At 55.3% G+C, this 57,671-nt stretch carries 38 protein-coding genes, 2 pseudogenes and 1 CRISPR repeat array (1 of these 41 only partly in view); of the genes and pseudogenes, 27 read left to right on the top strand and 13 right to left on the bottom strand.

Annotated elements, in window-relative coordinates:
• Positions 1 to 55: 55 nt before the first annotated feature.
• From H7A51_15375 to fucP, 7 genes and pseudogenes are all read left to right on the top strand, one after another.
• On the top strand, positions 56 to 352 hold the full coding sequence (locus H7A51_15375; protein MCP5537599.1) for a EutN/CcmL family microcompartment protein: 297 nt from the start codon (positions 56 to 58) through the stop codon (positions 350 to 352).
• A gap of 22 nt (positions 353 to 374) precedes the next feature.
• A complete protein-coding gene (locus H7A51_15370) occupies positions 375 to 680 on the top strand; it encodes an ethanolamine utilization protein EutN (GenBank protein ID MCP5537598.1) in 306 nt (101 codons plus the stop codon).
• A 25-nt stretch (positions 681 to 705) separates the two neighbouring features.
• A complete protein-coding gene (locus tag H7A51_15365; protein MCP5537597.1) occupies positions 706 to 1,836 on the top strand; it encodes a class II aldolase/adducin family protein in 1,131 nt (376 codons plus the stop codon).
• A gap of 24 nt (positions 1,837 to 1,860) precedes the next feature.
• The gene (locus H7A51_15360; protein ID MCP5537596.1) at positions 1,861 to 2,820 is read left to right on the top strand and encodes a class II aldolase/adducin family protein; all 960 of its coding nucleotides are present in this window, start codon (positions 1,861 to 1,863) and stop codon (positions 2,818 to 2,820) included.
• A gap of 43 nt (positions 2,821 to 2,863) precedes the next feature.
• On the top strand, positions 2,864 to 3,793 hold the full coding sequence (locus H7A51_15355; protein MCP5537595.1) for a lactate/malate dehydrogenase family protein: 930 nt from the start codon (positions 2,864 to 2,866) through the stop codon (positions 3,791 to 3,793).
• Between the two features lie 114 nt (positions 3,794 to 3,907).
• A pseudogene (locus H7A51_15350) lies at positions 3,908 to 4,414 on the top strand (MFS transporter).
• The gene (gene fucP / locus H7A51_15345; GenBank protein ID MCP5537594.1) at positions 4,391 to 5,704 is read left to right on the top strand and encodes an L-fucose:H+ symporter permease; all 1,314 of its coding nucleotides are present in this window, start codon (positions 4,391 to 4,393) and stop codon (positions 5,702 to 5,704) included. The pseudogene H7A51_15350 and the gene fucP overlap by 24 nt, the downstream one beginning before the upstream one ends.
• A gap of 57 nt (positions 5,705 to 5,761) precedes the next feature.
• Here fucP and fucU read toward each other — a convergent pair whose 3' ends face one another.
• Genes fucU through H7A51_15330 form a run of 3 tightly spaced genes read right to left on the bottom strand, consistent with a single transcriptional unit; the run spans position 5,762 to position 7,624 of the window.
• A complete protein-coding gene (gene fucU, locus H7A51_15340) occupies positions 5,762 to 6,193 on the bottom strand; it encodes an L-fucose mutarotase (protein ID MCP5537593.1) in 432 nt (143 codons plus the stop codon).
• A gap of 17 nt (positions 6,194 to 6,210) precedes the next feature.
• Entirely contained in the window at positions 6,211 to 7,068 is an 858-nt protein-coding gene (locus H7A51_15335) for a nucleotidyl transferase AbiEii/AbiGii toxin family protein (GenBank protein MCP5537592.1), read from the bottom strand.
• Complete coding sequence (locus H7A51_15330) at positions 7,055 to 7,624, bottom strand: hypothetical protein (protein ID MCP5537591.1); 570 nt, start codon at positions 7,622 to 7,624, stop codon at positions 7,055 to 7,057. Before H7A51_15330 ends, H7A51_15335 begins: the two co-directional genes overlap by 14 nt.
• A 99-nt stretch (positions 7,625 to 7,723) precedes the next feature.
• On the opposite strand from H7A51_15330, the gene H7A51_15325 reads away from it, so the two are divergent.
• Positions 7,724 to 8,884 (top strand): hypothetical protein, encoded by a 1,161-nt coding sequence (locus H7A51_15325; GenBank protein ID MCP5537590.1) that lies wholly within the window; start codon positions 7,724 to 7,726, stop codon positions 8,882 to 8,884.
• A gap of 77 nt (positions 8,885 to 8,961) precedes the next feature.
• Here H7A51_15325 and H7A51_15320 read toward each other — a convergent pair whose 3' ends face one another.
• Positions 8,962 to 11,763 carry a pyruvate, phosphate dikinase gene (locus tag H7A51_15320; GenBank protein MCP5537589.1) on the bottom strand — a complete coding sequence of 934 codons (2,802 nt, stop codon included), beginning with the start codon at positions 11,761 to 11,763 and terminating at the stop codon, positions 8,962 to 8,964.
• 228 nt (positions 11,764 to 11,991) lie between these two features.
• Positions 11,992 to 13,770 carry a hypothetical protein gene (locus H7A51_15315; protein MCP5537588.1) on the bottom strand — a complete coding sequence of 593 codons (1,779 nt, stop codon included), beginning with the start codon at positions 13,768 to 13,770 and terminating at the stop codon, positions 11,992 to 11,994.
• 135 nt (positions 13,771 to 13,905) lie between these two features.
• On the opposite strand from H7A51_15315, the gene H7A51_15310 reads away from it, so the two are divergent.
• Positions 13,906 to 14,409, top strand: a complete 504-nt coding sequence (locus tag H7A51_15310; protein ID MCP5537587.1) for a PEP-CTERM sorting domain-containing protein — start codon at positions 13,906 to 13,908, stop codon at positions 14,407 to 14,409.
• Positions 14,410 to 14,577: 168 nt separating this feature from the next.
• Here the strand turns inward: H7A51_15310 and H7A51_15305 are convergent, their stop codons facing one another.
• Both H7A51_15305 and H7A51_15300 read right to left on the bottom strand, forming a co-directional pair.
• Positions 14,578 to 15,021 (bottom strand): hypothetical protein, encoded by a 444-nt coding sequence (locus H7A51_15305; protein MCP5537586.1) that lies wholly within the window; start codon positions 15,019 to 15,021, stop codon positions 14,578 to 14,580.
• Positions 15,022 to 15,147: 126 nt separating this feature from the next.
• Positions 15,148 to 17,508 carry an SLC13 family permease gene (locus H7A51_15300; GenBank protein MCP5537585.1) on the bottom strand — a complete coding sequence of 787 codons (2,361 nt, stop codon included), beginning with the start codon at positions 17,506 to 17,508 and terminating at the stop codon, positions 15,148 to 15,150.
• A 126-nt stretch (positions 17,509 to 17,634) separates the two neighbouring features.
• Between H7A51_15300 and H7A51_15295 the strand changes: the two genes are divergently transcribed.
• From H7A51_15295 to cas2, 6 genes are all read left to right on the top strand, one after another.
• Positions 17,635 to 19,044, top strand: a complete 1,410-nt coding sequence (locus H7A51_15295) for a sulfatase-like hydrolase/transferase (GenBank protein ID MCP5537584.1) — start codon at positions 17,635 to 17,637, stop codon at positions 19,042 to 19,044.
• 68 nt (positions 19,045 to 19,112) lie between these two features.
• Entirely contained in the window at positions 19,113 to 19,580 is a 468-nt protein-coding gene (locus tag H7A51_15290; GenBank protein MCP5537583.1) for a hypothetical protein, read from the top strand.
• 47 nt (positions 19,581 to 19,627) lie between these two features.
• On the top strand, positions 19,628 to 20,053 hold the full coding sequence (locus tag H7A51_15285; protein MCP5537582.1) for a hypothetical protein: 426 nt from the start codon (positions 19,628 to 19,630) through the stop codon (positions 20,051 to 20,053).
• Positions 20,054 to 20,423: 370 nt separating this feature from the next.
• Entirely contained in the window at positions 20,424 to 23,906 is a 3,483-nt protein-coding gene (locus H7A51_15280) for a hypothetical protein (GenBank protein ID MCP5537581.1), read from the top strand.
• Between the two features lie 52 nt (positions 23,907 to 23,958).
• Positions 23,959 to 24,879 carry a type II CRISPR-associated endonuclease Cas1 gene (gene cas1 / locus H7A51_15275; GenBank protein ID MCP5537580.1) on the top strand — a complete coding sequence of 307 codons (921 nt, stop codon included), beginning with the start codon at positions 23,959 to 23,961 and terminating at the stop codon, positions 24,877 to 24,879.
• Entirely contained in the window at positions 24,867 to 25,181 is a 315-nt protein-coding gene (gene cas2 / locus H7A51_15270) for a CRISPR-associated endonuclease Cas2 (protein MCP5537579.1), read from the top strand. Before cas1 ends, cas2 begins: the two co-directional genes overlap by 13 nt.
• Before the next feature lie 32 nt (positions 25,182 to 25,213).
• Positions 25,214 to 28,414: direct repeats of the CRISPR family, unit length 36 nt; unit sequence ATGTTGCCCTATTGGATTTTGGAATCAAGGCAAAGC.
• Positions 28,415 to 28,574: 160 nt separating this feature from the next.
• On the opposite strand, the gene H7A51_15265 is transcribed toward cas2, so the two are convergent.
• Both H7A51_15265 and H7A51_15260 read right to left on the bottom strand, forming a co-directional pair.
• A complete protein-coding gene (locus H7A51_15265) occupies positions 28,575 to 30,281 on the bottom strand; it encodes a transglycosylase domain-containing protein (protein MCP5537578.1) in 1,707 nt (568 codons plus the stop codon).
• Positions 30,282 to 30,385: 104 nt separating this feature from the next.
• The gene (locus tag H7A51_15260; protein ID MCP5537577.1) at positions 30,386 to 32,701 is read right to left on the bottom strand and encodes a transglycosylase domain-containing protein; all 2,316 of its coding nucleotides are present in this window, start codon (positions 32,699 to 32,701) and stop codon (positions 30,386 to 30,388) included.
• A gap of 215 nt (positions 32,702 to 32,916) precedes the next feature.
• Between H7A51_15260 and H7A51_15255 the strand changes: the two genes are divergently transcribed.
• The 3 genes from H7A51_15255 (at position 32,917) to H7A51_15245 (ending at position 35,737) form a co-directional block, all read left to right on the top strand.
• Entirely contained in the window at positions 32,917 to 33,927 is a 1,011-nt protein-coding gene (locus tag H7A51_15255; GenBank protein ID MCP5537576.1) for a serine protease, read from the top strand.
• 54 nt (positions 33,928 to 33,981) lie between these two features.
• On the top strand, positions 33,982 to 35,322 hold the full coding sequence (locus H7A51_15250) for a PDZ domain-containing protein (GenBank protein MCP5537575.1): 1,341 nt from the start codon (positions 33,982 to 33,984) through the stop codon (positions 35,320 to 35,322).
• A gap of 91 nt (positions 35,323 to 35,413) precedes the next feature.
• Positions 35,414 to 35,737 (top strand): polymer-forming cytoskeletal protein, encoded by a 324-nt coding sequence (locus H7A51_15245; protein MCP5537574.1) that lies wholly within the window; start codon positions 35,414 to 35,416, stop codon positions 35,735 to 35,737.
• Between the two features lie 146 nt (positions 35,738 to 35,883).
• Here H7A51_15245 and H7A51_15240 read toward each other — a convergent pair whose 3' ends face one another.
• Together H7A51_15240 and H7A51_15235 are read right to left on the bottom strand one after the other, a co-directional pair.
• A complete protein-coding gene (locus H7A51_15240; protein ID MCP5537573.1) occupies positions 35,884 to 36,180 on the bottom strand; it encodes a hypothetical protein in 297 nt (98 codons plus the stop codon).
• A gap of 46 nt (positions 36,181 to 36,226) precedes the next feature.
• Positions 36,227 to 39,304 carry an SNF2 helicase associated domain-containing protein gene (locus H7A51_15235; GenBank protein ID MCP5537572.1) on the bottom strand — a complete coding sequence of 1,026 codons (3,078 nt, stop codon included), beginning with the start codon at positions 39,302 to 39,304 and terminating at the stop codon, positions 36,227 to 36,229.
• Positions 39,305 to 39,450: 146 nt separating this feature from the next.
• On the opposite strand from H7A51_15235, the gene H7A51_15230 reads away from it, so the two are divergent.
• Positions 39,451 to 40,248 (top strand): ParA family protein, encoded by a 798-nt coding sequence (locus tag H7A51_15230; protein ID MCP5537571.1) that lies wholly within the window; start codon positions 39,451 to 39,453, stop codon positions 40,246 to 40,248.
• A 41-nt stretch (positions 40,249 to 40,289) separates the two neighbouring features.
• Here the strand turns inward: H7A51_15230 and H7A51_15225 are convergent, their stop codons facing one another.
• Positions 40,290 to 40,733: a CBS domain-containing protein gene (locus H7A51_15225; protein ID MCP5537570.1), complete on the bottom strand. Its 444-nt coding sequence runs from the start codon at positions 40,731 to 40,733 to the stop codon at positions 40,290 to 40,292.
• A 487-nt stretch (positions 40,734 to 41,220) separates the two neighbouring features.
• Here H7A51_15225 and H7A51_15220 point away from each other — a divergent pair, with 487 nt between their 5' ends.
• The 8 genes from H7A51_15220 to H7A51_15185 all read left to right on the top strand — a co-directional run bounded on the left by H7A51_15220 (position 41,221) and on the right by H7A51_15185 (position 55,146).
• Entirely contained in the window at positions 41,221 to 44,148 is a 2,928-nt protein-coding gene (locus tag H7A51_15220; GenBank protein MCP5537569.1) for a hypothetical protein, read from the top strand.
• Positions 44,149 to 44,157: 9 nt separating this feature from the next.
• On the top strand, positions 44,158 to 45,504 hold the full coding sequence (locus tag H7A51_15215; GenBank protein MCP5537568.1) for a sulfatase-like hydrolase/transferase: 1,347 nt from the start codon (positions 44,158 to 44,160) through the stop codon (positions 45,502 to 45,504).
• A gap of 90 nt (positions 45,505 to 45,594) precedes the next feature.
• Positions 45,595 to 48,075, top strand: coding sequence for a c-type cytochrome (locus H7A51_15210; protein MCP5537567.1), 2,481 nt, complete (start codon positions 45,595 to 45,597; stop codon positions 48,073 to 48,075).
• Between the two features lie 111 nt (positions 48,076 to 48,186).
• Positions 48,187 to 48,879, top strand: a complete 693-nt coding sequence (locus tag H7A51_15205) for a DUF1080 domain-containing protein (GenBank protein MCP5537566.1) — start codon at positions 48,187 to 48,189, stop codon at positions 48,877 to 48,879.
• Between the two features lie 13 nt (positions 48,880 to 48,892).
• The gene (locus tag H7A51_15200; protein MCP5537565.1) at positions 48,893 to 51,196 is read left to right on the top strand and encodes a c-type cytochrome; all 2,304 of its coding nucleotides are present in this window, start codon (positions 48,893 to 48,895) and stop codon (positions 51,194 to 51,196) included.
• 307 nt (positions 51,197 to 51,503) lie between these two features.
• Positions 51,504 to 52,475, top strand: a complete 972-nt coding sequence (locus H7A51_15195; protein MCP5537564.1) for a PEP-CTERM sorting domain-containing protein — start codon at positions 51,504 to 51,506, stop codon at positions 52,473 to 52,475.
• 242 nt (positions 52,476 to 52,717) lie between these two features.
• Complete coding sequence (locus tag H7A51_15190; GenBank protein ID MCP5537563.1) at positions 52,718 to 53,716, top strand: glycoside hydrolase family 130 protein; 999 nt, start codon at positions 52,718 to 52,720, stop codon at positions 53,714 to 53,716.
• A gap of 38 nt (positions 53,717 to 53,754) precedes the next feature.
• Positions 53,755 to 55,146 carry an MFS transporter gene (locus H7A51_15185; GenBank protein MCP5537562.1) on the top strand — a complete coding sequence of 464 codons (1,392 nt, stop codon included), beginning with the start codon at positions 53,755 to 53,757 and terminating at the stop codon, positions 55,144 to 55,146.
• Positions 55,147 to 55,234: 88 nt separating this feature from the next.
• Here H7A51_15185 and H7A51_15180 read toward each other — a convergent pair.
• Positions 55,235 to 57,671, bottom strand: a pseudogene (locus H7A51_15180) (Eco57I restriction-modification methylase domain-containing protein); it runs 24 nt beyond the window's last position.

Raw genomic sequence — 57,671 nt, 5'->3', positions numbered from 1 at the left:
GCCAGCGCCACCGGCCAATCATTCATTGCTTCATTCCTCTAATTATTCATTCCCAATGCTCCACGCCCAAGTAGTCGGAAATGCAGTTGCCACCGCGAAACACCCATCGCTGGACGGCTTCAAGATGCTGCTTTGCCAACAACTTGACGCGCAAGGCGGCCCCAACGGCACCCCCTTCATCGCCATCGACCTCTTCGGCGCGGGCATGCATCAAAAAGTATTTGTCAGCACAGACGGTATCGGCGCCCGCGACATCGTCCACGACTACCACTCGCCCATCCGCATGTTCATCCAGGGCATTATCGATGATGCCCCCGTCGCTCCAGCGACGCACTCACCTGATAACGAATAACAGATAACGAATAACTCAAACCATGCGCATCGGCCACGTCATCGGAAAAATCACCATGCACACCCAGGAGGAATCCCTCCGTGGTGCCCGCTGGCTGATGGTCAACCCGGTCGACACCGATCAGCTCAACAGCTGCCTTGACACACAACCTTCCCTCACCGCCCAGCCCTCTCTGGTTGTCTACGATAACATCGGTGCAGGCGAAGGTGACATCATCGGTTTTGTCGAAGGGGCCGAAGCCACTGCACCGTTTGACAACCCGACCCCCATCGACGCCATCAGCCTCGCCATTTTTGATACCATTAAATACGTAGCACCCACCCACTAACTGCGATCCAACCATTTTACACACCATGAAGAACGTTTACACCGGAAAAGACATCCAGGAAATGATCAGACAAGGCATTTGTCTCGATACCATCCCCGCTGGAGCCGTGATCACCCCATCGGCCAAGGACGAGATCCGCACCTACCGCAAAGACAAGGAGCAAAAAAAACCTGCAACCGGCAAGGCGTCAGGAGCAGACCGATTCCCCCCGCTTCCTCCAGGTGTGCCGACTGTGCCACCTGAACCGATTGTCCCGAGTCTCGAATACCACTGGGAGCCCGGCGCCGATGCCGTCACTCCCGAGGAGATCCAACGCTTTTTCTACTCCCCGGAAATCATGGAGCTCAAGGATGCCATGATCCGCACCGCGCGTAAGATGTGGACACGCAACATGGTCGATGGCAACGGAGGTAACATCACCGTCCGCGTTGGTGACAACCTGGTGCTCTGCACACCGACCCTCAGGTCCAAAGGCGAGGTCCTTGCCGACGAAATCGCGCTGATCGATCTCGATGGCAACCAAAAAGCCGGCTGGCGGAAACGCACCAGCGAGGCTAACACCCACCTCGCCATCATGAAGGTGCAGCCCAAGGCCAAGAGTGTCATCCACGGCCATCCCCCCTATTCCACCGCCTTCGCCGTTGCCAACATTGAGCCTCCCAGCTGCCTTTGCTCTGAGGTTGAAGTCTTTACCGGTGCGATCAAACTCGTCGAATACCACACCCCCGGCAGCAAGGAAATCTGTGATGCCGTCGCCAAGGTCGGCAAAGACAACCCGGCGATCCTGTTAGCCAACCACGGCGTCATGGCCTGGGGAAGCGATCCGGAAGACGCCTACTGGAAAATGGAAAACATGGAAACCGCCTGCCAGACCATCTGGGTGGCAAGCCAGCTCAACGGCGGCAAACTCCCGACCATTTCAGCCGAGAAAATGCAGGACATCTTCAAGATCCGCCGCTCCATCGGCATGGAGGATCCACGCGAGGGCATGAAGGAATGCGAACTCTGTGACAACAACGATTTCCGTCCCGGCACCGTCTGCGAGGTCGCCCCCTCCACCCAGGACATCGGCTCACGTCTACACCCGGAGGCCGAGGCACTGGTCAAACAACTCACCGATGAAATCGTCGCTCAGATGAACCAGTCATCCAACTAACAGGCACCCTTTTTTTAGAACCCCATGAAAAAAGTAATCACCGCCAAACAGGCTGAAGACATGATCCTGTCGGGCAAATCCCCCGGCAGCTTCACGGATGATGTCATTCTGACCCCGTCGGCCAAGGATTACCTGAAGTCATTGGAAAAACCGCTTCACAGCAGACCTAACACTCCTGAAGTGCCGGTCTTGCCCGACTACGAGTATGTCTGGACGCCAGGAGGCGACCCAAGGACACCGGGTGAAATCCTCGACTTCTTTTACTCACCTGAAATCCACGTGCTCAAAGAACGCATCTGCGACCTCGGGAGGCGTATGTGGGAACGTGATTACACCGATGGCAACGGCGGCAACTTCACCATCCGCGTGGGTGACAACCTCGTGCTCTGCACCCCGACCCTGATCTCCAAGGGGTTTATGAAACCCGAGGACATGTGCCTGGTCAATCTGGATGCCAAACAGCTCGCCGGCAAGCGTCCCCGCACCAGCGAGTGTATGACGCACCTTGCCATCATGAAACGCCAGCCCAAGTGCAAGGCTGTCTGCCATGCCCACCCGACCCACGCCACCGCCTTCGCCGTCGCCGGAGTCCGCCCCCCCCTCTGCATGGTTCCGGAAGCCGATGTCTTTCTGGGCGAAATCGGCATGGCTCCCTACGATACTCCGGGAACACCCGAAGTTGCCCGCATCGTGGGTGAAACGGGTGTCAACCACATGTGTGTGCTGATGCTCAACCACGGTGTCATCACCTGGGGTGCCCATGTCGAGGAAGCCTACTGGCGCATGGAAAACTGCGAGGCTCTCTGCCACACTGTCACGGTAGCGGCGCAAATCAACCGCGGTAAGCTGCTTACCATGACGGGGAAACAGGGCCAGGACCTGATCGACATCCGCAAGAGCCTGGGCATGGACGATCACCGCGACGGCCTCGGTGAATGCATGGTTTGTGACAACTCAAACTTCAAGCCCGGCGTCTCCTTGTAATCTCAGCCCCAATCATCCAGTTCAATCTAACAAACGCAACACTATGAAAGTAACCATTATCGGCGGCGGTGGCCGCGTAGGCTCCAATGCAGCGATCTGCCTCCAGTGTGCAGGCATCGTTTCCGAAATCCAGATCCTCGACGCTAACAAGGACCTTGCCGACGGCGAGGCACTCGACCTGCTCCACGGCGCCTCCTGTCTTCACGACCAGCGCATCTACGCAGGCGACTACAGCCGCGCCGCCGACTCGGACATCTTTGTCATCACCGCCGGCCTTCGCCGCAAGCCGGATGAAAGCCGTCTCGACCTGATCAACCGCAACGTCGGTCTCTTTTCCCAGATTCTCAACAGCATCAAGACCGCCGGCATGAAACCCTGCGCCAAGGTGCTCGTTGTCTCCAACCCCGTCGACATCCTGACCCACCTCGCGGTGAGTTTCCTCGGGCTGCCCTCCGCCCAGGTCATCGGGCTCGGCACCATGCTCGACACCGCCCGTTTCCGCTCGCTGATCGCCAACGACCTCGACCTCGCGCCAACGCAGGTGAAAGCCCTCATCCTCGGCGAGCACGGCGACTCGATGATCCCTGTCTGGTCGTCCGCCACCGTCGGCGGCCTGCCACTCTCAGGTGTCAAAGGCTGTGACGCCAACTACCAGCGCCAGGTCTTCGAACGCACCAAGAAATCCGGTGCCGAGGTCATCTCCCGCAAAGGCGGAGCAGGCTGGGCCGTCGGTGCCACCATCGCCGAGACCGTACACGCCATCGCTCTCGACAAGAAGCAACTGCTGCCCGTCTCCAGCCTGCAGACCGGCTGCTACGGCATCAAGGACGTCTGCCTCAGCGTGCCGACCATCGTCGGTAAGGGCGGCGCCGAGAAGCACATCCAGATCGAACTCTGGCCGAAGGAAAAACAAGGTCTGCAAGCCTCTGCCCGCGCCCTCAAGGAGATGCTCAAGAATGTTGCCAACGCCTGATGAACCCATTCGCCACATTGCCCTGAACCATCACCGGCTCCGTCATCTGTTTCGCAGATTGACGGAGTCTTGTTTTCCACCTAGAAAACTACACCCTATAACACACCTATCAACATGTCAGACCCGCACCCATCCAAACCGCAAGTCGTCTCAAAAAAGCATCTTATTCCATTTGTTCTGGTAACCATTCTTTTTCCACTCTGGGGATTTGCCAATGACATCACCAACCCGATGGTGGCGGCGTTTAAAAAAATCCTGCTGATCACCAACTTCGAAAGCTCGCTTGTGCAGGCGGCTTTTTACGGTGGTTACTGCTTCATGGCCATCCCGGCCGCGCTGTTCATCAAGAAGTATTCCTATAAAAAAGGCATCCTGGTAGGTTTGGCGCTGTACGCCGTCTCGGCCCTCTTTTTCCCGATCGCGGGCCAGATGATGGCATTCTGGGCATTCCTGTTAGCCTACTTCACCATGACCTGTGGTCTGTCTTTCCTTGAGACCACCGCCAACCCCTACATCCTGTCCATGGGGTCCCAGGAAACAGCGACGCGTCGGCTCAACCTCGCCCAGTCGTTCAACCCCATGGGCTCGATCTGCGGGATGTTTGTCGCGATGGTCTTCATCCTCTCCAACCTGACATCCGTCATCCACGACCCCGAGCTGGCGCCGGTTGTCTCCGCCGAGGCGCACAAGCTTATTTCCGAGGTCAGCCAAACATCCGATAAAAGCAAGATCTCCATCTCCAACAAAAAACTCAACCCTGACAGCATGTCTCTCGATGCGGTCAAATGGACAAAAATCCAGGAACTCGGACTGGGTAGCTGGGTTGGCGGCAAAGCCAAGGCGGGCATCGAAAAATCCCTGGAGGAAAAGACCGCCGTCAACTGGACCGAAACGCTGGCGCTCATCCAAGCCGACCACCAGCGTCTGGGCAAAGTCCTCGCCATTACCTCCGACACCCAAACCACGGATGCTGAAAAGTGGACCCTCATCCAGAAGCAGTCGCTTGATACCAGCCTCACGGACAAACAAAGGAAGAACATCTCCACCAAGATCAGTAAAAACAAGGAGGTCAACTGGGAGCAAAGCCCCGTGCTTGACGGCTCGCCCGATGAGGAGCAAGCGCGCACGCTGATTTCCAAAACCGATCCCTCCCAATGGACAAGCATTCAGAAAGCCGATCTGGACGTGCTGCAAGGGCCGTATTTCGCCATTGGTATTGTGGTCGCCATCTTCTTTTTCATTTTCCTCTTTAAGAAGCTGCCCGAAGCCCAGGGCGAAGATGACAAGTCCCTGCACCTCGGCGCCACGCTGGGCCGTCTGTTCAAGAACTCCAACTACGTCGGAGGTGTCATCGCCCAGGCATTCTACGTCGGCGCGCAGATCATGATCTGGACCTTTATCATCCAATACGCCGGCAACGAACTCGGTATGCGGGCATCAACCGCCCAGGGCTATAACATCGTTGCCATGATCATCTTTGTAAGCAGCCGCTTCATCTGTACATTCCTGCTCAAGTATGTCAGCCCGGGCGGACTTCTCTCCGCACTTGCGGTCGGCGGCGGCGCCTTGGTTCTCGGCCTGATCTTTATCAAGGGCATGCCCGGCCTCTACTGCCTGATCGGGGTCTCAGCCTGTATGTCACTGATGTTCCCCACCATTTACGGTATCGCCCTCGATGGCCTGGGTGACGACGCCAAGCTCGGTGCCGCCGGACTGATCATGGCTATCGGTGGCGGCTGTCTGATGCCTCCCCTCCAAGCCTCCATCATGGACAAGGACGCCTTCGAATTCGGCTCCATGACGCTCTCAAGCACACGGGTATCCTTCGTGCTGCCCTTGATCTGCTTTGTCGCCATCGCCATCTACGGCTTTCTCGCCCACAGAAAACACATCGGCGAGGCCAAGGCATAAAACCGAACTCTCCAAGAGTTCCGTTGCAATAAAGGATTGATGAAACCGGTGTGGCGCCTAAACAGGCGTCACACCTTTTTTGAGGATGATGTTGGCGTATTTGTTGACGTCACCTGTGGCAACCACGGCGTGGGCGGTTTTGACACGGTCATAAAAGGCAAACCTCTCAAGACGGGAAATGGATGGATTCAGTTCGCTGTGCCTTTCAATCGCCTCGGCATAGGCACCCTCCACTTTTGGATCAAGCGAGTCACCCTCGACGGCCTCCATGGTAATCACGGGTGCCGGGTCATAGGGGTCGAGCTCGAATAACGGCAGGATGCCGTCGAGTAGATCCGGGATGCTTAATCCGTCAGCCCTGATCACCGTGTCATTGAACTGGTGTGCCGGGAAGTGACCATCAGCCAGCAAGATTTCCTCGCCGTGCCCCATACGGCACAGGACAGCTAACAGTTCGGGCGACAGCAGTGGTGAAATTCCCTTTAACATGGTAACATCATATGCTCTTACGCCATGGCTCGTCCACCCAAATCACTGATTACATTCGTCAAATATTCCCAGTAATCGCTTCGCTCTACTGTCTCAATCACAGTGGACACAGGTAGAAAACGGCGCATTTCTACTACGAAGTCTTTTTGCATTTCAGCATCACGTTTCAACGCCTTCGTCCGATCTTCCAACCGACTTTTAAACTCGTCTAGCCCCCTGCCGTGATCCGCCACTTTAACGGGGATCAACTCTTGCGGCAGCTCCACTCCTTGCTGGGAAAGCCATGCCATGTCCCACAAGTCACGGTTCTTGACTCGATTCTCTCTGAAAGCCAATGCCACGACCTTATCAGCCAAAATTTCCTCTCTGCTCTGAGCCTGTAAAATCAGCCCAGAGGTGCCTAAATCGACGCCATACAAATTCCTGAGCATCATCGGTCGGCGGTCGTGGCTGGGAATCGCACAAATATCCAGATGAATCCGTTGAGCCGGCATGTGCCTCAGTCCAGGCCTCGTTTCCACCGTCATTTTCCAGGTTGAGACATTTCCATCCTCCTTCACTGGCTCGCCCACGCTGACGGGTAACCCGTAACGAGTCTTCAACCTTTCTACTAACACATCTCCAAGCGTAGCCAGGTCTTCCCGGTTAAAATCCACCCCACCCGTAAAATCTAGATCCTCGCTAAGTCGCATCGACCCATAACAGGCCCGCAAACAGGTGCCGCCGATAAATGTCAGACCACCTAACAAACCAGCGCCACTCATTTCGCGCAAGATATCGTGATGCAGCAATTCCTTCTCCACCACCGGACGCAACACATGCAAATCCTCACGAGATCTCAAAGCCTCGTCCACTAATGTATCAAACAAACTCATTGGCCATCTCCTCGTTAATCAGATCCTTACTCCGACGGGTCACTCGTAAATCGCGCAATGCCTGCCGCACCGATGCCCGCCACAAACGCCGCTCGCCATCGTATGCCAGCTCGCCCTGCAAATCCTCCGCACGCTGCGCCGTGTGCACAAATTCGATGCGACCATACTCGCCACAGTCCACCACATGACTCCGCCCCGAGCTCATCAACGTGATCCAGTTCATCGGCACCTGGGAAATCACCCCCTCGTCACTCAGCACCGTTTCCAGACTGAGGTAGTTCAGCTCCCCAGCCCGCAACCGAGCCGCAGTATGGAACAGCAAATTTTCCTGCCGATACCCACTTACCGGATAATAATAAATCCCCCGGCAAACCCTTTTCAATTCCCCCGCCGTCACCGCCCGCGATAACAAAACCGCCATCTGGTCACTCCCCACACCACTCAAAGGAACCGCCCCCGCCAAATCAGAAGCCGCAAACACACACCGCTCCCGATCCGCCAAGGCACGAAGCGTGGATAAGAGGGTTTTCATTGGGGTCATGGATAAACTATACATAAAGTTGCATTATTTGCAAGTTATTGTATAGTTCATGACAAATATTGGTCAAAGCGTAGCAGCTTGAAATATCCCTCACGACCGTGTAATAAAAGTATCATGTTACCGAGCCAACAAGATTTCATCAATTTCCGCAGCCCCAGACGTGGAAAGGCAAACCCTGAGGTGATGACCAATCCGTTCTGGGTCTGGTGTGTAAACTCGTCTGATTCTGCATTTGTAATTAATGAGGCGTTCGATGGTGACTCATCATTTGATGTCGGCCCCTGCTGGAGCTTTGACCGTTTCGGCCAAACCGAAACCCTTCTACCTGACGGCAGAGTCGTTTACATCGCTGGTGAGCATGAGGATAGTTATGATCCGGACTTCTATATCTATCATGATGTCATCGTCGTAACCCCTGACGACGAGGTCGAGATTTACGGTTACCCGGAAGATGTATTTCCAGCCACCGATTTTCATAGCGCCACCGTAGTAGGCGATGAGATTATTTTGATTGGCTCACTCGGCTATCCTGACAAGCGGGATCCACTGCAAACCCAGGTCATGCGACTCAACACCAACGATTGGTCGATCACTCGGCAAGAGACAACTAACAGCCCAGGATGGATCTCCAGACACACTGCTTTTTATTGCGAGGAAAGCAACGTTATCCGTATGACCGACCCCCAGCAATGGACTGAAGAAAACGATTTGGTCGATGTTTTTGCCACTTGGGAGCTTGACCTAACAAATTGGCAGTGGCGATGTGTCGAAAAGAAGGATTGGAGCCAATACCGATTGTTCCGCAAAGACGGGGAGATGAACAACCTCTTCGATCTACGCACTCACGTGGAAATGACATCCATGGGATTGGATCTTTACGGCGATCCCGAAATGCTGAGAGGCGATCTCGATGACGAAACATTCAAGCTTCTGCAAGAAGGTCATAACGACATGGCCAAAGAGAATGAAGAGCTAATCAACAAGACAGACCTTGATCTCTTACCCACCCTTTATAGCCCTAGTATCCCCCACTCCGTCGCTCCGGAAATCGACCCCATTTTTTCCAACTTTGATGACGAGTTCGACGACGATTACAACCAGCACACCATCGAAGTAGATGGAATTGATGTCCGGTTCATCGAGGACAGCTATGATGTCACCATGCGTGTCGAAGGCAGCCTAACGGATGACTCCGTCAACACGATACTCGACGATGTATGTCGCCAACTCAGTAAACTGGAGTCGGCAGAATACACTTATAAGAAAATCAGCTAAAAAAAAGCCCCGACCAGTTGCCTGATCGGGGCTTGTGATTTTTTGTAGCGAAGGTTTTTTCCCCTTCGTTAGATCAATTAGCTGATCTCTCCGCGGGCCAATCCTTTTTCCTCGAGGGCGGCTTGCGCGGCGGCAAGGCGGGCGACGGGGATGCGGAATGGTGAGCAGGAAACGTAGTTGAGTCCGGTGCGGTGGAAGAATTTCACGGAGGATGGATCTCCGCCGTGTTCACCACAGATACCGATCTTGAGTTTCTTCTTGGTGGCACGTCCGCCCTTGACACCCATCTCAACAAGTTTGCCGACACCCTCCTGGTCGAGAGCGGCGAACGGGTTGTTGCTGAGGACTTCGGCATCCTGGTAGGCAGGAAGGAAGCTGGAGGAGTCGTCACGCGACAGACCGAGGCCGGTCTGGGTGAGGTCGTTGGTTCCGAAGGAGAAGAACTCGGCGTGTTTCGCCACTTCAGAAGCGGTGAGGCATGCGCGTGGAATCTCCATCATGGTGCCGACGGTGTACTTCAACTGGCTCTTCTTGAGGCCGAGCTTCTTACGCACCGCATCGGCGGTTTCATCGATGACCTGTTTCTGGAGCTCGAGCTCACGGGCGTAGGAAACGAGGGGGACCATGATCTCGGGGAAGACCTTGGTGCCTTTGGCTTGCACCTCAGCGGCGGCTTCGAGGATGGCCTCGACCTGGGTGGCGGTGACAGCCGGGTAGCTGATACCGAGACGGCAGCCGCGGTGACCGAGCATCGGGTTCTCTTCGTGAAGGGCGTGGATACGCTTGGTGATGGCGGCGGCGCTCATACCGATCTTCTTGGAGAGGTCCTTCTTCTGGGTGGCATCCATGGTGCCGATGAACTCGTGCAGCGGTGGGTCCAGCAGGCGGATGGTCGCAGGGCGGCCGTCGAGTGCCTTGAAGATACCGGTGAAGTCTTTCTTCATAAACACCTTGATCTTCTTGAGTGCCTTGGCGCGGCCTTCATCGTCGTCAGCGAGGATCATCTCACGGACGGAGTCGATGCGGTTGCCCTCGAAGAACATGTGCTCCGCGCGAGTCAGGCCGATGCCTTCAGCGCCGAACTTGATGGCCTGGCTAACTTGCTCAGGGGTATCGGAGTTGGTGCGGACACCGAGCTTGCGATGGCTGTCGGTCCACTTCATCAGTTCCATGAACTTCTTGTAAGTGGCGGACCTCTTGGCGGCCGCCTTGTTCTCGATGAGCCCCTGGATCACCTGTGATGGGGACGACTTGATGCCACCGGCGTAGACGCTACCGACAAATCCGTTCAGGGAAAGCTCGTCGCCCTGCTTCAGGGTGACACCGTTTCCGGTGATGGTTTTCTTGGCGTAGTCGATGGTCATGTTGTGGGCACCACAGACGCACACCTTACCCATCTGGCGGGCAACGAGGGCGGCGTGTGAGGAGGCTCCACCCTCGGTGGTGAGAATACCCTCGGCAGCGATCATGCCGCGAAGGTCTTCCGGGGAAGTGGCCTGGCGCACAAGGATGACGGACTCGCCCTTGGCGGCGGCGGCGACGGACTCCTCAGCGGAGAAGTAGATCTTACCGGATGCGGCACCCGGTCCAGCCGGCAGGCCGCTACCCACTTTCCTGGCCGCTTTCTCATCCTTGGAGTCAAAGATCGGGGCGAGCAAGTGACTGAGGTCATCAGCCGGGATACGGAGGATGGCCTCCTCTTTCGAGATGAGGCGCTCCTTGACCATGTCGAGGGCGATGTTCACAGCGGCGAAACCGGTGCGTTTGCCGTTGCGGGTCTGGAGCATCCAGAGTTTGCCTTCCTCGATGGTGAACTCAACGTCCTGGACGTCACGGAAGTGCTTCTCGAGAACCGCACGGATTTTCAGAAGTTCCTTGTAGGACTTGGGAAGGTCCTTGGCCATCTTGGCGATGGGTTTGGGGGTGCGGACACCTGCCACCACGTCCTCGCCCTGGGCATCGATGAGGTACTCACCGTAGAAGACGTTTTCGCCGGTGGCGGGGTCGCGGGTGAAGGCGACGCCGGTGCCGGAGGTCTTACCGGTGTTACCGAAGACCATGGCCTGCACGTTCACGGCGGTGCCCCATGCGGCTGGGATACCGTACTTCTGGCGGTAGACGATGGCGCGGTCGTTGTTCCATGAGTTGAACACGGCGTTGACGGCACCCTTGAGCTGGTCGCGCGGATCCTCCGGGAAGTTCTTGCCGGAACGCTTCTTGATGAGTGCCTTGAACTCGCCGACAACCCACTGGAGTTGTTTGGCGGAGAGACCGGAGTCATCCTTCACCTTGGCCTTGGCCTTGGCTTCGTCGAGGATGACCTCATAGGGGTCATGGTGTTCGCCGGCTTCGGCTTCGACTTCCATCACAACACTGCCATACATCTGGAGGAAACGACGGTAGGAGTCCCAGGCGAACTTGGCGTTGCCGGTTTTCTTGGCGAGAGCCTCGACAACCTCATCGTTGATACCGAGGTTAAGGATGGTGTCCATCATGCCGGGCATGGATTCGCGGGCACCGGAGCGGACGGAAAGAAGCAGCGGGTTCTCGAGGTCGCCGAATTTTTTACCCATGGCGGCTTCCACCTTGGCGATGTTGGCCTCGATCTCTGCGTTGAGAGTCGCAGGGTATTTCTTACCGTGATCGTAGTAGTAGGTGCAGACCTCGGTGGTGATCGTGAAACCAGCCGGAACGGGAATTCCAATGAGGCCCATCTCGGCGAGGTTGGCGCCCTTACCTCCGAGGAGGTTTTTTTGAGAGCCGTTACCGTCGGCTTCTCCGCCTCCGAAGAAGTAGACGTGTTGTTTGGACTTAGGGGCGGGTGCCTTGCGAGCAATTTTCTTGGTGGCCTTTTTAGCGGCCTTCTTTTTGGTTGCCATCGTGATGGTTGTGTAGTTTTTGTTAGATGAAAACGCGGCGAGTATTCGCCCATTTCCAGAAAGAGGAGGCGCAACATAGCAAGCAAATGCACTTGGTCAAGCCCCTTGCAGGTTTTTGTGCTTGGTTTTCAACGGGATAGCTGTCGATGGCATGCAATACCACACCACCGCCGCGCCGAAAAAATTCTATAGCTTCAGTTTTATGAATCCTGAGCTGGAAAGGCAAACCTATCGCTCATCATCACCCAAAGGGGGCACATCCTGCTCAAGTGCCAGCCTGTAGTAATCGACCCCGCCCTGCTTTGAAAGGACAACAACCCCTTGATCACACACGATGATGAGTTTTCCTGTCTTCGTGACCGACATGCTTTGAGGGCAGGCCGGCAGAGTAAACCACGGCTGAATCGTGGCTGTATGTTCATTGGCGGTCACTTTATAGATCATGCCATCATTCATACCCATGTGCATGATTCCCTCTGCGGCGAGAATATGGCCGTTCCACTTTGCCAGTCCATATACATTTCCACTCAACAAACTCACTTGTTTTCCCTGGGTGGGCACATATTGAAACCCGCCATACCACTCACCGGCGTGGGCACCTAACAAGGTTCCTCCCGCAAGTTGCAAACTCTCCATTTGGCCCATTTTTAAAAATTGCACGCCATTGGTATCCCTGAGCCTGATGAATTCAGCTGCTATTTTCGGATGTTTGACTTCAAACGCATGAAAATCCTCGTTTCTTGAACTTACCGGAGCCAAATCACCCAAGTCGGGCGGCACAACGTCGTTTTTTTTGTAGTTCGTCAAATCATAAAGCACATCACCAAACACCCCTATGCCGTCACAACCAAAGACTTCCTCAAAGTTCTCACCGTTCTCGATGACCTGGATCGCTTTTTGGGCAAGATCACGCACCGGAGGGAACCAATGTGCTTTCGAGGCACTTTTGAGTGCTGGCAGTGATGGCCTGTGCCGCAACTTTGCCAAGGTGTAGGCCGCTGCGTAGGCTTGTCGCCAATCGGTTTTTACTTCTAAAAATGGAGTCACCCGGCTTGCACCCGCTTGATACCCGATGTCACCGATGGTTGTGATCGTGGCGACCCTGCTCTGGCCATCCCCTGACGCTAACCAAGGCATCACCTGAGGCCCAACGTGGTGGGCCGCATCCCCAAGCATACCGATATCGAGAATCGAATATTCCCCCGTGCCGGCATTCAATTGACGGACCAGAGCGATCGCCGCGTGCCTGCCCCCGCAGTCAATGATCGCGGAGTCCAGCACCTCAGCCCACTCTTGCTTATCCTCTGACCATAGCCTCCTTAATTGAAGTAAAGCCGGCTCAGCGGAGGGGCCGACACTACCCAGCAGCAGAACGGCGCATTTTCTTCGCTTCATTGACCTCTTTTTATCCTTGGCAATCTTGAGCAAACCCGCAACCGCGCTTTCAGCATCCACTCCCATTTCCTTGATTACCCACTTGAGCCCTTGATAGTAGTCGAAACGTTTTTCGAGATCCACTACGTCGAAATGGTGTAATAAATAAGGCATCGCTTTCGGTCCCAGTTGGGCCAGGGTATGACTCACTTGCGCATGTGTCTGCGGGTTACGCAGGAAGTCATCGGCGAGAAAGCGGATCGCCTTGGCGTTGCCGATCCGACCGATAACCGATGGCAGCCAGCCAGAGCCATTCAAGTATCCCTCGATCAGTGCATCCAGCTGCTCAGGAACCACACCTGCCGAGCATTCCAGAATGACGTAGCCTGCCAACCTGGGCACCCCTTTTTTTTCATGTTTCAACAAAGGAATGAGAGCCCTGACGGCGGCTTTTTTATCTCCCAGGGCGAACTCCTTGGCCAGGGACTGTTCATCCTCCCCCATTCCGGCGGCAGGCCGTGCGATACGGATCAACTCCGCTGTCAGCTTGTCCAGATCGTTTTTCTGCTGGGCAAGGGCCAAGGAAGACAGTGCCGTCATCATGGCGACAAACCACAGCATTCGGGTTTTCATAGCTGTATTCTGTCGGGCTGGAGCCCGGAGATCAAACAAGAACATCACCCCGCAACCGGGTCTTTTTTCAAAAAGACTCTTGATTTATTTAATAAAAATTGATATTTATAAATCCAGCAACCTCAAGACACCCTTATGAAAACCAAATTTCTAACCCTCATTGCGATTGGGATGGCCACGGCAGCGAGCCAGGCGTTCACCATCGATTTCAACGCACTGGTCGTCCCACTGGGAACGACGGTGACATCCACAACGCCCTTGACCGTGAACGTAGCAGGTTATGGGGACGTTAAATTCGAGGTTGCCAACCCGGATGTTTTGGTCGTGGGCATGAATCACCAGAATGACTCGGGCACCTACATGAACTCGCTTGAGCTCGATGCGGGCGAAACCGTGCTCGTGACATTTCTCGGGCCGAAAGCACTGAACGTCGATTTTGATATCATCGGTATCAATGCCGGTGAGAGTGCCAACCCGGTGCCAGTTGGATTCAGCGGCTCGGAATACCAGCTCGATGCCATTGGTGGCAACGGTGTAGGTATTGCAGCCATCAGCTGGAATACGGTTCCCGAGCCAAGCAGCAGCCTTCTGGTCCTTGTTGGAGCGGGATCGCTGATCCTGCGCCGTCGGAGGGATTAGGGTAAAAACAGCACATCCATTTTTCCAAATACCGATGCCCTTGCAACACGGGGGTGCCGGTATTTTTTTAGCCAAAAAAGATCCGGGTTCTGGGCAAATCGGGATCCCAAAAAAGCACACGGAGGATGCGCCCCCGTGTGCTATGGAATTGGTTGGGATTAAAAAGTATCAGTCTTTGCCGTATTTTTTGAAGGTGTCTTCGACGCCGTCCATTTTTTTGCCAAATGCTTCCATGGCTGTGCCAAGGATGGCTCCGACCTCCTGGTTGCCCATGATATTTTTCATGGCAGCCATCATTCTTTCCTTATTGTCTTGTTCGGCCTTGTCCATTTTCTCCTTGACGAGTTTTTTATCCTCTTCGGACGGCTCGCCAAGGGCATCGAGACGACCAGCAATAGCAACGAGCTCGTCGCCGATCTCATCGATTCTTGTCGCTGATTTTTCGGCACTTTCCTTGTCTTTGGCGGACTCAATGGCAGTGATCAGTTCCTCCATTTGGGTAAGCATCTCGTCGCTCAGGGAAGCGGCGGTGTCTTTTTTTCCGCAGGACATCACAAACAGGGAAAGCACCATGGATGTTGTTACCGCAATTAGGGATAATGTTGATTTCATAATAGGTTGTTGGGTTGTTGGTCTGGCTCACGCGCCATCAGGGTGATGACGGGTGGCCAGTCAGCCTATGCAAAAAAAGCTCCTGTAAAAAACAAGAATCGTCCAGTTTACGAGATTTCCATTCATTTACCAATCCAGCACGGCGATCATGGGCAGCACCGTCAGCATCACCACCAAAGCCAGCATGATCCCCATTTTGACGTAATCGATAAACCGGTATCCGCCAGGCCCCATGACCAGGACATTGGCCGGATGGGAAATGGGACTGGTAAAGCTCGCCGACGCCGCCATCGCAACCGCCATGATAATCATGTGCGGCGGCACACCAAAGCGACCCGCTGCATCCATGGCAATGGGTGCCATGATCAGTACCAGCGCCGTTGTCGGTACAATGGTGGTGGCAGCGGCAGTCACCAGATAGAGGCCCATGATAATACCCCAGGCGCCAAACGGTTCGGCAACGGTCGCCACCCCCTCTGCAATCCACTGGGCCGCTCCGGTTTCCTGCATCGCGGTGCCCAGCGGGATCATACAGGCAATCAGGAAAACTGACTGCCACTCGATCGAGCGATACGCCTCGTCCATGCTCAGGCACCGGGCACCGACCATGACCACCACTCCGGCGATGGCGGCGACCGCGATCGGTAATACGCCACCCAAGACCAGCACCACCACCGCCAGCATCACCACCGATGCCACGATGGCTTTTGGCCGCGATTTCACCGCCACCACGTCATCGGCTGTCCGTGTCAGAACCAGGAAATCAGGGTCCGTTGTCAGCTCCTCGATCCTCTCCCGGGGGCCGGAAAGAAGCAGGGCGTCGCCGAATGCGAGTTTTGTTTTCCACAGGTAACCAGTCATGGCCTTGCCGCCCCGCCAGATCGCCAGGATCTGCAAGCCATAACGCTTCCTGAAATTAAGCGCCTTCACCGTCTGTCCCACCAAACGGCTCTGTGGTGACAGGGTGATCTCGGTATGCCCCACTTCGTTGCGCTCCAGGGGGTCGAGCACATCCTCCTCACTGACTTCCAGGCTCTGCAAAGCTTGCAGCCATTCCGCCGTCTCCCTGGTTCCGTGGACTAACAGCCTGTCACCGGTTTCAAACCGATCATCCCCGGTGGGGAAATAGCTGGAGCCCGATTTGCGGGCTATCCCGACAACACGTAATTGCAGCACATCACCAAGCCCGCTCTCCGATATCTTCATTCCTGTTAGGTGGGATTGCCCGGGAATGCTGAGCTCAAACAAGGTTTCAGACTCTGGATACACCTCCCCGATCCGATCCGGCCCAAGCACTTCAGCCGATGAAAAGCCCCCCTTTTGCTCATACCGGTTGAGGTTGTCATTCTTCGTTTCCACCAGCAGCCGATCGCCCGCGCTGAGCTCGATGGCGGCAATGCCTTCCCTCGTCACCCGGTCACCACGGATCACAGCCAGGATATGCCCGCAGAAGCGCGTGGAAAACTGGGTTTCCCCTACCCTTTTCCCGATCAGGTCCGAGCTATCGCCCAATGCAACATCGAGAAAGACCACGTGTTGAATCGCTAACAACTCTGTGATTTCCCGGCCACTCGCCATCTCAAGCGCCTGCCACTGTAAAAAATCCCTGAATTCCTCAATACTTCCCTGGAGGAATAGAATGTCCCCGCCGTCGATGATAAAACCACCATCCACATCAGAATGCATCGTTTCGCCACGCTTCACCGCATAGACATTCAAGCCTAACACCGCACCAAGCCGGCTATCCGCCAGTGTCCGACCCACCAAAGGTGAATGCGGGCGCACCCGCAACCGGAACAGCCGGTTCTCAATCTGGTAATCAAACTGCAACCTCGGTCCGGCCTCGACCATTTTCCCACGGAATTTGTGCGGCACCTCCTTCGGTAGCAGGTGACGACCCAAAAACGCCACAAACAGCGAGCCCGCGATCAGTGCGGGCAAACCGACCGGTGTGAATGAAAACAGGCCGAACGGCTCATGCCCGGCTTGCTGCAAAGCCGTTGCCGCCACCAGGTTGGGCGGGGTTCCGATCATCGTTGTCAATCCTCCTAACAGGGATGCATAAGCCATCGGCATCAGCAGACGTGCCGGCGAAATCCCGGTTCGGCGGGCGATATCCATTACCACAGGCAGCATCAACGCCGCCACCCCGATATTGTTCATAAAAGCGGACATCACCCCGGTCGCCAGCATGATCGTCAGGATAATCCTCGGCTCGGTATCACCCGCCATACGGAATACCTGCCTGCCGATCACATCCGCCACCCCGGTGGCACTGAGCCCCGCGCTTAGAATGAACATGGCCCACACCGTCACCACTGCCGGGTTGCTGAAACCCTCGAGCGCCTGTTCCATACTTACCAAACCCGCCACCGCGAGAACAGCCAGCACTAACAACGCAACCAGATCCATCCGCAGCTTGTCGCTGACAAACAGCACCAGCGAGACCAACAACAAGGCCAGGACAAAACCAATTTCATAGTTCATACAACAATTAATGGGTATGCTATCAAACTCCCGACTCGAAGCAAGCCAGGCTTTACGCGAATCCTGTACGTAAAATTGACGATGAATTGCACTTGAGATGCCCCCCCGATCATCTAAACCTCATGTGTGAAACCACTTAGCGCCCTAATCCTGGTCGGGGGCATCATCCTGACTGTCACCAGCTTTGTTGCCGCCGAAAAAAGCGCATCGCCACCACCCAATATCATCCTGATCCTCGCCGATGACCTTGGCCATGGAGATCTTTCCTACAACGGCTGTCAGGATATCAAGACACCCCATCTCGACAAGCTGGCCGGTGCTGGTCTGATCCTGAATGACCACCATACCACGGCCAGTGTCTGCGCTCCGTCTCGGGCCGGTTTGATGTCGGGAAAGTACCAACAGCACTTTGGCTTCGAGTGTAACGGCCCGCATGGAAAATTCGGCTTGCCCGGCAGTGTCGTCACCTACGCCGAAGCCATGAAAGCCGCCGGTTACGAAACCATGGGACTTGGCAAATGGCACTTGGGCTCACAACCTGAGATGCACCCGAACGCCCAGGGCTTTGACCACTTCAGCGGGTTTATCGCCGGTGGCCGCAGCTATTTCCCGGAAAAGAAAATCAATGCCGAGCAGATGATGCAGCGCAACGGCAAACAGGTACCGGAGCCGGAAATCAAATACGTCACCAACTGGCTCACCGATGAGGCGATCCGGCTGATCGATCATCGCCAGAAGGACAAACCCTTTTTGATGTACCTCTCCTACAACGCGCCACACACACCCATGCACGCGCTGGAGGAGGATCTTGCCCTCTACCGGCACATCGACAAAAAAAACCGTCGTACCTACGCCGCCATGGTCCACAACATGGATCAAAACATCGGTAGACTCAGACGCCACCTTGAGGAGAACCAGCTTAGCGACAATACCATGGTCATTTTCTGCAGCGACAACGGAGGCGCCACGACAAATGCATCGGACAACGGCATCTACCGCGGCATGAAAGGCAGCAAATGGGAAGGTGGCCACCGTGTTCCCTGCATCATACATTGGCCCGCCGGGGGACTAACAGGCGGCAAGCGCATCGGGATGCTCACTTCCACACTCGATTTCATGGCCACCAGTCTGGACGTTGCCGGTCGGAAGGAACAAATCAAGGCTCTCGGCCTCGATGGCGTCAGTCTGTTACCCGGACTACAAAACATTTCCCCGTCCAAGGGGCACGACACCCTCTACTTTCGGCGCTCCGTCGCGGCAGCTGTCAGGGATGGCAACTGGAAGCTCATCCGGGTGGAGAATGAAGACCTGGGCCACCGCTTCCTCCTCTTTGATCTTGCCAGGGACATTGGCGAAACAAAGGACCTGGCCAAACAACATCCGGAAAGGGTGCAACAGCTTGCCGCCAAACTCGCCACCTGGGAAAAAGGAATACAAGCCCCGGCATGGAGAGAGGGGAAGAAATGGGAAAGCAACCAACGTAAAAAACACCACATGGATGTGATCGGCCGCGAAGCCGAACGCAAACTCCCCTAGCCGCCATGGCCTGTGCTCCTGTCACAGGCCGACCTCCTGTCGGAACACGGCAACCGCATCATCATAGAATGACCGAAAACAATCCCTACGCCACCCCCCAGTCGGATATCAGCGTCACCGGAGACCGGGCCAGTTTCCATGACCTCGATACCAAAGCCTTGAAAAAACTGCGCAACAACTCGCACACCATCCGTGCTCTTGGCGGAGTGAATATCCTGGTGATCCTCGTCTCGGCATCACTGCTCAGCCTGCTCTCCAGCCACTACCTCGACCAGCTCTCAGTGGGGATTGCCATTGCAGCGATCATACTCGGTCTGCTCAGCGCCTACGCACTGTGGTGGAGACCCGCTGGTGGCAGGGTCATCGGCATTCTCAGTTGCATCCTCATGTTGGCATCGTTCCCGATTGGCACCTTGATCGGCATCCTGGGTATCATTTCCCTCTCCCAGAGTGGAATCTTGTTTGGTCCGGACAAACCTCGACACAAGGACATCGAGGCAGAATGGAAATACCGCAAGAAAAACAAGGTGGGCTAACAGATTCAACCCCCTAAGAAAACCCTCCTCCAACGCGTTGGGGAGGTATGCTACGCATCTTTGCCATCACACTTGTTTCGGTCGTACTCTGCATCCAGCTGGTTTTGTTACCGACCCGTGGGTTTATCCACCAGTACTTTGGCAAAGACCGTCCTTTTCTTAAACTCCCCGTAGCCTCCAATGGCGGCCGCTACGGATGTCACGCCCGCGGCATCACCGAGCTCAGTTACAACCAGGAGGGAAAGTGGGTGAGCCGTGGAAAACATGCCATGGATGACACGCAGGTCACGCCCTACCTCCGCAGCCTCGTCCAGCAGCAAGAAGCGCGTGGATACACCCCCATCATCCGCTTAAGAATCCCCGCCAAAACCCCCGCCAAACACTTCATCAGGATGACCCGCTACGCCGGGGATGCGGGTATCGAGAACGTCCTTCTAGCAGTCTGGAAACCTCATCCCTACCCTCCGAAATGAAAGTGGCGATTTTCGCCCGCTCCCCGGATGGAAGCTTTGCGACGGTATCCTGAATTCCAGTGACTTGTGTCATGTCCCATACATCCCACAGAATGCCGGCATGACCATATTTTCAGCTCTCAAGATTCACTGCGCCCCCCACGTAAGGAGGGTGGACACTCTTGCCTGCCCACCCTCGCCCGCTGTGGAGTGCGCGAAGTTGTAGAAAAAAGCGACCCCACCTCTGATCAAAAAGGCGGGGTCACAATAAGGAAGCACTTTTGTATCTGGACGTCCCCGCCGGACGAGGAGCAAGGCTGTTAATTCAAGCAGCCAGCTTGTACTTCAAACTTTGTCTTGATTCCGTTAGGATAAATATCAGAATATCGACATGTCTGAAAGCAAAAAATGTGTGTTCTCGTTCGATATCGGCCATTCTTCCATCGGCTGGGCTGTCCTTACTCAGAACCAACCCCACCCAGAAGTTTTGGGATGCGGCTCCGTTATCTTCCCTAAAGACGATTGCCTTGCCTCGGCACGACGCGGACACCGCCGCACCCGCCGCAATATCCGTGCTACCCGCCAGCGAATAGACCAGCTAAAAAAACTATTCCTCCACCTTAAGCTACTAACCCAAGACCAGCTAAATGCTATGGGACACCCTGCCCCGCACGCCTTAGCAGCACGCTCCTTGCTCTCCAACTCCCCTACTCTCTCATGGCTTGAGCTATGGCACGTGCTTCGTTGGTATGCACATAATCGAGGCTACGACGGCAACTCACGCTGGGCAAAGCAAGAAGACTCGCCTGAGGATACTGAAAAGGAAAAATCTGCGCTCAAACTTATGGATGAGCACGGCACGGGAACCATGGCTGAAACCATATGTGCAGCACTCGGCATAGTTCCTCATGAAAAGAAAATCTCATCTCACCTCCCCTACAAGACACTGGACGCCGCCTTTCCTAGGAAAGTGGTTCGCGATGAAGTCCTCACTATCCTCGAGAAACATAAAGGCCACCTTCCTCACCTGGATGACAATTTCATTCGTACTTTGATTGCCGCCGATGGAGACAAGGATAAACGTGCTTGGCAAAGCATCTCTGTTCCGGGCATTCAACTCCCCCGCCGCTACTACGGCGGCCTGCTCTTCGGACAACTCATCCCGCGCTTTGATAACCGGATCATTTCTGTCTGCCCCATCTCCGGCGACAAGGTTCCCAACAAAGCAAATCTCGATTTTCTCCGCTTCCGCTGGGCCATGTTGATCGCTAATATCAAAGCTGACGGTAAAAATCTCAGCCCAAAACAGCGGCAGTCCGTCAATCAGCTCATGGAAAGTAAAGGGCGGCTAACCCCTACAGAACTCGATAAGCACGTACGCCAGCTAACAGGAGTAACAAGCACCAACATCAAAGCATCCTTCGAGATCCACCCCGATTCCAAAGACGCCCTCGAACTAGACCCAGCTCTGGGCTACGCAGAATCGGCAAATACCAACAAACGCAACACCCTCTATCCATACTGGATGCTCCTTCCACAAAAGGTTCAAAAACGAGCTATAAACCGCTGGAAAAAACAACGTCCCGTTACTCTTCAATGGATGCTCGATGAGTGCGAAAAGGAAAACCATGATAACTCAGACCTTGAATCCCAGATTCAAACATCTTTTGAGGCAGATCAAAAAAAGAAAAAGCCAACCTTTCTCACCAAAGACCACTTCCTTAAAAAAGCTTTTTGCCCAAAACCACTCACAGGACGCGCTCGCTACTCGCGCAAAATCATGCGGGATGTATATGAATTTGTCCTTAGCACTGACCGTCACCCGACCGAAGCCGGCCAGGGCGATCTCCCTGCCGGGCCTATCTATTGCTCCAAGGAAGTCAAAGCCACAGAGCGGAGTAAGCCCATCACTGATTTAACCAACAATCATCTCATTCGCCAACGGATCGATATCCTACTTCGCCTAACTGATGACATCATCGAAAACTATGCTGAGGGGAACCCAAAAGCAGTCTCAGATATTATCGTCGAAGTAGCCCGGGATCTACAAGAATATTCAGGACTCACCGCCAAAGAAATGGCAGGAGAACTTACCAAACGCCTCTCCCACTTCAAATCCGCTGTCAAATACCTCGAAGAAAATGCGCCGGATCTTCCCATCAACGGCTCAATCATCCGCAAATGCCGCATTGCCATGGATTTAGACTGGCACTGCCCTTTCACAGGTAAATCATACGATGCTGTCGATCTTCACAAACTCGAACGCGAACACGTCATCCCATATTCAGACCGACCAACCAACGCACTCAGCGCCCTTGTCCTTACCTTTGACTGGGTCAACAAACTCAAAGGAAAACGCACGGGACTTCAGTTTATCAAAGATATGGCAGATGATAAACGTTTTCTGACGCCCAAACAATACGAGGCATTCGTTTCTAAACTTAAAGTAGCCCAAAAGGCCACTTACCCAGACGACTTTCATCGACAGTCCTCTCGAAAAAAACTCATGATGGTGGAAAACTACGAGGCAAAGGACCACGGTTTCACCGCCGGAGCATTGTCTCAAACATCTCATCTGAACCGCCTATCGGCCCGCCAGTTGGAAAAGAAATTCATTGATCCCAACACAGGAGAGCCCACCGTCCGCATCCACTCCATACCAGGACAAATCACGGCAGAAGTCCGCAAATCCTGGCGACTACTCGGAACCCTGGCGCAGGCCTGCCCCGATATTCTCGAGCCAAGCATCAAGGAGCTTGAGTCCGAAGCCATCGCAAGTGCAGAGAAAGAACTCAAAAAACAAATCAAGGCCGGAACCCTTGAGGAAAAGGATCGCGAAGGACTCATCCAAACTTTCCTGGAGCGCATACCGGATGATGCCAAACGGAATGCTGGAAAACCGCGGAACAAAACTGAGATACGGAGTATCACACACCTCCACCATGCTCTCGATGCTGCCACCATCGCCCTCACCCACCACTACCTGCCTGGCCGACTTCCTGGACAGTCAGAAAATGAAAAAGGAGCCATCTGGTCAGCCATGCTTAAACGCAACAAATCTGATCAGGAAATAGCCATGCTGCTAAGCACTAATATGTTCGTCAAACACCCTAAAAAAGACAGAGAAGGAAACGAAACGAACAAATGCGACGCATGCCTAATCGACATCCCCAAAGAAATCAAAAGCAACCTGGCTGAACGACTAGCGGAAAAGCGCGTGGTTCAACACATCCCAGCAGATCAATCCGGAGCTAAACTTGAACTCAATCAATGGCGAGTCGTTCTCATCGATAATGAACAAGTCATTCTGACACAACGTCCAAACCGTAGGCTCATGGAGCAGGATAAAGCACACACCGAACGGAAATGGAAAGATGGTACATTAACATCCAAAGAAAAAAATCTCCTCGAGATGAGCGCACATGTCCTCACTGCGCGGGAGAGAAAGCTAATTGAACGCGGCATTGTAAAAATCCGGGCAGAAAAACTTGGGAAGATTGTTGGGCTAGAAAAAGGGAAGCTTTCAAACAATAAAGCCGCACTCCTCATATCAGAAAATTACGGTCTCGCCCTCGACCCTCAACCGGTAATCATACCATTCCACAATGTTTCACAACGACTCAAACAACTCAAAGAAGCAAACAACGGTTCTTCACCTCGGGTTATAAGAAACGGCATGCTAATTAATATTACTAATTGGAATGGCAAAAACGGGCTATGGAGGGTCTTCTCCTGCAAAGCATCGCTCAAACTCGACCTTGGGAGAGTAGATGGGATGAGCAGTCTTTGGAGAGAAGTGTCCATTCCTTCATTGTTACAAAAGAACGCCATCGAAGTAATGCATCCATCTCTTACAGGTCTAACAACGGAATGACAGGCGAGATAATCCGGGCCTATTTCTGCGCCTAATTTTACAGGATAGCATAGTGTCTTACCACATCGTCAGCATCGACTCCCCCGAGTGTTCTATTTCTTGCAAGAAAGGACAACTGACGTGCAACACTGGTAATGAAACACGGTCTATCCCTCTGGAAGACGTCGCAGCCATCGTCATCACCTCTTTTTCAGCTTCTATCCACTCCAAACTACTGCTTGAGGCATCAAAATTAGGTGTCGCACTGGTCGTCTGCGAAACATTCAAACCTGCCGCATTGCTGCTACCCGCCAACCGATCCACGGACACTCTTCTCACCCGTGCCCAGATCAGCCTGCCCAAGAAGGTTCTCGATAACCTCTGGCGCAAAACGATCGATGCCAAAACGTTGAATCAACTGAGTTTGGCTGAACAAATTGCGCCCAATCACTCCACTCTCAAGCTCCTCGCCATGACCGCGCGCGGTCGCAAAATGCACAAGGAATCCATCTGTGCCCGGGCATTCTGGGATATCTATGGCGATGCCATTGCCGAGACAGACGACTTCAAACGCGGCAGAAACGAGGGTGGAGTCAACCAGCTGCTCAACTACGGTTACGCCATTCTCCTCTCCACAGTGCTACAGAACTGTTTTGCTCTCGGAATCGACCCTACCTTCGGCATCAACCATGTTGTGCGCGAGCGTTCCACTCCCCTCGCCTACGACCTCATGGAGCCGTTTCGCCCGTGTGTTGATTGGCGCGTCGCCCAGTGGGTTAGACAGCACCCCGGCTCCGAAGACTGGGAGGTCACCCCTGAATTCAGGAAATGGGTAACAGGCTTCCCCACCGTCAGAATCGACTACTTCGGCCTCCAACTCGATATCCGGAGCTGCATCGAAGGTGTCATTCGCTCCTTCAGGAAAGCTCTCGTCGAACAAAGAGCCGGACTTTACAAACCATGGACACACTCAAATTCAAAATGGGCTGGCTAATGGTAGCATTCGACCTCCCGGTCATCACAAAAAAGGAACGGAAAGCTGCTACAAACTTCCGCAAGTTTCTCTTGGAGGATGGATACCAGATGATGCAGTTCAGCGTTTACATCCGCCCCTGCGTCACCGCCTCACGCCAGCAAACCCACCTCCGCCGGGTCAAAGCCCACATGCCCCCGGAAGGTTCCGTGAGAGCGATTTACATCACCCGCGCCCAATGGGAACGCTCATACATCATCCACGGAAGCCCCGCTGAGGAAGTCCCTCCAGAACAACTGCCTGACCAGACCCTTCTGTGGTAACTCATTGATAATGAAAATCCAATAGAGCAACTATGTTGCCCTATTGGATTTTGGAATCAAGGCAAAGCATATTCCATCCACGGGATGGGTGCATCTCAATGTTGCCCTATTGGATTTTGGAATCAAGGCAAAGCAGGTTGTGCTTCCGCTTCCCGTTGCGTCCAATGTTGCCCTATTGGATTTTGGAATCAAGGCAAAGCCAGATGGACGAGGACCCGTGTAATGTGGTCATGTTGCCCTATTGGATTTTGGAATCAAGGCAAAGCCTGAGGGGATTTTCCACGGCGGCACGCTGGAATGTTGCCCTATTGGATTTTGGAATCAAGGCAAAGCAGGGGAGTCCTCTCAGCGGGCGCACTCGCATGTTGCCCTATTGGATTTTGGAATCAAGGCAAAGCAGTTTCTCCGATCTTGCCTAGGTATGACGTATGTTGCCCTATTGGATTTTGGAATCAAGGCAAAGCTCGTTGCGAAATAGTGGCGGCAGGCGTGCGATGTTGCCCTATTGGATTTTGGAATCAAGGCAAAGCAGTGCCGAGGTGATGCGCGGCAGCTTAAGCATGTTGCCCTATTGGATTTTGGAATCAAGGCAAAGCTCATGAAGAATGCTGTTGCGCCGATTGCTGATGTTGCCCTATTGGATTTTGGAATCAAGGCAAAGCTGTCCACGGGTGCGGTGGATGAGCCGGCGTATGTTGCCCTATTGGATTTTGGAATCAAGGCAAAGCTCATGAAGAATGCTGTTGCGCCGATTGCTGATGTTGCCCTATTGGATTTTGGAATCAAGGCAAAGCGTGTGGAGACGATCCACGGGGAGGTGATTTATGTTGCCCTATTGGATTTTGGAATCAAGGCAAAGCCTTGCCCATGAGCTGTTCGGCGGCTTTGTATGTTGCCCTATTGGATTTTGGAATCAAGGCAAAGCACACCCTGCTGGTGTAGGCGCAGGAGAACCATGTTGCCCTATTGGATTTTGGAATCAAGGCAAAGCGGTTGGTGTTGGTTGGTGTTGGATTTTATCATGTTGCCCTATTGGATTTTGGAATCAAGGCAAAGCTCCCGTTTATCTCGCCAAGCTCGACGGTGCATGTTGCCCTATTGGATTTTGGAATCAAGGCAAAGCATGGGGTGCGGCTTGTTGTCCTGGCGGGCCATGTTGCCCTATTGGATTTTGGAATCAAGGCAAAGCTCAACATTCATTCGTTCCTCATTCATGTGAATGTTGCCCTATTGGATTTTGGAATCAAGGCAAAGCTATGAGGTCGAGCCAGTCGGCGTTGGTGTTATGTTGCCCTATTGGATTTTGGAATCAAGGCAAAGCTGCCTCTCGGCCAGCTTCAGCTCCGCGCCCATGTTGCCCTATTGGATTTTGGAATCAAGGCAAAGCTGCCGTGGTTGCGATGATTGACGCCTAAAAATGTTGCCCTATTGGATTTTGGAATCAAGGCAAAGCTGGGCATGGATACACCACCGGTGGGCGAGTATGTTGCCCTATTGGATTTTGGAATCAAGGCAAAGCGGGGGCACTTGAACACGATGGTTTTCCTGAATGTTGCCCTATTGGATTTTGGAATCAAGGCAAAGCAGCCGCCGATTCCTTGGCCTTCAGCTCCGCATGTTGCCCTATTGGATTTTGGAATCAAGGCAAAGCGATGCCGCTGATGGCTTCAAAGACGACGGGATGTTGCCCTATTGGATTTTGGAATCAAGGCAAAGCGCGTCCAACATTTGCCCGGTCAACGCATATATGTTGCCCTATTGGATTTTGGAATCAAGGCAAAGCGTGCGATGTGTGAAAGAATTTCAATGGCCTATGTTGCCCTATTGGATTTTGGAATCAAGGCAAAGCTGTCCCCGGCTTTGACCGTGGCGTCTTCAGATGTTGCCCTATTGGATTTTGGAATCAAGGCAAAGCGTCTAACTGACGTTGGTTATTGGCATCACTATGTTGCCCTATTGGATTTTGGAATCAAGGCAAAGCAGCTGAGTTGAATTGCCGTCACCTTGGCGTATGTTGCCCTATTGGATTTTGGAATCAAGGCAAAGCCTGGTCATTGTCTTCCGCATCAACCTTGACATGTTGCCCTATTGGATTTTGGAATCAAGGCAAAGCACTCGAGGAGGGCGGCGAGCTTGGTGGTGAATGTTGCCCTATTGGATTTTGGAATCAAGGCAAAGCTGTTGTCACGAGATTGTCACCTATGCACATATGTTGCCCTATTGGATTTTGGAATCAAGGCAAAGCGCTCTGGAACGGCTGGCAGCTCTCAGGCTGATGTTGCCCTATTGGATTTTGGAATCAAGGCAAAGCGGCGCAGGCTAACACAACGTACGAATATCTATGTTGCCCTATTGGATTTTGGAATCAAGGCAAAGCATACGCTTGCGGCTGCTGCTGTAAATCCCGATGTTGCCCTATTGGATTTTGGAATCAAGGCAAAGCAGCCGAGGCCGAGGCAAGAGTTGCGAACGAATGTTGCCCTATTGGATTTTGGAATCAAGGCAAAGCTGGGCTGCCTGCGACACATTGTCGGCCCGGATGTTGCCCTATTGGATTTTGGAATCAAGGCAAAGCTGCGGTAGGATGCACCATGGCTGACTGTAATGTTGCCCTATTGGATTTTGGAATCAAGGCAAAGCCGTGCCAGCGTGCCAGCGTGTCCCGAGTGCATGTTGCCCTATTGGATTTTGGAATCAAGGCAAAGCAATCGGTCAATCGGGCCGGTGCAGAGGCCAATGTTGCCCTATTGGATTTTGGAATCAAGGCAAAGCATCAGCGCAAGAGGCCTCACCTCCGGACGCATGTTGCCCTATTGGATTTTGGAATCAAGGCAAAGCAGCTGGGGCGGACCGAAGAGCAGATTTGTAATGTTGCCCTATTGGATTTTGGAATCAAGGCAAAGCGGAAGAGCCCTCGACGTCTTCGTCAGGGACATGTTGCCCTATTGGATTTTGGAATCAAGGCAAAGCGTAATCAGGGTCGTCCAGAATTACTATTTGATGTTGCCCTATTGGATTTTGGAATCAAGGCAAAGCCCGTCTCGGGGTCACTCGGAAAACGATCAATGTTGCCCTATTGGATTTTGGAATCAAGGCAAAGCCGTGGTGAGGGTAAATTGATATTCTTTCAAATGTTGCCCTATTGGATTTTGGAATCAAGGCAAAGCAGGAAGCCAAGGATATTGCGGAGAAGACTGATGTTGCCCTATTGGAGGCGGAGTGCTCAGTATCGGAGTGGCCTGGGACCAGGCTGCCGCGAAGTCAAATCCGGCCATTGATTCTGTGCTGAAGTGGCTTTTAGGCTAGGCGGCTATCATTCTGGGTTTGGTATTTTGAGTTTGCTGCCTGTTAGACACCCCGCGCCTTGCATCGGGGGAGTTTCTCATGAGGCAATCACGGCGCATCCTTCAAGCTCCGCATCAGCGCACCTGTGGTGCGTTTGACTTGATCGGACGGCCCCACCTTCCTTGGCTGGTCGTATCCGAGCCACAGGACGGTCACATCGGCAGAGCCAATCCGGGTTGCCCAGACATCCCGGCAGGCCGATGAGGCGCTTACCCGCCCTTCCCGGGCCCGAAGACTCGCGTGTGCCGCCACCGTTTCACTGGCGACATCCTTGCCGACAACGGGGGTTGAACCCGGATGGTATTCATACATGACCCGACCTTTCGCATCGGTGATCTTGAGGATGAAAAACGGATCAGGCCGCACGCCGCTGTTAGACAAGGCTGATGCAGCCACGGCAAGCTCCATCGGACTGGCCGAAAGCGATCCCCGGTAGAGGTCTTCGCTTTTCAGAAATGGCCCTGAAAACCCGAACCGCTTACCCAGTCGGATCGTTTCATCCACACCAAGCTGTCGACCCGTTTGCAATGGCCGTCCAGCCAGGGCCACCTTGCCGCGCTCCATCGCCATGGCGTAAAGGAACGGTGAAAAGGCCGCGCCAAGATCACGTTTACCGTGGGTGGCGCGATTAAACTGTGACTGTTTGAAATCCCTGCCACCACAAAGAGCGAGAACGCCACCTGTCTTGGGATTCATGCGCACCACGGCAGCCTGCAAGGCATCGGCATCTGTGCCATCGCGCGAAGCTCCCGGCGCCCCTTTCTCAAGACCGGGGATGTTAGCCATCAGCAGTTTCTCGCATTGCGATTGCAGGACAACATCCAGGGTGGTGTGGATCCGCAGCCCGCCGTGGCGAATATCGTGTTGATCCAGAATGATGTTCAGTTGTTTACGGATACTTTCACGCAGGTAGGAACTTCCCTGCTGCCGGTCCTGCTCGGGAACCAGACGGATGGGCGCACTGCGGGCGGCGCCGACCTGTCCGGGACTCAGGTAATCACACTGCACCATTCTCTCGAGCACCTCATCACGCTGCACGAGCGCCCCTTTCAGATTCCGGAACGGAGAGAACAGATGGGGGCCGCGGATGATCCCCACCAGCAGAGCGCACTCGCCAATGTTCAGCTCCTTGGCGGCCCTGCCGAAATAGGTTTGTGCCGCCTCTTCCACACCATGGCAACCAGCACCGAAGTAGATCCGGTTCAGATAATGCGTCAGGATTTCGTCTTTGGTATAGTGGCGTTCGATCCGCAAGGTCACCGCGATTTCCAACAGCTTGCGATGAAGCGACTTCGCCTTGAGGTCATAGCTGTTGCGTGTCAGCTGCATCGTCAAGGTTGATGCGCCCTGGGTAAATGACCTGTCCTTGATATTGCGAAGGGTGGCTCTAACAAGACCTTTGCTATCGACCCCGCTATGCTCAAAAAACCGGGCATCCTCCCTGGCGAGCAGGGCGTCCACCATGACATCGGGTATTTCGGAGCGTGTGATCTGACGCCTTTTCTGTCCGTGAATGGTAGCGAACTCCATGCCGTGCCGATCGATGATCACCGAGTGCTCGGGCATCTTGGCAACGGCCCGCATGTCATATTGCCAGGACAGGTAGAAGTAGAACAAACAAACCGCCAGGGCCAGGATCGCGCCCACCAAGCTCCACTTGATACACCAACGGATCAGGCCACGCAGCCAGCCCGGCACCCAATCCGGCAGCCAGCGGTCCAGGCGTCGTGGCTCTGCAGCAGGTTTCCAACTCATGTTCGATTTGTTATTTAAGTTTCAAACTCCAAAAACCAACATGGAGCGACCTTCCATGGTCGTGCGGGAATCTTACTTGGTATTTGGAGTTTAAAACTTGGAGTTTATTCAAGAGGTATTGCCTTCGGCGGTGTTTTGTTAGGGTTCACGGGGACGGCGCGCAGTGGGTGGATGGTGCAGTAGTCATTGGCATCCGGCAGCATGTCGACCGGCACGTGGGCGGTGTAGGCGGCGCGATGCATCACGCAGCCATGGGTCGCCCGCTTCGCCGACCACCGGCAGAGCTGGGCCGAGGTCATGCGGAGTGGTTTAAAGGCCGGGGTGGCGTAGCCGAGCCGGCCGGCCGTCATCATGACGTCCGTCCAGATCGGCGCAGCCAGGGCAGAGCCGTATCCGCCGTTGATGATTTTCCTGGGCGTGTCCATACCCACCCAAACAGCGCAGGTAATGGTCCCCGTGTAGCCTGCAAACCAGGCGTCCTTGAAATCGTCGGTGGTGCCGGTTTTGCCTGCACAGGGTGCGTGGAATCCGAGGCTGCGCACGCGCCTGCCCGTGCCGCGCTCAATGACTTGCTGCAGGGTGTTCGATACACACCAGGTAGCACCGGGTTCTGCGGCGCTGACCACCAGTTTCCCCGAGTCCCCTTTGCCAGGATAGACCCGCTCGCCATTGGCGTTACGGATTTCCTGGACAATGTAGGGACGATACCAGTCGCCATTGTTAGGAAAGACCGTATAGGCGCTCGCCACCTGCCAGGGAGTCGCCTCCCATGAGCCGAGGTAGGTGGATGGATTGTTAGGAACCCCCTGGATAAAACCGACGTCGATCGCCGTCTGGTTGACGTTTTTCAGTCCGGCATAATTCCCGACACGCACGGATGACGTGTTGCGCGATCTCACCAAGGCATCCTCGGCCGTGATATAACCTCCGTAGGAGCCATCGGAATTGGCTGGCGACCAGGAACGCGGGGCACCATCGATCTCGCCTGGCCGGATTCTTCCGTCGGGGACCCAGGTCTTGGGCATCATACCGCGGTTAAAGGCCGTGAGATAGACAAAGGGTTTGAAAAGGGAACCAATTTGCCGCTCCGCCTGGATGGCGCGGTTGTATTTCGATTCATCGGCATTCCTGCCCCCCACCACGGCGAGTATGGCACCGCTGCGGTTCTCGATCACCACGCAGGCCCCCTGGAGGTAGTCGGGGTCACCACGCCGGCCGGCGGCGAGACCCAGCCACTGTTTCCGTGTCTGGTGTCCGTAGCCGCCTGTGTTCTCCACCTTGGTGAGATTTCTTTCCACCGATAGCTCGGCAGCCCGCTGGATGGTGTGATCAATGGTGGTGATCACGGTGAGCCCACCCGCCTCGATATTCTCCTCTTCGAGGATGCGGTCAAGCTCCCGGCGCAGGGCATCCATGACGTAGGTGTCCTGGACCACCCGACGGTTTTTGGGCCTGATCCTGAGCGGCTCCTTCATCGCCCTGTCGGCATCCTTCCGGCTGATGTGTTTATACAACACCATACGACCGAGCGTGACATCACGCTCATGGGTGGCAGCCGCGATGTCATTAAACGGGGAGAATGCATTCGGACCGCGGATGATCCCCGCCAGCATGGCCGCCTCGGATAACGTAATCCGACTCGCCGGTTTTTCAAAGTAAGTCCGCGACGCAGACTCGATCCCACGGATGGAATGGCCCCAGAAAATCCGGTTCATGTAGTGCTCCAGGATTTCGTTTTTTTCAAACTTATGCTCGATCCTCAGGGCCAGCGCCATCTCCAGGAACTTCTGGTCCAGCAACCTCCACTTTGGTTTTTTAACCGTGGAATCAGGTTGGAAATAGGTGTTTTCCGCCAACTGGATACTCAAGGTCGACCCCCCCTGGGCCAGCCTGCCCCGTTTGATGTTTTCGACGGTAGCCCGCGCGATACTCCGTAGATCAATGCCGAAGTGTTTGTAAAACCGCGCATCCTCGCGTGCGATCAAGGCGTTTTTGAAATGATCCGAGACCTGGTCGTGATGCACAATATAGCGGTTGTCTCCATGTAACCGACCCAGCTCCGTCCTGCCGTCGCGGGCGTAGACCAAGGTGCGGGCCGGCATTTCGGTGACTTTGCTGAGGTCATACCGGCTTGCCCTCGCGTAATAGACGACCGCGATCAATACGAAACACAACAACAACCAGGAGCAGAACACGCCGGCCACCCGGGCGGGCCATTTGATCACCGGGTGCCAGTTGCGGGTGATGCGGGCAACAACGAGAAACGGCCAGAAACAAAGCTTGAACAGCCACCCACGCTTCTTTGCCGTAGCCCGGGTTTTGGCCTTGCGGGAGGTCGACTTTCTGGCCGTCTTACGGCTTGTCGTACGGGCGGGGGTGCGCCTCCGACTGGGGTTGGGACTGGATTTGCGGGCAGCCATGGTGGATGTTTCAGGATATGCGCAGGCTCTTATCACCTGCGTCGAGTCCGTTGACTCTAACCCATACATGCGGATTCGACCAGCGTTTCGGTGATTGTGACACTAAAATTTGTGGCACAAACGTGAAATTATGCAACGCTTGTCATGTTGGATCATTGATCTCGAAATCAACACCCCGTATATCCACTCATTTTACCCACTCTTTTACTGATACCATGACACATTATTTCAAAGCCACCGCATGGGCCTTAAGCTGCCTGCTGACCATCCAAGCCAGCCAGGCGGCACCTCCAGTCCAGGACCTCAACGATCTGAAATCCTTGCAAACCAAGGTCGCCGCAGTTGTCCAGAAAGTCCTCCCCGCCACCGTATCCCTGTTTTCCGGAAAAAGCGGCGCCTCTGGCAGCGGTGTCATCGTTAGTGCGGACGGACTGGTTCTAACCGCCGGCCACGTGGTCCGCGGTGCCGAGGAAATGACCGTCATCTTCCCCAATGGCAAACAAGCCCGCGGCAAAGTGCTCGGTGCAAACTACACCCGCGACTCCGCCATGATTCAAATCATCGACCAAAAACCTGCCACCGGATGGCCCTACGCTGAGGTCGGCCAGTCCAAGGACCTCGCCACAGGAGATCTGGTGCTCGCCCTTGGCCACGCGGGCGGATACGATCCCGTGCGCACACCGCCGGTTCGCTTCGGACGGATGATCTCACGCGGCCCCAACCAGTTTTTCAGCACCGACTGCGCCCTGATCGGCGGCGACAGCGGGGGGCCGCTCTTCGACCTCAACGGACGTGTCATCGGTATCCACTCGTCGATAGGCACTTCCCTGGCAGCGAACAATCACGCGGGCATTGAAGGATTTCACCAGGACTGGGAAAAGCTGAAAAAGGGCGACACCTGGGGACGGCTCGGGGGCAGCCCCCTGCTTGACAACCCGGACGCCCCGGTGCTTGGCATCCTGACCGGTGAATCCGAGCGCGGCGGCATCGGCATCAGCAAAGTCTTCGAAGGTGGCCCAGCCGCCAAAGCCGGCCTCCGGGCAGGCGACATCATCCGCACCATCAATGGACGATCCATCCCCAACCTCCGCATACTCTATGCGGCCATCTCCCAACACAGTCCAGGCGACAGCATCAGGGTCCGCGTGACCCGTGGTGAGGACAGCGTGATACGCACCGTCAAACTCGGTCGCCGTGGTGACATCCTCCCCGACGAACAACCCTGATCCATATTTTCCGAACCGCTCATTCCACCAACCCTTTACCTTTTCATAATCATCATGAAACGCTCCCTTTTACACATTGCATTTACATCCATCACTGCGCTTGGCCTGATTTCCCAGGCACCTGCCCAGAACAGCATGCGGATGCCCGATCCCCTGGCCAACCTGAAGCCCTCCGAGGTCCAGGGCCTCAAGGACCAGGCCGCCGGCTTTTTTAACGCCTCCCAACCGGCTATCGCCAAAGCTGCAAAAAGCACCGTGGCCATCAGTTATCGCCATAGCCGGATATCCTATGGCACCGTCGTCCTGACTCCCGGCGCCACCCATCCCGTGATCCTGACCAAGTGGAGCGAGGTTAAAAACGCCCGCGCCCAACTCGTGGTCACCACCCCCGAAGGCAAACAGCATCCCGCCAAAGTATCAGGCGTCTATCCGGAGCACGACCTCGCCCTGCTCAGTATCGAGGGCTCGGACACCAAGCTCACCCCGTTGGATCTGACGGCAGCTGCACGGCCGGAGCTGGGGAACTTTGTTGTCCTTGCCCGACCCGACGGCAAGGTCGAGGGCTTTGGGGTGGTCAGCGTCAAGGAACGCAGCCTGCGCGAAAGTGACAAGGCTTATCTGGGGGTGATGATGGACTTCGCCTCCGCAGGAAAAGACGGCGTGCCCTTGAAGCAAGTCATGCCGGACTCCGCTGCCGACCGCGCAGGATTACGCGATGGCGATGTGATCATATCGGTCGACCAGACCGCGATCACCGGAGCGATGGAAATGCGCAACCTGCTCCAGCGTCTCGTGCCCGGATCGAAGATCAACATCAGCTACCGCCGCGGCGTGGTTGAAAAAACCGCCACCGTGCAGCTCGGCTCCAGGGCAGACGACGAGGATATCCGCCGCGTCCCCCGCGAACGGATGGAACGCATGCAAAGGATGGGTACGGTCCCAAGCCATGTGCGCTCCAATTTCCCAAGTGTGATCCAGACGGACATGCCGATCGCCCCCTACGACACCGGAGCCCCCGTGGCCGACCTCGATGGCAACATTGTCGGTATCACCATCGCCCGCGGCAGCCGGATCAAAACCTATGTGATCCCGACGTCCACCATCCAGAAGGTCCTCGCCACCAAACCCCAACCAGTGGACAACGCCCTGGCAAGTGGAAACAATACCGAAGACCCTCGTTACGCGCCCCGGTACGGCCGCAACAGCCGTAACCTCTACCCGGAAAACTCCAGAGTCGCCCCAAGGGCCGTGCCAGCGGATGAGGAGGATACCATCGGCAAAGTCCGCCGCCTTCTCGAGGAAACCAGACGAAACAACGATGAAAACTCCGAGAACCTGCGCAAAATCGAAGACGCCCTGCGCAAAATGAGGGCAGACCAGGAGAACGGACGCTGAACCTGGCCAACCCATCGTCAAGGGATCTTAATGATTATTTTTAAATTGTTTGATTGCCTTCCTGTTAAACCCAGTCACATTGCCAATCGTTATGGCGAATGCAACCAACGTTCTCGCGAATGGAATCGAAATCACCGGTTCCATCAAGTTTAGTAATGACATGGTCATTGATGGAAAAGTTGAAGGCGAAATCACCTCTGAAAAGGGCAAGGTCACCATCGGTGAAAATGCAATTGTCAAAGGCGACATCAAAGCCGGCGAAGTGAAACTCTTTGGCAAGGTCCAAGGCACGATCACCTCCGAGCGCTGCGAACTCAAAACCAACTCCAAGCTCGATGGCGATATCAAAACCAAGATGCTCAGCATGGAGGAAGGCGCCGTCCTCTCCGGCCGCACTGACATCGGAGGTAACTAAACCATCACCCCCATCAATCAACCTTTACCCTAACCGACGCCTCCAGGCGTCGGTTTTTTTATGGGTCGGTCCGAGTATTTTCCACAAAGGAAGGGAAACGCATGCGATGCTGTTAGACTTCTTCGCCTGCGCATTGCTCCAATGATTCACTCCAACAGCTCGTCGGCCATCTCCAACCACTCCTCTCCCAGGCCCTCCTGGCCGGTGGGTTGTGGTTTCCCTGCCCGCTCATACCAGTAACCGGCATTGTCCAGATCACCCTCGACCCGGTGTAGGTGGGCATGCACCCAGGCACCCTGGTATCCGTCAACCTCCTGGCACAGGTCATGCGCTTCACCCCATCTTCCCGCACGGGCCAGCCAGAGTGCCTTTACCGCATCACTGAGCCCCGCAGGCGGATTTCCCCCACTTGATGCAGATCTCGCAAGTTCTTTTGCATTCATACTCCATTCATACATGCAGAATGGAGATGATCAAGTTACATTTCGGTCATTCAAGCAACTCCAGCATTTCGCGCTCGGTTAGCCCTGTCATCATCGGACCCGATTCATCACCGACGTCACCCATGGCGGCGGTGATCACGCTGCGTTTCCGCTCCTGCAGGCGGAGTATTTTTTCCTCGACCGTCCCGCGGGTAATCAACTTATAAATCGTGGCTGGTTTGGTCTGGCCGATACGATGAATCCGGTCGGCCGCCTGCGCCTCCACCGCCGGATTCCACCAGGGGTCAAACAAGACCACCGTGTCTGCCGCCGTCAGCGTCAGTCCATAACCACCGGCTTTCAGGCTGATCAGGAAAACAGGAGGACCACCGGGTTTCTGGAAACGGTCCACCACGCCCGCGCGGTCAAGTGTCGAGCCGTCGAGATAACAATAGTCGATATCCTCCCGATCAAGCTCCTCCCGGATCAATGCCAGCATGGATGTAAACTGGCTGAACACCAACACCCGATGGCCACCACGTTGCGCCTCGTCGAGAAGCTCCATCAGTCGGGCCAGCTTGGCGGAAACATCCGACAAGGATTTTCCCTTCAGCTTATCATCCAACAACCGTAGATCACAACAGCTCTGCCGGAGCCTCAGGAGCACGGTCAACATCTGCATCCGCGCGCCGTCCTTACCTGATTGCGCCCGGAGCTGGTCGACCTTTTCCGCCCCGTGACGGAGGATCGCCTGGTATTGGTCCCGCTGCATCGGTGAGGGGTCACACCAGACGACACTTTCGATCTTTGGTGGCAGATCCTTGGCGACCAGGGATTTGGTCCGCCGCAGCATAAATGGACTGGTGCGCCAGCGGAGTCGCTGCATCGCCACACGGTCGGGCACTTCCGCCGCGCAGGGAACCTCGTATCGACGCCGGAAGTCCTCCCGCCCCCCGAGGTATCCAGGCATGAGAAACTGATAGACCGACCACAGGTCACGGACACTGTTTTCGACCGGGGTGCCCGTGATGGCAACCCGGCATGCGGCCTTCACTTTTCTCGCCGCCTTCGCCGCGATGGTATCCGGATTACGGATCGCACTGGCCTCATCAAGAATCAGCGCGCCTAACTGGATTTTCTGATAGTGCGCACAATCCTTGTCGAGCAAGGCATAACTGGTGACAATGATATCAGCCACCTCCATCACCTCGTAATAATCCTTGCGTCGCGGGCCGTGCATCACCAGCACGTTCAGACGGGGCACCCACTTCGCCGCCTCATCACGCCAGTTTCCTAACAGAGTGGCAGGACAGACCACCAAGGCCGGCCCCCTGGCGGCATCCCCTCCGTGGGTTTTCCAATGCTGGACAAACGCCAAGGTCTGCAAAGTTTTCCCCAAGCCCATATCATCGGCAAGGAGTGCGCCACCCGTGCGCACGGCACTACGATACAGCCACTCGACCCCCTCGGTTTGATAGGCACGCAGTTGGGCAGCCAGCTCATCGGGGAGTGCCGGAACCGGCTCTTCTTCCGTGGGTCCATGCGCGCCATAAAATGCCCTCAGTCGTTGCAGATAGGCCTCCTGCTGCACAGGAAAATAATACCGCCCATCCTCCTGCCGAGGATCGGTATCCAGCAAAAAACCCTCCATCACCTCGGCATCGAAGTGAGAAATCACCGCCTTGCCTCCGCGTGGCAGTGACAAGGTGCGGCTACCCGACTGCAGCAGTCTCCTGACCGTATCACGGTCGAGCGTCTCACCTCCCACCTGCCATGACACCTCACAGGCCAACCAATCGGTTCCCGCTTGGCGACCACCCCCCTCCACCTCAACCCGCGGTACGATGCGGTCCAGCTTCGACTCCACCTGCACGAGCTTCGCCTCCGTCTTCACCACCCACTGCTGCCGGAGCGCCGGCAACATCGTTGTTAGAAAATCAATCACCTCGTCTTCGCCCCGTAGAAACAGGGAGCCAGAGGCTTCAAGCACCTGGAAGCCGGACTCCATCAACCGGGCAATCGCCTGTTGCTCATACTCGGGGTTACGCACAAGCCACTGCCCCGGCTGGTCGGATGCCAGGGGAAACTCCACCGAAACCTGGTGGGTCGAGGCCAATGGAAGCCGGGCATTTTCTGCGTAAACCGCCACCAAACGTGCCTGCAAAGCCCGGGTGGAACCCGCTATCTCCAGCTCAATCACGGGTTCGGCCTCATGGATATCGAGCCCACCGAGATCGCCCGGAAGCTGGAAAGCCCCAGCCATCAGCTCCAATGATTGAACAAAATCACCGGCATCCATCTGCAGCCAGTCTCCGGCTAACAGCTCACTCAGATCAACTGCACTGCCGAGCTGTTGGGTGTCGGAGGAAGCCACCGCCAATTGCCCAAGCCAGCTGTCCCACTCGGCCAGTTTTCCACCCAGCATGACCAGCTCCTGCTGGGCACCATCTCCCCCGCCGAGTTTCAGCCACATGACATCACCCTCGTCACCCGACTCCAGCTCAAGATCCAGCGAGGGACGTAACACGGCTGACTGGATGACGAGATGCGTGTCACCGCTGTAAACGCGGGTGTGTCCGTCCAGCGATTGATAAAACCCCGCCAGTTGATCCTCGGGCAGCGACAACATCGCCGCACCGGCCTGGCCCACATGTGCCGTCAGCCATTGAGTCAGGGTTCGGTCCGCTTGATTGACCTCAGCCCCCTCGGCACGTTTCAAATGAATTGCCCGGACCGCCTCATGAGGAAAACGCGGAGATAGCCGCACTTCCAGCGGCATCACTGGATGTCCCTTGCACGGCTCCGGTGGCAGCCGGTGATCCCGCCCCCCTGTTTGATCCTGTTTCCGGGGAGCGGCCTCCGATGGTATACTCGCCAACAGCAAAGCCGCCGCGTGCTCGCACATGGCGCCTGTGGACCGGGCCATGGTGCAGCCGCAGAGGTTTTTCACCTGGGTCGGCCCCAAGACCTTGACCACCACGCGCATGGGCCTGTTTCCTGTCCCCACCTGTCCTTGAAAGACGGCACCCTCGCTGGAATCCTTGCGTGTCACCTGCGCCACCTTGCCGAGACGAAGCAGGGCACGGGCATCCTTAAAAACCCGTCCTCCCGCCGACTGACCTACCCATTGCTCCGTAATCTGCATCGTTTCCGGCCCCAGATTGACGCAATGTGGCTACAGTGCAATGCCGCGTTTAAAGATCATGGTTTTTTATCTTTGGTCAGACGCTGGAATTGTGCATGTTTCATTTCCAGCTCTGCGACCACCTGGATCTCTCAATTTTTAAAAAAATGAAAATCGTTGCTATCGCCAACCAAAAAGGAGGCGTCGGAAAGACCACCACCGCCATCAATCTCTCAGCTGCCCTGGCGGCACGTGGGCAGCGTATTCTGCTCCTCGACCTCGACCCGCAGGCCAACGCCACCAGTGGTATCGGCCACGAACCCGATGGCCGCGAGAGCATGTACTACCCCTTGCTCGGAGAATGTGCGATGGAGGAAAAAATCATCCCGTCGCGCCTGGCCAACCTCTCCCTGATTCCATCCGGCATGGACCTGGCCGGTGTGGAGATTGAGCTCGCCCGCATGGATGACCACCTGATGCGCCTGCGTGGCCTGCTTTCCGGGATGAAGCAGCATAATGGCTACGATTTCTGTATCCTCGACACCCCACCGTCGCTCGGTGTGCTGATGACCTCGGCTCTCGCCGCCGCCGATGAAATCCTGATCCCGCTCCAGTGCGAGTGGTTTGGCCTTGAGGGCCTGGCCAAGATTGTCCAGGTGATCGAACAGATCCGCGACACCGGAGCCAATCCGGATGTGATCCTCGAAGGAATCCTCATGACCATGTATGACGGGCGCACCAACCTATCCCGACAGGTTGTCGAGGAGGTTGCCAACTATTTCCCGTCCCAGCTCTACAACACGGTGATTCCACGATCGATCCGGATCGGTGAAGCACCCAGTCACGGTATAACCATCTTCGAGCACGATCCCGGAGGAAACGGCGCCCAGGCCTACGGCGGCTGCGCTGATGAATTCCTCACCCGCCACGCCGTCTGCGGGCCACCTATCGCGGCAGCCGGATAAACCCCTTGCAGTACAACCTCCGCGTCAGCGGCATGAACTGATTATCCAGGATAGGTGCCGTAGATGTAATCGTACAAGGTATCGATCACACCTTCCCGTTCCGCGACGATCCTGCTGTTCAGGTCGCCACTGGATACCACCCCGACAAGTTTGCCATTGGATACAACAGGCAAGTGCCGGAAACGTTTTTCCGAGATCACCCTCATCGCATCCCGCACTGTGAGTGACGCCTTCACCACCACCACATCCTTGGACATCACCTCGTGCACCTGGGTGGTTTCAATATCCCGGTCAACGGCGATCACGCGATAGACAATATCGCGCTCGGTCAACACGCCGATCACCCTCTCCCCGTTCATCACAAGCAACGCCCCCACCCGCTCCGCCTTCATCAGCTTGGATGCTTCTTTGATGGTTGCTGTGGGGTCGATCTTACAGATCCGGCCTTTGTTTTCTTGAATAATTTCCGCGATTGACTGTTCCATAGTTACTCAACCTATGAAAAGGAAACCCCTTTGTCAATCGCCAGGCAGCGTGACCTTCATCCGGAAAGGATCAAACCAAGGCCGCGGTTTAAACCGTATTTGATGGCGAATCGTTAGACCACCTTACCAAAGTGGGCAACGCTGGTGCGTTACGCTGTGATCCATTTTTACGGCGACAGCCAGGTCGGGCCTGCATTACTTTTTCCTTTTCCCGTCGACGCTCCCCTTGCCTACCTTCTAATTATCCGTGGATTTTTCCTCAACGGCTTTCCCGTTTATTCTTTCTTCTTTCGCTGCCGCTTTTTCCTGCATAAAGTTGTTTCCTTGGATGAAACACATACAGCCAGTGCTCATCCTCTTCCCCTCTATCGCGATCACCCGCGCCGGGGGCAACCGGTCACAGGTCATATGCCGTATCTGGTGCCGTATCTGAGAAACTCATCAAACAGCAGTGGATTCCACACGCTTTCCAAACACCCATTCACTGATGATAAAACGATCCATTGTCGCCATCGCTACCACCTTGTCGCTGTCTGCACTCCCTACAGCCACCGTCGCCGCCAGCCTTGACGAGGGTTTTAAAAATCCGACCGAGAATACGAAACCTTGGTGCTACTGGTACTGGCTTGACAACGACATCACCAAGGATGGCGTCACCAAGGATCTCGAGACCATGGCCAAGGTCGGCATCAACCGTGCCATGATTGGGAACATCATGGGCGGAGGGCCGGTAAAGATGTTTTCGCCCGAATGGTATTCCATCACCCGACATGCCTTGAAGGAGGCGCATCGACTTTCGATCGATATCACGATGTTCAACGGGCCCGGATGGAGCCAGTCGGGTGGCCCGTGGATCAAACCCGAGCAGTCGATGCGTCGGGTCAGCTGGCATGAATACCCCGCGAAGGGCGGCACGTTTTCCCAGAAAGTGCGACCCGCGAACATCCCGCAGAGCCAGGACATTGCCGTGCTCGCCGTTCCCGAGCTTGATGCCATATCGGTCATCGGCAAAAAACGCGGTAATGCCCTGAGCTTCAGCCACACCGGGCCGTTTGCCGCCCGCGCTCTCGTGGTGCACGGCAAGGCAAAAGGAAAACTCTACGCACTCGAAAACGGCAAACGGAGACTTGTAGCCGCGATCCATGCCGCGGGAGGAAGTAAAAAAACCGACTTCCTGCCGAACGGAATCGAGTCATTTGGTTTTAAAGAGGCAAGGACCCAGGAATTCGAGCTGGTGCCGGCGCCCAAGTGCAAGGTCGTTCTCACCTCCGCACCCATGGTTGCCCAGGTGATCGAAAAACAACTGGGCCGCGTCCACCCGACCCCCACACCGACCTGGAAGTCCTATATTTTTCCCGACTCGGTCGAGCCGGATGACCCGTCAACAATCATCCCACGGGAAAGCATTCTCAACCTAACAAAAAACATGGATGCCTCAGGTGTTTTGAACTGCACACTGCCAACTGGCAACTGGACGGTCATCTACTTCGGCATGGTCACCACGGGTGTCAAGAACTCACCCGCACCGGAGGAAGCCACAGGACTGGAGTGCGACAAACTGAGCCGGGTGCACACCGAACATCATTTCAACGCGATGTTTGGCAAATTGCTCAGGGAAATATCACCGGATGAAAAGTCGGCCTTCAAGGGCATTACAATAGATAGTTATGAAAAGGGAGCCCAGAACTGGACCGATGGATTTGCCCCTGATTTCGAAAAACGCAATGGCTACGATCCTATTTCCATGCTGCCTGTGATGACCGGGCGGGTGATAGACAGTGCCAGGACCTCGGACCAGTTTTTATGGGACCTGCGCCGCACCGTGTCCGATATGATCTCTGAATACTATATTGCGGGACTCCGGGAGATTTCACATAAACACGGGCTCACCCTCTGGTGTGAAAACTACGGCCACTGGGGATTTCCCGGCGATTTCCTGAGTTACGGTGGCCAGTCGGACGAGGTCGGCGGTGAGTTCTGGTCGACCGGAACCCTGGGCGCGATCGAATGCAGGGCCGCCAGCTCGGCCGCGCACATCTACGGAAAACGCAGGGTGTATGCCGAGGCATACACGAGCAAAATCAACCTCGGTCATCACCCCTACACCTTCAAGGCACGTGGGGAAGAGCTGTTTTGCGAGGGTATCAACCATTTTGTCCTCCACGTCTACGCCCACCAGCCACGCGATGGTGCACCGGGCAAAAACCCCTGGTTTGGCACCGCCTTTCACCGCAACACCCCCTGGTTTACACAGTCGCGCGATTGGGTTAGCTACCTGCAACGCTGCCACTATATGCTGCAACAAGGAACACCGCTTGCCGACGTCGCCGTCTACATCGGTGACTTCGCCCCGCAGATGACCGGCCCGGCCAATCCCGTTGCTGCGGGTTACGATTATGACTACATCGGCTCCGACGCCATTTTGAGAAAACTACACGTCGTCGACGGCGAGTGGGTGGTTTACGACGAACACAAGCCCGGGCGCATTGCCGCACGATGGCAGGTCCTAGCCTTACCCAAGGCGAAATACCTCCGCCCGCAGGTGCTCAAAAAACTCGACACCCTGAAAAAACAAGGTGGCAAATTCATCGACGCGGTGCCGGTAGGCGCTGACGCGTTGCAGGACATCGGCATCAGCCCGATCGTCTCGGAAACAAGCTGCCCGGTCCGTTGGAAAGCCCGACAACTCGATAGCGGCGGCATGATCTTCTTCCTTTCCAACTTCAAGAAACCAGGGACATTCGAAGCCACCCTGCGTGTCTACGGAACCGCCCCTGAATTGTTTAACCCGGTAACAGGCCGGATCACGAAGTTGGCCCGTTACAAACCGGTCAACAATGGCACTAAAATCACCATCAACGTGCACGATCAATCGGATTCTTGTTTTATCGTTTTCCGAAACAAACCAAGCCAACCATCCGTAGTCAGCGTGCAACTTGACGGCAAAGACATCCCCCCGGCAGACCTCGCCCTTTGCTATGATCAAACCAACAAACTAACAGCTGAATCCTCCAATCCCGGCTCCTACGCACTGACCCTGAGTGATGAGTCCAGACGTCAGGCCATCATCAAACATGCTCCCCAAAGCCACACCATCAACAGCCCGTGGAGATCGACCCGATTAGATGAAAATGGGTTTACCGTCTCGAAGGAAACTACATTCGACCTGCCCCAATCATTTGGAAACCACCAGCGCATCAAGCTCGACCTCGGCAAGGTCTCTGTCATGGCCAAGGTCAAGCTCAACGGTAAAGTCTACGACACTCTCTGGATGCCGCCGTTTGCTCTCGACGTCACAGACACATTGAAACCCGGAAAAAACTCCTTACAAATCACCGTAACCTCAACCTCCAACAACAAACCAAGCCTCGGCGAGGTCAAGCTCCATACCACTTCGACAGTAATCATCCAATAAGTAGAACCCATGAAATTATCCCTACCCCCCCTAACTCTTCTTGCATCCATCCTCCTCGCTCTAACATCTTCAGCACAGCCTCCCAACATCGTATTCATCCTCAGCGACGACCAGTCATGGACCGATTATGGGTTTATGGGTCATCCGGATATCAAAACCCCGCACCTGGACAAGCTGGCTGCCCGCAGTCTGGTCATGCCTAACGGCTACGTCGCGGCGCCACTGTGCCGACCCTCACTTGCCTCGATGGCATCCGGACTCTATCCGTTTCAACACGGGATTACCGGCAACGATGTCGATGGCAAAAACAACCGCGCCCAGCTGGACATCCCTCTGCGAGCAAAGTTCCACCAACACCCCAGTTTCATCAAACTCCTGACATCCAACGGATACCTGGCGCATCAGTCGGGAAAATGGTGGGAAGGCTCGTGGCAGGACGGTGGCTTCACCCACGGGATGACCCATGGCGATCCAAAACGCGGCGGTCGACACGGCGACGCGGGCCTCAAAATCGGTCGGACCGGCCTCAAACCCGTCACCGACTTCATCGATCATGCCACCAAAGAGAACAAGCCATTCCTGCTCTGGTACGCCCCCCTTTTACCACACACACCCCATAATCCACCGGAACGGATCCTCGGGAAATACACCCAGGCCGGTCGCGCCGATGACCTTGCCAAATACTATGCCATGTGTGAATGGTTCGATGAAACCTGCGGCGAACTGCTCGATTACCTCGATCAAAAAAAACTCACCAACAACACCATGGTCATCTATATCTGCGACAACGGCTGGGCTCCCGCCAGCACAAACAAAGATGACCCGAATCAAAAAACCTGGCCTCGCTTCGCCCTGCGGTCCAAGGCTTCACCCTACGAAAACGGCACCCGCACACCGGTGATGATCTCATGGCCCGGCCACGTCTCCGCCTCGCGGGTTCCCGACCTGGCCCATGCCATCGACCTCTTCCCCACCATTGCTGCGGCGGCAGGTCTGAAGGCTCCAGACGGGCTTCCGGGGATCAATTTACTCGATGCCAGGTCGCGACAAACCCGCAAGCGTGTTTTTGGCGTTTGTCACTCCAGTCATAACATATCCACAGCCAACCCCGACGAGACCTTGCAATACCTTTGGTGTGTCGAGGGCGACTGGAAACTCCTGGTACGCTACCCCGGCAATGACAGCACGCAGTACAAAAAACTCCACATCTGGGACAAGGAGCCGGTCAGGTTATACAACCTCAAAGACGATCCTCACGAACAGTCCGAGCTGTCGTCCTCACATCCGGAAATCGTCGATCGCCTGAAAAAAGCCATCGAAGCATGGCATCCGGTGCCTCAGGCCCCATCCCCCTGAGCCGGACAACCCGCCTCCGAAAGCACAGGACACACCTTGATTTCTGAAAAACAGGAATGGTAATACACGTATCAACGTAACTTATACACTATGCCCTCACCAAGAATCCACCCAGCTCTGATCCTTTGCGCCCTTACTTCCCTCACTTGTGCCGCCAAGCCGGCAGAACCTGTCCAACTCACCACACTCGACGGATTCCGAACCCAGCTTATCTACAATGTCGATCCCGAAACCGAGGGTTCGTGGGTCTCCATGTGTTTCGGCGATGACGGCAAGCTCTTCGTCTGCGACCAGTATGGAAAGCTTTACCGGCTCACGCTCAAGGATGGAAAAATAGCGGACAAGGCAGCTCTCGCCGCGCCCGGTAATGCACAAGGTCTGTGCTGGGCCTTTGGCAGTCTCTACGTCACATCCCACGCCCGTTACCATCAAAGCAAACCCGGCATCTATCGCCTCACCGATACCAACAAGGATGGCAACTTTGATCAAACCGAACTGATTCTCCCACTCAAAGTCGGTGGCGAACACGGACCACACGGACTGGTTAAGACGGCCGATGGCAAAGGGCTTTATCTCGTTATCGGCAACCATTCACCGCCGCCCACCACGGCAAGCTCCATTACTAACAAAAACTGGGCCGAGGACACCCTCCACCCTCACCAACCTGACGCCCGCGGCCACGCAGCCAATATCAGGGCACCAGGGGGCACCCTGCTCCGTCTCTCACCCGACGGCAAACAACAGGAAATCATCGCCACCGGCATGCGTAATACCTACGATATCGCCGTGAGCCCGACCGGAGACATCTTCGGCTACGACTCCGACATGGAATGGGATATTGGAACCCCCTGGTATCGCCCCACCCGTATCCTCCATCTGATCAGGGGGGGCGATTACGGCTGGCGCACCGGCACCGCCAAGTGGCCGGATTATTACGCCGATAGCCTCGGCCCGGTCATCAACATCGGTCCCGGAAGCCCCACCGGCGTGCTCTTTGGCACCGGCGCCAGGTTTCCCCTGAAATACCGGAAGGCCTACTACGCGCTCGATTGGACATTCGGCATCATCTACGCCATCCACCTCATCCCGGATGGCCACAGCTACCGCGCTGAACGCGAGACTTTTGTCTCGGGAAAACCACTGCCACTGACCGACGCCGCCATCGGTCCCGATGGGTCAATGTATTTCCTAACAGGAGGACGGCGTATCCAGTCGGGGCTGTATCGTATCGATTATGTGGGCCAAGAAAACACCCAGGGAACCATCAGCACCACCCCATCCAAGGAGCAGAAACAACTGCGTGATGTCCAGCAGTCGCGGGATCCGGAGTTCCTCTGGCCGGCGCTCTGCCATCCCGACCGTACCCTGCGCTACGCCGCCCGGGTGTCGCTTGAAACCCTTCCCGTCACCGACTGGACACCCCTGTTCAAAACCAGCACCGATCCCCAGACGATCATCACCGCCAGCATCGCCCTTGCCCGCTGCAAGGGTGATCGCCAACTCGCCGTTTCCAAACTGCTGGCACTCGATTTTGCCAAACTAACAAAAACCCAACAACTCGAATACATGCGTGCCGTCGCGCTCGTGTTTATCCGGCTCGGCGAACCGGACGCCGCCACCAAGTCCAGCTTCGCGCAAAAAATGGAAAATGCCTACCCGTCTGCCGACCCCTCGCTGAATCGGGAGCTTTGCCGACTGCTCATCTACCTCGACTCAGCGAGCGCCGTGGCAAAAACCATCTACCTCATCCAAACCTCGGTCGCGGTCAAAGAGGACATCCCGGCTGACGTCATCAAGGGCAACGACAGATACGGCAACCATTTTGTCAACATGCAGAACAACCAACCGGACACCCAGGCGCTTCATTATGCCCTGATGTTGAAAAATGCCCGCGTCGGATGGACCCCGGCACACGTTACCGCCTACTTCACCTGGCTCAACAAAGCCGAATCCAAAACCGGCGGCATGAGCTACAAGGGCTTTGTCAACAACATCCGCATGGAAGCCCTCAGCAAACTTCCTGCCGAGTTCAAGGCCATCGCGGAAAAAGCGCCCAAGTACACACCACCAGCCACCCCCATGCCGACCGCCAAGGGCCCGGGCCGCGTGTGGACCATCGAGCAGGCTCTCGCTGCAGTCGCCGACCTCAGCAAGGCGGACGCGGCAAACGGCAGACGGATGTTCCAGGCCACCCTCTGCGCCCACTGCCACACCCACACGGGGGAAGGTGGAAGCTCTGGCCCCGAACTCAGTAATCTCGGCGGACGCTTTTCCAAAAGGGATATCCTCGCCGCCATCCTCGACCCCTCGGAAGTCGTCTCCGAGCAATATCATTTCACCATCCTCCACCTCAAGGACAAGAGCCAGGTCCTCGGCAGGATCATCAAGGAGGACGCCACCCACGTGTATGTCGCCAGCAGCGCCTTCGATTTCACCCAGCAAATACCTGTCGTAAAATCAAACATCGTCAACCGCAGCATCTCACCCGTCTCACCCATGCCCCCATCGCTGATCAACGCACTCAACCCCGGTGAACTCCGCGATCTGATGCTTTTCCTCACTGGAAAATAGATGAAGCTGACCTGCTGTCGTAAAACATAAAAAACTGTTCCGCATTTCATCCTAGAAACTCGGAAATTTGGTCGTATACATACCTAAGTAATCCAGTAAAATAACAACACCATGAAATCAACTCTCCTACTCCTCGGACTCATCCCCTTGATCTCCTGCGCCCACGCCAAAGACGTGGCCAAGGAAAAACCTGCGGCAGAAGCCGGCAAAACCATCCAGCTCTTCGATGGCAAAACACTTGATGGTTGGAAAGTAGTCGGCGGCAACGGCCAGTACAAAGTCGAAGACGGATGTATCGTCGGGTTTGGTAAAAACGTCAGGGGCAACACCTTCCTGCGCACCGAGAAAACCTACGGCGACTTCGAGCTTAGCTATGAATTTAAATTCGACGACCGGACCGGCAACTCCGGCCTGATGTTCCGCGCCCTCCAAAAGCCCTCCAAGGATGGCAACGGCCGGGTCAACGGTTACCAGTGCGAAGGCGACAACACCGACCGCTCATGGAGCGCCGGACTCTATGACGAAGCCCGTCGCGGTTGGCTCTTCCCCAAACAAACGGACAAGGAGCACAGCGCCAAATTCACCGCCCAAGGGAAGAAACTCTTCAAATGGACGGAATGGAACACCATCGTGATCCGCTGCCAGGGCAACCACATCCAGACCTGGCTCAACGGCGAGAAACGTGTCGATTATGTTGATAAAGACCCCAAGCACGATACCCGCGAAGGCTTTTTCGGGCTTCAGGTTCACGGCGGCAAATCATGTAACGTCCGCTGGCGCAACCTGACCCTGAAGCAGCTCTAGTAGCCCCCCCGGGATGGGGCACCCTGTATTCACCCACGTTGTCGCTATGATCCAACGAAGCGCGTTCTGCGCATTCCTCTGCCTTGCGGCCACCACGGTCGTCTGCCCGGCCCAGCAAGGCGACCGCAAGGGGCACGAGATGATCGACCCCATCCCTGCCGCCAAAATACCGCCGTCGCCTTATCTCAGTCTGCGGGATGCGCTGAACAGCTTCAAAATTGCCAGCGGTTACGTGATCGAACCCGTAGCCTACGGCACCGATGTCGATCTGGCCGTTGCCATCTCATTCGATGCGAACGGGCGCGCATGGACCTGTGAGATGCGCAGCTACATGCCGGATATTTCCGGCAATGGGGAAAAGACGCCCAATGGCCGCATCCGTGTGCTGGAGGACACCGATGGCGATGGCAAAACCGATCAGGTCACCACTTTTCTCGATGGGCTGGTGCTGCCACGCGCCGTCTCTGTCACCAGCGACGGCTGCCTCTACACCAGTGGCAACGCCCTCTATTTCATCAAAAGGAAAGGGCTTGTCCCAGTGGGCGAGCCCATCGTTGTCGACCCCGACTACGCCAAGGCAGGCAACCCGGAACACGGTGCCAACGGCTTGATCTACGGCCACGACAACTGGTATTACAGCGCCAAATACGCCAAGCGTTACCGTCGTTTCAACGGCAAATGGGTCACCGAGGCCACCGACCACCGGGGCCAGTGGGGTATTACCAAGGACAATGCGGGAAGGCTCTACTACAACAACAACAGCACCTTGCTGCAAGGTGACCGGTTTCGCCCGAACTTCTTCCGGGGCAACCCCGGCAATCCTCCCGCGGCCAAAATGACCCACCGCCTCGGCTCTAACCGTGTCCACCCGATTCACATGACCCCCGGCGTTAACCGGGGATACATGAAGGGCACCCTCGACAAAAACGGAAAGCTGGTCAACGCCACCGCCTCATGTGGAGTCGTGATCTACCGGGGCGATAACTTCCCCGCCTCGGCACAGGGTATGGCATTCTCCTGCGAACCATCAGCCGACCTGGTCAAAGCCATCCAGCTCACCCGCGATGCCTGGAACAAACCCAGCGGAAGCCATCCACTCGGCACCAATGAGTTCCTTGCCAGCACCGATGAATGGTTCCTCCCCTGCAACCTCTACACCGGACCCGATGGCACGCTCTGGATGGTCGATATGTATTTCGGTATGCTCCAGCACAAGACCTACATGACCTCCTACCTGCGCAAGCAGTACATCAGCCGTGGTCTGGATAAAACCCCGCCGTCAACCGGCAGGATCTACCGTATCCGCTATGCCGACACCCCCGCATCCCCCGTGCCACGCATGGAAGGATTGGCGGCTGGCCGACTCGTTGAATTCCTCAATCACCCCAACGGGCTGCATCGCGATACCGCGCAACGCCTGATCGTTGAATCCGGCGATACCAGTGTGCTCAAACCACTGGTTGAGCTAGCCTCGGATGACACCAAACCCCTGGGGCAAATCCATGCGCTATGGACGCTGGACGGGCTCAACCTGGAATCCTACCAAGCCCTTGAAGCCGCTTTGAAATCATCCGATCCCGAGGTGGTGGCCACCGCCCTTGATATTGTTTCCATCAGGCGGATTTCCGAACCAAGCACGGTAGATGTCATCGATGGGATCAAACCCGAAGCTCGTATCCTACACTCCCTGGTCCGTGCGCTGGCTGTCGCGGACCAACCGGAAAAAGCGCTGCAACTCGTACTTAAAAACCCCAATGCAGACCTGCTTCGTGAAGCCTTCATCAGCGGCCTCGGTGAAAACGCGGCTCATTTCCACAATCAACACGGCAAAGTCGCCGACGCATCACTGGAAAAAATGATCGTGGCTGCATCCCAGGCCAGGTCCGTCAAAACCAGCTCTCCAGGCAAACACCTCCATGGCAAGGAACTCGCCTCATTTATACGTGGCCAGGAAGTCTTCACCACCAAAGCCGCCTGCATAGGTTGCCACGGTGACGACGGCAATGGCCTCACCAGCCTCGGTCCACCACTGGTCAAATCGGAATGGGTCACAGGCAACGCCACCCGCCTCTCCAAGGTTCTGCTTCACGGTATGACCGGCCCTGTTAGGGTCGACGGCACGGTCTACACCCCGGCCCTCGCCATGCCTGGACTCGGTGCCAATGCCGCGATTTCCGACCAGGATATCGCCGACGTCATGACTTTTGTTAGAAACAGCTGGGGCAACAAGGCAAAGGCCGTGGATGCCAAACTCGTCAAGCAAGTCCGCACCGACACCAAAGACCGGAGCGAGCCTTACAAAGCGACTGAATTATAATATTCGCGCTCATCAATCGTCCAGTTGCGGCCCCGGCTGTCATAGACCCCTATTGAGAGCGCGTGGCTTGCCACCTCCTTGTGGCTGGTAGGGCCTGCCTCGCGTGGCGGGGTTTCACATGCGGTCCACTGCCCGCCGGGGGGGCTTTGTTCTATCATTTAAAATCACGTTTTACGGTAGTAGCATATTTTTATTTACCCATGCCTTTACCCGTGTCTACCCTGTAGTGCTCGGAAAATTGAATGGGTATGCCCCCATTCTACTCCGGGAAAACCATGCACAACCCCATGCACAACCCCATAGAGCCATGCACACTCGCACGTCCCCCCATACCTCACTCGCAGCGATCATCAGCTGCATTTGCCTCGTCTTCACCTGGCCCTCCGCGTTGGCCATATCATTTTCCCTCGATGCCGCCAGCCCCACGGGCGCACCGACCGATGACATTCTAACAGCCGGCCCCTTCCCCGTACTCCCCGGCGGAGGCTCGGGCTTCGATGTTAACGGCATTTCCTACGGCCATTCCCATACATCCTTCGCATCCGTCTCAGGCTTCGCCTTCAGTGTCGACCGGGTATCCGGCGGCATTCCCGGCACCGCCACTTTCGTGGAAAGCAGTGGCGGCCTCGGTGAGCAGTCGGCCGATGTCTACGCCGCCACGATCGCCGCGCCATTATTCAACACCCTGCTGTTTGATGGAAATGGCGCTTCCCCTCCGGGGGCTGGCACTGCCCCGATCGGACTCGGACTCATCGAGATGATCGGCGGACTACCCACAGACAACCTAAACGCGCTGGACCTGCGGCTGCCGCCTCCAATCGGCGGCTCGATTTACTGGACGTCAGATAGTCTGACATTACCTGGATTTTCAGCCGATATTTTCATCACCGCAGCAGCCCCCGGATACACCGCCTTCCCTCCAGCTTATGTGACCGCAGCCGGCCTCGGCCTGTCCGCGGCCGACGACATCGATGCCCTGGTCGTCTTTGATGATGGCGACGGTATTTACGGCGCAGCGGACACCATCCTGTTTTCCCTCGCCCCCGGCTCACCGTCCCTTCCAGGGCTGTCTGCCGGGCCCGGTGACATCCTCATCGCCTCCGGCGGTGGACCCGTTTCAGCCGTTCCCTTTGCCTTGGCGGGCTCGCTCGGACTTACTCCGGGAGACAACGTGAATGCACTGGATGTCTTCATCGTTCCCGAGCCTTCGTCGCTATTTTTGTTAGGTTTCGGAATCACATGCCTGATGATGTCCCATCGTAGGTGGCAACCATGCTAGGTCACCACGCGCGTGGTCATTGCCCTACTGCGGCATCAATACCGATGCTGCAGCGGCATCACGCGGCAAAGCGGCTGACTTGGGGAGGGTGGACACTCCTGTCCACTCACTGGCTGGCCAGGTCATCTGGAATACCTGGGTATTTCCCAAACTTATAACCTTGGCAAAGTTGATTGGAAAATTATGCTGACGCTCAATCGGATTGAAACCATTTCCGATTTCCTTTTTCCAAAACAACCATGATGAAACAAGCAACTCCGTCGGCTACCGTTGTGGGCCCGGCCCTTCCTAACATTCCCTGGCAAGACAAACCCACCGACTATCCCCACCCGGTCTGGCGTTACTCGGAGAACCCCATCGTGGAGCGCAGCCCGTTCCCGTCCTGTAACTCGGTTTTCAACAGTGCCGCGGTTCCCTTCGAGGGTAAGTTTGCCGGGGTCTTCCGCTGTGACAACACCGCGCGCGAAATGCAGCTCCACGTCGGCTTCAGTGAAAATGGAATCGACTGGGATATCAACCCCGAGAGAATCCACTTTGAATGCGATATCCCGGAGATTGCCGAATGGGTTTACGGTTATGACCCGCGAGTCGTCTGGCTGGAAGACCGCTACTATGTCATCTGGTGTAACGGCTATCACGGTCCGACCATTGGCATTGCCTGGACCAGGGATTTCAAAACATTCCACCAACTGGAGAACTCCTTTCTGCCGTTCAATCGCAACGGTGTGCTGTTTCCCCGGAAAATCGATGGTCGGTATGTGATGCTGAACCGGCCCAGCGACAGTGGCCACACCCCCTTCGGCGACATCTATCTGAGTCATAGCCCCGACCTGACCCACTGGGGCTCGCACCGCTTTGTGATGAACGCCACCGACGGCTGGCAGAGCCTCAAAATAGGTGCGGGTCCGACTCCGATTGAAACCACCAGGGGTTGGCTGATGTTCTATCATGGTGTGCTGTTATCTTGTAACGGCTATGTCTATTCGATGGGCGTCGCCTTGCTCGATCTGGAACAACCATGGAAAGTCCTGCACCGATCCAAACCCTATCTGCTCAACCCACGCGAAACGTACGAGTGCGTTGGTGATGTCCCTAACGTCGTCTTCCCCACCGCCGCGCTCTGCGATGCGGAGACCGGCCGGATCGCCATTTACTATGGCTGCGCAGACACCGTTTCGGCACTTGCTTTCTGCCAGGTCGACGAGATCCTCGACTGGCTGGCAGCGAACTCGACAAATTGATTTTCCAACACTCCGCTGGAAACAGCCAACATCAAACCATGTCCGCCGCCCCATCCGATCGACCCGACCTGCGGGAAAAGATTTCCTATGGTTTCGGCGATCTTGCGTCGGTCCTGTATTGGCAGACGTTCATGCTCTATCTGCCCTATTTCTACACCGATGTTTTTGGGCTGACGGCGGGGTTTGCAGCGACGATGTTTCTGATCAGCCGCATCTTCGACGGAGTGAACGACCCGGTGATGGGTATGATCGCGGATCGCACCAGCACGCGATGGGGGAGCTTCAGGCCCTGGTTGCTGTGGCTCTGCGTGCCTTTCGCCGTAATGGGGGTGCTCACCTTCACTACCCCGGACTTTGGATCCACGGGTAAGGCCATCTGGGCATACACCACTTTTTTTGGCATCATGATCCTCTACACGGCGATCAATATCCCCTACACGGCCCTGCTTGGCGTAATCTCATCGGATTCCACCGACCGCACCTCTGTCTCATCGATCAAGTTCATGTTCGCCTTTGGTGCCGGGATCATCGTATCCGCCACCCTGCTGCCCATGGTCGGCTTCCTCGGCAACGGCAACGAAGCCAAGGGCTGGCAACAATCGTTTATCATTTACGGCATCGCCGCGGTTGTTTTTTTCCTGATCGCCTTTCGCGGCACCAGGGAGAGGGTCAAACCCAGCTCAACACAAAAGTCCTCCGTGAGCAAAGATCTCAAATCACTGATGCGGAACCGTCCCTGGTGGATCCTGCTCTGCACCACGATAACCTTCATTCTGTTTATTGCGATTCGCGGTAGCGTCACCGTGCATTACTTCAAATATTATGTGGGTGAACAGACACTTTCCCTGCCCCTGTTCGCCGGTACCTACGACTTTGAGACTTTGGCCTCCGCCTTCAACACCGTCGGGCAGATCTTCTCGCTGATCGGCGTGCTGGTCGTCGGCTGGTTCGCCCGACTGGTCGGTAAGAAATCAGCATTCATCATACTCTTCATCATCGCCATCCTCAGCACATCGATGTTCTATTTCCTCAAGCCCGGGCAGGTGCCCTTGATGTTTGCCCTGCAGATGCTCGCGTCGATGACCGGAGGTCCCATGAGTGTGTTGTTATGGGCCATGTATGCGGACTCGGCTGACTACGCCCAGTGGAAACACGGACGCCGTGCCACGGGGCTTGTTTTTTCAGCCTCCACCATGTCGCAAAAAATAGGCTGGGCGTTCGGCGCTTTTGTGGCCCTGCAGCTCATGTCCCAGGTGGGTTTTGCCGCCAACCAAGAACAGTCGCCCGACAGTTTGCAGGGGATGCTGCTGCTCTTCAGCCTGATTCCAGCGGCTTTCGGAATTGTCTCGGTCGCGATCGTCACCATCTATCCACTCAACGAGAGGATGATGCGCACGATTGCGAAGGAGCTCAGTGCGGGCGGGGAATGATGACGGGGTCGCCTACAGCTCACGCATGATCCGGTGCACGGCGGTGGCGGCAGGGAGGGGTGTTGTTTGCCACTTGGGCCGCGTGCGTCTAACCATCGTATGGCCCCAAAAAACGCGTGCCATTGTAATGGATGAGATGCTCAGGGGCTTCGGCAATCCAAACTTCGGTTTCCCACGCAATCGCGCGGGCGAATTTGACATAACCCGCTGTATCAGAAAACGCTGTTACATACACGATCCCGGCTTTCGCACCTGAAAACAGGTCGGCGATTTCATTTCTACGTTTTTGGTCGATTGGACCGTGTGAGGTCACGGCTTCAATGACGATCAACCAGTCTCGTTTAACATCATACAGAACCACATCAGGTGCTTTGCCACGAGCTTCCAGTTCGATGCCTAGAGCGGATAATGCACCATCGTCTTCGATCACATTTTTATTTCCAGCATCACCTACAAGAAGGACTTTTCCTCCGGGTACGAAGCGAGGGCAGAATTGCTCCACGATCTCCTGGATGGTACGTTTTGACCTCCGGCAGAGAGTTCGATGGTCTGACCTTCAGGCAGTTCGATGGGGGTCATCGGCAAGTCGCGATGACGCTCCCGCAGCCTGTTCTCTCCTCCCGATGTTTTGAGGTATGCAGCCAGCGATTCCTTCCAGTGTTTTCCTGCATAAGTCTTGAGTAAATCGAGAGCGCTTTCCGTAAGCTGGTAACACCATTTCGGGCTATTGATGGGGCGGTCTGGGCAATCTGGATTTTCAACAAGTAAACCCATCTGCACGAATTGGTGAACCGTTTGTCGCCGAATCGTTTCGCGTGTATTGGGCGCATACTTTACCCCGTAATGTTGCTCCATCCACTCCATCATTTCTGTGATTTTACGAAGCGGTGCAGTGGCTCTGCCCCAAGTCATTTTAGGCTGTATATTTGCCTGCGCCAGAAGAGTAAGAGCAGAACGTTCGTTTTGCTGCTCACGTGGTGCTTTCAGAGTCTGCAATATCTTGAGCGCCTGTCGAATCCTTAAGTGGGTCATGTTTATCGAGTTCTAGGATTTCCGGAGATTAGCTCATCTTCCGTTGGATAGCGCAGGTTCCTCAGATCGGTTGCATTGACCTGGGTGTGTCCGTTGAATTGGCGGAAATACTGATCTACTTCTGGCGAATTGAGATAGGCGGCGAGACCTTTGGCGAGTTTTTTGGTCAAACCTTTTCCGTTAGCATGGAAATAGTTGATATGGTTCTCTAGTCCGATCTTCTTTTCTGGAAAATCCTTGGGATCAAGAACACAGGCAACAATGCGGCGTTTCTCCTCCTTGGACGTGAAACGCTTGATCAGAACATAACAACCACGCTTTACGAGAAACTTCTCTGTGCGGGCAGTGTCGCGTATCGCAACAGGTTTTTTGCGCTGACGCAGGTTATCGGCATCCTCCGATTTCTGAGGGGGGCGGAGTACCTTGCCATTGTTGAAAAGGTGCGGATAGATCAAAGGATATGTGTCAGCACTTTGACTGTGGCTAAGATCCTTACGCAGTCGAAAATCGACTACTGGCCCTGTCGAAACATTCAGACCAAGCTCGACCAGACTCGACGATTGATTCATGACAAAGTCTCTAGCAGATTGATGATCGCTCTCGGTCGCAAGATGAATAAAACTCTCCGAATCCTGAGGGTGAACTACTTCGTCCAGATTCATTTTACGCAACTTAATTTGGGCAAAGCTACCGCATGCCAACGTCACCTTGGACTGTCTGGTTGGCTTTTTGCTCAGGAGATAAATGATGTTTTCTTGTAGCACCTTGTCACGTTGAAAGACTTCGTTACGCGAATCAATTTGATGAAGGAGCCTAATTTGTGTGCTCTCCAATATGGCATTACGAAAAGGCCTAAAATACGGACCATTACAGAAACTGCGCGGAGTGATCGCACATAGTTCACCTTTCGGCTTCGTCTGGAGTACACATAGCCACACAAATGCCGAGTAAAGGTTACTGGTTTCAATGCCTACGCGCGATAGCAAACGACGTTGCTTTGACGAGGAAGACAGCTTTTTATACGGAGGATTTAAAATGGCATGTGTCGCTAACGGAATTTTTTCTGAAGGCAAAAGTCCACTATCCAATGACTCAACGCTACTTTCAATCCAGTCGCTTTCCCGAATGATAACCTTTGCAGAGATGCCCTGCTGTTCCAGTGCCATTTTGCATCGATTCAGAACATCATGCAAGGCCTGCAAAAAATCTCCGTCCTGTTCACATGCGACGAGGGTGACGTGTGAAGGTTTCTTCACCTGCCCTTTCTGCACGCGTTTCAGCAAAGATTCTACGAATGCTGCTGATAACACACCGCTTCCGGCACCCGGGTCATGGAGCACGATCTTGTTGCCGAATGATGCATTGGTATAACACGACGCAAGATAACGGGCAGTCTCCGCTGGCGAAAAAAATTGCCCCTGCGAAGCTCGCCCGCTCCTATCCAGCTCCTCACATACCGACCAGCCACATTGGTCGGCAAATGTGACAAGATC

The sequence above is a fragment of the Akkermansiaceae bacterium genome (assembly GCA_024233115.1).
Classification (GTDB): domain Bacteria; phylum Verrucomicrobiota; class Verrucomicrobiia; order Verrucomicrobiales; family Akkermansiaceae; genus Oceaniferula.
The sequence above is the reverse complement of the archived record's forward strand: the minus strand, read 5'-3'. Positions and strand labels throughout refer to the sequence as shown.

Coding starts and splice junctions, on each gene's coding strand:
- H7A51_15375 (MCP5537599.1), top strand. CDS start 56: ATGCTCCACGCCCAAGTAGTCGGAAATGCAGTTGCCACCGCGAAACAC.
- H7A51_15370 (MCP5537598.1), top strand. CDS start 375: ATGCGCATCGGCCACGTCATCGGAAAAATCACCATGCACACCCAGGAG.
- H7A51_15365 (MCP5537597.1), top strand. CDS start 706: ATGAAGAACGTTTACACCGGAAAAGACATCCAGGAAATGATCAGACAA.
- H7A51_15360 (MCP5537596.1), top strand. CDS start 1,861: ATGAAAAAAGTAATCACCGCCAAACAGGCTGAAGACATGATCCTGTCG.
- H7A51_15355 (MCP5537595.1), top strand. CDS start 2,864: ATGAAAGTAACCATTATCGGCGGCGGTGGCCGCGTAGGCTCCAATGCA.
- fucP (MCP5537594.1), top strand. CDS start 4,391: ATGTTTGTCGCGATGGTCTTCATCCTCTCCAACCTGACATCCGTCATC.
- fucU (MCP5537593.1), bottom strand. CDS start 6,193: ATGTTAAAGGGAATTTCACCACTGCTGTCGCCCGAACTGTTAGCTGTC.
- H7A51_15335 (MCP5537592.1), bottom strand. CDS start 7,068: ATGAGTTTGTTTGATACATTAGTGGACGAGGCTTTGAGATCTCGTGAG.
- H7A51_15330 (MCP5537591.1), bottom strand. CDS start 7,624: ATGTATAGTTTATCCATGACCCCAATGAAAACCCTCTTATCCACGCTT.
- H7A51_15325 (MCP5537590.1), top strand. CDS start 7,724: ATGTTACCGAGCCAACAAGATTTCATCAATTTCCGCAGCCCCAGACGT.
- H7A51_15320 (MCP5537589.1), bottom strand. CDS start 11,763: ATGGCAACCAAAAAGAAGGCCGCTAAAAAGGCCACCAAGAAAATTGCT.
- H7A51_15315 (MCP5537588.1), bottom strand. CDS start 13,770: ATGAAAACCCGAATGCTGTGGTTTGTCGCCATGATGACGGCACTGTCT.
- H7A51_15310 (MCP5537587.1), top strand. CDS start 13,906: ATGAAAACCAAATTTCTAACCCTCATTGCGATTGGGATGGCCACGGCA.
- H7A51_15305 (MCP5537586.1), bottom strand. CDS start 15,021: ATGAAATCAACATTATCCCTAATTGCGGTAACAACATCCATGGTGCTT.
- H7A51_15300 (MCP5537585.1), bottom strand. CDS start 17,508: ATGAACTATGAAATTGGTTTTGTCCTGGCCTTGTTGTTGGTCTCGCTG.
- H7A51_15290 (MCP5537583.1), top strand. CDS start 19,113: ATGACCGAAAACAATCCCTACGCCACCCCCCAGTCGGATATCAGCGTC.
- H7A51_15285 (MCP5537582.1), top strand. CDS start 19,628: ATGCTACGCATCTTTGCCATCACACTTGTTTCGGTCGTACTCTGCATC.
- H7A51_15280 (MCP5537581.1), top strand. CDS start 20,424: ATGTCTGAAAGCAAAAAATGTGTGTTCTCGTTCGATATCGGCCATTCT.
- cas2 (MCP5537579.1), top strand. CDS start 24,867: ATGGGCTGGCTAATGGTAGCATTCGACCTCCCGGTCATCACAAAAAAG.
- H7A51_15265 (MCP5537578.1), bottom strand. CDS start 30,281: ATGAGTTGGAAACCTGCTGCAGAGCCACGACGCCTGGACCGCTGGCTG.
- H7A51_15260 (MCP5537577.1), bottom strand. CDS start 32,701: ATGGCTGCCCGCAAATCCAGTCCCAACCCCAGTCGGAGGCGCACCCCC.
- H7A51_15255 (MCP5537576.1), top strand. CDS start 32,917: ATGACACATTATTTCAAAGCCACCGCATGGGCCTTAAGCTGCCTGCTG.
- H7A51_15250 (MCP5537575.1), top strand. CDS start 33,982: ATGAAACGCTCCCTTTTACACATTGCATTTACATCCATCACTGCGCTT.
- H7A51_15245 (MCP5537574.1), top strand. CDS start 35,414: ATGGCGAATGCAACCAACGTTCTCGCGAATGGAATCGAAATCACCGGT.
- H7A51_15240 (MCP5537573.1), bottom strand. CDS start 36,180: ATGAATGCAAAAGAACTTGCGAGATCTGCATCAAGTGGGGGAAATCCG.
- H7A51_15235 (MCP5537572.1), bottom strand. CDS start 39,304: ATGCAGATTACGGAGCAATGGGTAGGTCAGTCGGCGGGAGGACGGGTT.
- H7A51_15230 (MCP5537571.1), top strand. CDS start 39,451: ATGAAAATCGTTGCTATCGCCAACCAAAAAGGAGGCGTCGGAAAGACC.
- H7A51_15225 (MCP5537570.1), bottom strand. CDS start 40,733: ATGGAACAGTCAATCGCGGAAATTATTCAAGAAAACAAAGGCCGGATC.
- H7A51_15220 (MCP5537569.1), top strand. CDS start 41,221: ATGATAAAACGATCCATTGTCGCCATCGCTACCACCTTGTCGCTGTCT.
- H7A51_15215 (MCP5537568.1), top strand. CDS start 44,158: ATGAAATTATCCCTACCCCCCCTAACTCTTCTTGCATCCATCCTCCTC.
- H7A51_15210 (MCP5537567.1), top strand. CDS start 45,595: ATGCCCTCACCAAGAATCCACCCAGCTCTGATCCTTTGCGCCCTTACT.
- H7A51_15205 (MCP5537566.1), top strand. CDS start 48,187: ATGAAATCAACTCTCCTACTCCTCGGACTCATCCCCTTGATCTCCTGC.
- H7A51_15200 (MCP5537565.1), top strand. CDS start 48,893: ATGGGGCACCCTGTATTCACCCACGTTGTCGCTATGATCCAACGAAGC.
- H7A51_15195 (MCP5537564.1), top strand. CDS start 51,504: ATGCACACTCGCACGTCCCCCCATACCTCACTCGCAGCGATCATCAGC.
- H7A51_15190 (MCP5537563.1), top strand. CDS start 52,718: ATGAAACAAGCAACTCCGTCGGCTACCGTTGTGGGCCCGGCCCTTCCT.
- H7A51_15185 (MCP5537562.1), top strand. CDS start 53,755: ATGTCCGCCGCCCCATCCGATCGACCCGACCTGCGGGAAAAGATTTCC.